Consider the following 57097-nt stretch of genomic DNA (forward strand, 5'->3'; position numbering starts at 1 on the left):
ACAAGGTCGGACCTAATCCTACTGTTGATATGGTCGATGAAGCGGCCAAATTCGGCCGGGAAACTGGGGCGAAGGCTGTTATTGGCATTGGTGGTGGAAGCCCTATAGATACTGCAAAAAGTGTGGCTGTACTGTTAGAATATACTGATAAAAATGCAAGAGAACTTTATGAACTGAAATTCACGCCCGAAAAAGCTGCTCCTATTATAGCTATAAATCTTACTCATGGTACTGGTACGGAAGTAGACCGATTTGCAGTAGCTACAATTCCAGAAAAAAATTATAAGCCTGCAATAGCTTATGAGTGCCTCTATCCTATGTATGCTATAGATGATCCTGCTCTCATGATAAAGCTTGATAAAAAACAGACAATAGCTGTTACTATAGATGCTTTAAATCACGTTACCGAAGCTGCCACTACTCTTGTGACATCACCTTACAGTATTCTATTGGCGAAAGAGGCAGTGAGGTTGATAGTTCGTTACCTCCCTGTTGCTGTAAATGACCCTGAAAACCTTGTGGCTAGATATTATTTGCTTTATGCTTCTGCTATAGCTGGTATTTCTTTTGACAATGGTCTCTTGCACCTTACTCATGCACTGGAGCACCCACTAAGTGCAGTAAAACCTGAGATTGCCCACGGTCTTGGGCTTGGTGCTATACTGCCTGCAGTGGTAAAGACTATTTATCCTGCTGTTGCAGAGGTGTTAGCTGACATATACAGCCCTATCGTGCCTGGACTAAAAGGACTGCCTGCTGAAGCAGAATATGTAGCTAAAAAAGTCGAAGAATGGCTCTTCAATGTAGGATGTACTCAAAAACTTTCAGACTTTGGATTTACAAAAGATGATGTTCCAACCCTAGTAAAGCTTGCTAAAACGACACCTTCTCTCGATGGATTACTTTCTATTGCACCAGTGGAAGCCACTGAAACTGTTATTGCCAAGATTTATGAAGAATCTCTTAACCCAATCTCTTAACCCATAGCCAAAGGCTATTCTGATACAAAGTGCCAAAAGGTTCAACAATTTAAAAAAACCCCACTTTTAGCCAATACAAAAAGTGGGGTTTTCATCTTTATGTATTTAATTATTGCAAAAAACACAAAAGTAAAGATTTTATAATTGGATATGAGGGTGTGTCAAAGGAGTAATGATTAAGGTTGCCGATAAATATTTCACTTCTGTGACGCGCCGGAGGTGGCGAGGATTTAGAAGCTATAAAAAATAGTAAATGGGAGGAGGATTGATTTTGGATGTAATCAGTGTATCTAAGGCAAACTGCAAAAATTGCTACCGGTGCGTTAGGCATTGTCCTGTCAAAGCTATAAAAGTAGTCGGCGGTCAGGCGGAAGTTGTGGATAGCTTATGTATATACTGTGGAAGGTGTGTCATCGAATGCCCCCAGAATGCCAAGAAAATACGGAACGACCTACATGCAGTAAAAGAATTCATAAATGCCGGTGAAAAGGTTGTAGCCTCCATAGCTCCTTCTTACCCTGCTGTCTTTGACGTAACTTCTCCTCAGGAGATGTTTTCCATACTGAAGGCCCTAGGGTTTTATGGAGCTGAGGAAACAGCGGTGGGAGCTGAAATGGTATCTATGGAGTACCAGCATTTGATCAAAAAGGGGCAGAAGGGTCCCATTATAACCACGGCTTGCCCGGTTGTAAAAAATCTGGTAGAGAAATATTATCCAGGACTTATAAGGAATCTAGCTCCGGTGGTTTCCCCGATGGTTGCTCATGCAAGGTCATTGAAGCAAAGATATGGGTTGGACATTAAAGTTGTTTTTATAGGTCCCTGCATTGCCAAAAAAGCTGAAGCCCTAGATAGAAGCGTTTTAGGGAACGTAGATGCAGTACTAACTTTTCAAGAATTGGCCGATTGGATAGATGAGAAAGCTTCCGCGGTAGCTGGAGTAGACTTTGGAGAGCGAGAAAATGTATTAGAACCTTTTATTGCTAGGAGTTATCCCTTGCCAGGGGGGCTTTTAAAGACTTCTTCAATGGAGGATGACCTTTTGTCCCGAGAGGTCGTAGTCGTAGACGGCATGGAGGACTGCATGGAACTTTTAGATGCCCTGGAGCGCGGAAGCGTAAGCGGCCGGCTCTTTGAGATGATGGCGTGCAGGGGCGGCTGTATCAATGGGCCCTCGATGCCGTGTGACAGTTCCCTTTATGAAAGAAGGGAAAGGTTGCTTTCATTTATAGAAAATAATCAACAGCAGCAGGGATATGAGGATATAAAGGCTTCTGCGGCGGGTATTGACCTCAGGAGGTCTTTCGAGCCGAAGGCCTTTAAAGCGCCTAGGCCAACCGAATCAGAGATAAGAGAAATACTGGCTTCAATAGGCAAAACGACTCCAGAAAAGGAACTGAACTGCGGGGCATGCGGATATCCTTCCTGCCGCAAAAAAGCCGAGGCCGTCTACCGGGGAATGGCGGAGCCGGACATGTGTATCCCCTACATGAGGTCCAGGGCCGAATCTCTGGCCAACCTGATCATAGACCACACCCCGAACGGCATCATTTTGGTAGACAGTAATTTGAATATAAAGGAAATAAACAGAGCGGCGGAAAAAATGTTCGGTGTTGAAAAGGAACAGGTCCAGGGGAAGCCCCTTTCCACCGTCATCGACGACAGGGATTTTGCCTGGGTACTGGCCAATAAAACTAACCTGCAGGATAAAAAGGTGAACTATCCCCGGAATTTTTTAACTACCCTCCAGACTATATGCTATATCGAGGAAGAGGACCTGGTACTGGCGATTATTCAGGATATTACCGAACAGGAAAAGCAGAGGATGGAACTGGAAAGGGTTAGGGAGGAGACCCTGGAGAAGGCCCAGGAAGTAATAAACAGGCAGATGCGCGTGGCCCAGGAAATAGCAGGACTGCTGGGAGAGACGACGGCGGAGAGCAAGATGCTGCTCCTTAAGCTTATAGAACTGGTTAAAGGAAGGGAAGAAAATGAAGGTCTTTGCTGAAGTGTTCACCAAAAGCCTTACCAAAAAAGGAGAAGAGCTGTGTGGGGACAGCGTTGAGGTTGTGCAATCCGAAGACGGCATAATTGCCGTAATGGCCGATGGCCTGGGGAGCGGGGTAAAGGCTAGTATACTTTCCACTCTTACCGTAAGGATTGCTTCTACTATGATAAAAAACAGGGCTTCCATAGAAGAAGTGGTCAGGACCCTGATTAATACTCTTCCTGTGTGCCGCGTCCGGCAGCTTGCTTACTCCACCTTTTCCATTCTCGAGATTAACGATGATGGAAAAGGAAGGCTTTTTGAATTTGATAATCCACCTGTGATTTACATCCGGGACGGAAAGGTTCTTAAGCTACCTTACAGGGAACTGAGGGTGGAAGACAGGAAGATTCTGGAGTACCGGTTTGAAGCCTTCCCGGGGGATAAAATATTCCTGGTAAGCGACGGAGTTATTCACGCAGGAGCAGGGGGTATCTTGAACCTGGGATGGCAGTGGCCTAATGTGGCCGAATACCTGCAGAGGCTTGACAGAAGTGGATGCTTCGTGTCGGAAATGGTGGACCAGCTGATCAAAACGTGTAGCCACCTTTATTCCAGTAATCCGGGGGATGATACCACGGTCTTGGGAGTAGGTTTGAGAAAGTCGGAGCTAATCACGGTACTAGTTGGCCCTCCTGAAGATAGGTCAAAGGATGCAGAAGTTGTGAAAAAACTTATCGACAGCGAAGGCAAAAAAGTGGTCTGCGGAGGTACTACTGCAAATATTGTTTCTAGGGAAACTGGAAGGAAAGTAGTCACAAATAGGGACTATGCCGACCCGGCGATACCTCCCGTCGGTAGTATAGAGGGAATAGACCTCGTAACTGAAGGTTTGATAACTTTAAGTAGGTGTGTCGAGATACTGAGAAATTTTGTAAACATATATTCCTTTTCTCCCCACTTTTTGGACGATATGAGGGAAAAGAAGGACGGAGCTTCAATATTGGCAGACCTGCTTGTCAATCGCTCCACTCATATCCGATTTCTGGTGGGGCGAGCGGTTAATCCTGCCCACCGGAATGCATACCTGCCGGAAGGCGTAAGCGATAAACTCAAGGTAGTAGAAGAACTGGCCCAAATTCTGAAAAAATGTGGCAAGAGAGTGTGTATAGAACTTTATTAAATGAGAAAGAAGCGGTCCATGCTCAAGGCCGCTTTTTATATTTTTGCTGCTTTTGAGACATTTAAAAAGAATTTCACACATTTTAATTATACCAAACAAAAGGGAGGCAACCTCTACTCTTTTTTATTTTCTTCTTCAATGTTTTTGTAATTATTTTAAGTGATAAATATGTCTATATTATTCACAAATTTTTTTATGAAAAAGTCTTGAAAAATTTTTTTATGGTGGTATAATGTAAAATAAAAGTTGTATAATTATAAATTAAATATTGTATTTATGCATTAAAAATATTTTTTTAACACCATATGCATAAATATAAATTATAGCGTATATATATTAAGTAACGGCAGAGGATATAAAAGGGGGAGACACTTTAAATGGTGAAGGTAGGAATATTTGGAGCAACGGGTTATACAGGAGTCGAACTTATAAGAATACTTTCAAAACACGAAAAAGTAGAGATAAAATATCTTTCTTCTCAAAGTTATAATACCATAGCAATTTCGAATGTTTATTCATCCCTTCTTGGTTTTTGCGACAAAGTGTTGGAAGAGGTAGACTTTGAAAGGGCAATGTCGGAGTGTGATGTCATATTTACAGCTTTGCCTTCAGGTCATGCTGCAAAAATTGCCAGAGAAGCTGTAAAAAAAGGAATAAAAGTGATTGACTTAGGAGCTGACTTTAGATTTGACGATTATTCTATCTATAAAGAATGGTATAGTGGAGAGTATGATGGCTACGACGGGATTAAAAGAGTATATGGACTCCCTGAAATTTATAGAGACGACATAAAAGAGGCTCAGGTTGTAGGAAATCCTGGATGTTATCCTACAAGCGTTATATTAGGGCTTATGCCTCTTTTGAAAAATGGCATAATAGAAGGGAAGATAATTGTTGATTCAAAGTCAGGCGTATCAGGGGCAGGTCGTAGTCCATCCCAAAACAATATGTATGCAGAATGCAATGAAAACATAAAAGCGTATAATGTTGCAAAACACCGACATATTCCAGAAATGGAGCAAGAACTTTCAAAAATTTTTGGTGAAACAGTGTCTGTTGTGTTTACACCTCACCTTGCTCCCATGACAAGAGGAATTTTAAGTACCATGTATTGCAAATTAAAAAAAGATATAGATGTTGATACTGTTTATGACATTTATGCTGATTTTTATAAAAAAGAGTATTTTATAAAAGTGTTGGAACCTGGCCATTACCCCGCAACAAAAAGTGTTTATGGGTCAAATTTTTGTCACATAGGTTTTGAGGTTGATAAACGTACTAATACTTTAATAGTCATGTCTGCAATTGATAATCTCGTTAAAGGGGCGTCAGGCCAGGCAGTGCAAAATATGAATATTATGTTTGGAATAGATGAAAATACTGGACTTGATATAGTTCCAATATATCCGTAGATAAAAACACAAACAAAAAAAGGGATTTGGAGGATTTGATAATGGAAGAGTTGGAGATTTTAGAAGGAAGCATAGAACTGCCGAAAGGCTTTTTGGCTTCGGGTATCTTTGCAGGAATTAAAAAAAGCAAAAAAGATGTCGCACTCATATATTCAGAAAAAGTGGCAAATGCAGCGGCTGTATTTACAACGAATAAAGTTAAAGCGGCACCAGTCATTCTTGATATGGAAAGAATAAAAAAAGGAGTAGCGCAGGCAATTGTTGTAAACAGTGGCAATGCCAATGCCTGTACAGGAGAAAAGGGGCTGGAAGATGCTATTAACATGGCAAAAAAAGTGTCACAACTTCTTAAAATAGATGAAGAAAATGTGCTGGTATGTTCGACAGGAGTGATTGGTGTACCTCTTCCTATGGAAAAAGTTTTAAAAGGGATTGAGGCTGCGGCAGAAAATCTTTCAACAGAGGGTGGGTACCAAGCGGCTGAAGCTATAATGACAACAGATACTTTTTTAAAGGGCGTAACAGCCAAGTTTGTGATAGAGGGCAAAACTGTTATAATGACAGGGTTTGCAAAAGGGTCAGGCATGATACATCCGAATATGGCGACAATGCTTTCTTTTATACTTACAGATGCGAGTATAACTAAAGTTGCATTAGACAAGGCTTTTAAGGAAACAGTAGAAAAAACTTATAACATGATCTCTGTTGATGGAGATATGAGCACAAATGATACAGCGATAATACTTGCAAATGGGGAAGCGCAAAACAAAACAATAGAAGAGGGGACTCATGAATTTGATATATTTTATAGAGCCTTAGAGCATGTGAATAAAATTCTTGCAAAACTTATTGTGAAGGATGGGGAAGGAGCAACTAAGTTCATGGAAGTAAATGTAATAAATGCAAAAACTGAAAAAGATGCAAGATTAGCTGCAAAGTCTATTGTAAACTCAAATCTTGTGAAGACAGCTATATTTGGTGAAGATGCCAACTGGGGAAGGATTCTCGCGGCAGTGGGATATTCAGGAGCAGATTTTGACGCAAGTAGAGTTGATATATATTTAAAAAGCATGAAAGGAGAAATTAAAGTTTGTGAAAACGGAGGTTACATCTTTTTTGATGAGGCTTTAGCCAAAGAAATTTTAAAAGAAAAAGAGATTACTGTAACCGTAGATATGAAGGCCGGGGAATATAGCGGAACTGCGTGGGGGTGCGACTTAAGCTATGACTATGTAAAAATTAACGGGAGTTATAGAACATGATTAGAAGGCAAAAATATGGCGACGAAATCGCAAAAGCCCAGGTTTTAATAGAAGCACTCCCATACATTAAAAAGTTCTCCGGCACGACAGTTGTAATAAAATACGGTGGAAGTGCAATGTTAGACTGCAATTTAAAAAGAATGGTAATGCAGGACATTGTATTGATGAAATTTGTAGGATTAAATCCTATAGTTGTACATGGCGGTGGACCAGAAATAAATAAGATGCTGGAGAGGCTAGGTATAGAATCAAAGTTTGTAAATGGCTTGAGGGTTACCGACGAGGCCACGATGGAGATTGTTGAAATGGTGCTGACAGGTCGTATCAACAAAGAAATTGTATCCTTGATCAATGAACTAGGGGGCCAGGCGATTGGCGTAAGCGGGAAAGATGGGAGACTTTTAAAGGCGGAAAAAGATACCTCAAACGGCGACATAGGATACGTAGGAAAAATTGTAGATGTAAACATAGATGTAATAACAATGATGCTGGAAAAAGGATATATACCTGTTATTGCACCGACATCTTTCGGAGATGACGGCAAAACATACAATGTGAATGCAGATACTGCCGCGGGGAAAATTGCAGAAGCATTAAAGGCTGAAAAGCTAATTTTACTTACGGATGTCGAAGGAATTCTATCAAATATAAACGATAAAAGCAGCCTAATATCCCGAATGGACTTAGAGCATGCAAAAGAATTTATGAATTCGGGACGCATAAACGGTGGGATGATACCAAAACTTGAATGTTGCATAAAAGCTGTTGAAAATGGTGTAAAAAGAGCTCACATCATTGACGGAAGGCTTACACATTCACTACTTCTTGAAATTTTTACTGATGAAGGCATAGGTACTATGATAGGAAAGGAATGTTTTGACGATGATAACCTTTGAGGATAAGAAATATCTAATGAATACTTATAGCAGATACCCTATTACCTTGGTAGAGGGAAAAGGGACAAAAGTATGGGATGACAAAGGAAATGTCTATCTGGATTTTATTGCAGGTATTGCAGTAAATTCACTGGGGCACTGTCATCCAGCATTAGTTAATGCTCTAAAGAATCAATCTGAAAAACTTATACACTGTTCTAATCTTTATTGGAATGAGAATCAAATAGAACTTGCAAAGATAATTGCGGAAAATTCATTTGGAGGCAAAGTATTTTTTGCAAATAGTGGCGCAGAAGCAAATGAAGGTGCTATAAAACTTGCTAGAAAATATGCATCATTAAAGTACGGTGATAAAAGGCATAAGGTTATATCTGCCAAAAATTCTTTTCATGGAAGAACTTTTGGGGCATTGACAGCGACAGGCCAAGAAAAGTATCACAAGGGTTTTGGACCACTTCTTTCTGGTTTTAAATATGTACCTTTTAATGATATTGACGCTCTTTATGAAGCAATTGATGATGAAGTGTGTGCAATTATGCTGGAAGTAGTGCAAGGCGAAGGTGGTATCCATGAAGCTACACCGGAGTATATAAAGGCAGTAAGAGAAATATGTGATGAAAATGACATCCTCTTTATAATAGACGAAGTTCAGACAGGTATAGGAAGGACGGGAAAACTTTTTGGATATGAGCATTACGGTATAACTCCTGACATTATGACTTTGGCAAAGGGATTGGGAGGGGGGTTCCCAATAGGAGCTATTGTCGCAAAAGAAGATAAATCAGTTTTTTCACCAGGAGACCATGCCTCCACATTTGGCGGAAATCCTTTAGCTTGTGCTGCAGGGATTGCGGTTATGAAAGAAATAACAAAGGAAGGTTTTCTAGATAGTGTGGCTCAAAAAGGTGAGTATTTCAAGGGAAAACTTGAAAGTTTAAAGGAGAAACACAGTGTCATAAAAGAGGTGAGAGGGAAAGGACTTATGATAGGCTGCGAAATGGATATGGAAGAGGCTTCGGATATTGTGACAAAGGCGATGGGAAAAGGCTTACTTATAAATTGTATCAGTCACAATGTCTTAAGGTTTGTTCCTCCTCTTACTGTGACAGAAGAGGAAATAGATACGGCGATAATAATACTGGATGATGTACTTTGTGAAATGGGGTTTTAGCATGAAAGGTTATTTAAAGCTTGAGGATGGAAGCATATTTGAAGGCGAGTTAATAAGCAAAAACAAAAAAGGATATGGAGAAGTTGTTTTTACTACAGGGATGACAGGCTATCAAGAAGCTATAACGGATCCTTCCTATGCAGGCCAAATAGTTGTCATGACATATCCTTTAATAGGAAATTATGGTATTAACAAATACGACTTTCAATCAGAAAAACCTCATATAAGGGGGTTTGTGATACGGGAATATTGTGATAAGCCTAGTAATTTCCAGAGTGAGAAGTCGCTTTTGAGCTATCTTGATGAGCACAACATACCGGTATTATCAGGTGTTGATACAAGGGCCTTGACAAAAAAACTTAGAGAAAATGGAACTATGAGAGGAATTATAACTTGTAACGCTGACGACAACATAGAATTTGACCAAACAAATCTTTTAGAAGAAGTTTCTACAAAAAGGTCATACCGTATAGCGGGCATTGGTCCAAAACTTGCCTTTATTGACCTTGGCACAAAAAAGAGTATTTTAAAAATGCTAAATTCAGTTGGATTTGACATTTATGTGTTTCCTTACAATGCAAGTTATGATGATGTTATGCAAATAAATCCCGATGCAATATTTCTTTCAAATGGACCGGGTGACCCTAAAGATGCAGTTTATGCAATAGAACTTACTAAACACTTTATAGGTATAAAACCTGTGTTGGGGATATGCCTAGGTCATCAGATAATAGCGCTCGCTCTTGGATGCAATACAGTAAAAATGAAATTCGGCCACAGAGGTGCAAATCAACCTGTTAAAGATTTACTGACAAATAAAGACTATATAACTTCTCAAAACCACGGATACGCTGTTGAAGAGGAATCAATAGATAAAGACAAGATAACTGTTACCCATATAAACTTAAACGATGGAACAGTAGAAGGCATTATGCATAAGTTTCTGCCAGTTTTTTCTGTACAATATCATCCTGAGGCATGTCCTGGACCCCGTGATTCAACAGATATTTTTGATAAATTCATGGATATAGTCATGGTTTACAAAAGGAGGTCTTATTTTGCCGAAGTATAAAGATATTAATAAGGTTCTGGTAATAGGCTCAGGCCCTATTATAATAGGGCAAGCCGCAGAATTTGATTATTCAGGAACCCAGGCCTGCAAATCCTTAAAAGAAGAAGGGCTGCAAGTTGTCTTAGTTAACAACAATCCAGCCACTATAATGACTGACACTGATATAGCAGACATTGTTTATATTGAAAATCCTACCGTTTGCGTGGTTGAAAAAATAATAGCGAAAGAAAAACCCGATGGAATTCTTGCTACTTTAGGAGGACAGACAGGGCTCAACCTTGCTGTCAAACTCAAAGAAGAAGGGATTTTGGACAAATACAATGTAAAACTTTTGGGAACTTCTTTTGAATCAATAAAAACTGCAGAAGACAGAAAGCTTTTTAAAAGAAAAATGCAGGAAATAGGGGAACCAGTCGCTGAAAGTGTCACCGTCACAAATATAGAGGATGCACTTAAATTTGCTAAAAATTACGGTTATCCTTTAATAATAAGACCTGCTTATACCCTTGGGGGTACAGGAGGTGGCATAGCCCACAATGACGAAGAACTTATTTCGATTGTAAGTTTAGGTCTTAAAAAGAGTATGGTGGGAGAAGTACTTGTTGAAAAATCACTATACGGATGGAAAGAAATAGAGTTTGAGGTAATGAGGGATGCAGATGATAATTGCATTACGATTTGCAGCATGGAAAATTTTGATCCTGTGGGTGTTCATACTGGAGACAGTATAGTCGTAGCACCAACTCAAACTTTGTCAGACTATGAATATCAAATGTTAAGAAGTGCAAGCATTAAAATAATCAAGGCTTTAAAAATTGAGGGAGGATGTAATATTCAATTTGCACTTGACCCTGAGAGCCACAAATACTATGTTATAGAAGTAAATCCAAGGGTTAGTCGTTCAAGTGCACTGGCATCAAAAGCGACAGGTTATCCTATTGCAAAGGTTGCTGCAAAAATTGCAATAGGGCTTAGACTTGATGAAATAAAAAACCCGGTAACGGGTAAAACAACTGCATTTTTTGAACCCGCGCTGGATTATGTTGTAACAAAAATACCAAGATGGCCTTTTGACAAATTTTATACTACTGATAGAAAAATAGGTACCCAGATGAAGGCGACAGGAGAGGTAATGGCAATAGAAAGGTCTTTTGAAGCATCCCTCTTGAAGGCCGTAAGGTCATTAGAGATAAAAGCTTATGGTCTTCGATTAAACAATGTAAAAGCGATGAAAACAGAAGAAATATTAAAAGGAATATCAGTTCCTAATGATATGAGGCTGTTTTATATAGCAGAGGCTCTTCGCCGCGATATAGATATTGATTATATAAACGAGGTTACAAAAATAGACAAATGGTTTTTAAACAAGCTTTTAAATATTGTAAATATGGAAAGAGAAATAGAGAAAAATGAGTTAAGCGAAGAAATTCTTAAAAAAGCAAAGAGAATGGGATTTTCAGACAGAGAAATTGCGACAATAAAGGGAATTGAAGAAGAAGATGTGAGAGCATTAAGAAAAGAATATAGCATATACCCTTCCTATAAAATGGTAGATACCTGTGCAGCGGAGTTTGAATCCGTCACACAATATATATATTCAACTTATGGCGAAGAAGACGAAGTTGAGATCCATGAGATACCAAAAGTAATTGTAATAGGCTCTGGTCCTATAAGAATTGGTCAGGGAATTGAGTTTGATTACTGTTCTGTTAAAGCCTTGTGGGCTTTAAGAGATGCTGGAATTAAATCTATCATAATAAACAACAATCCTGAAACTGTCAGCACAGACTTTGACACAGGAGACAGGTTGTACTTTGAGCCTATTACATTGGAGGATGTTTTAAACATATATGAAAAAGAAAAACCACTTGGTGTAATGGTAATGTTTGGCGGCCAGACAGCAATAAATCTTACAGAAGGGTTAGTCAAAAACGGAGTAAAAATATTAGGCACTTCCTATGAAAGCATTGATATAAGTGAGGACAGGGAAAAGTTCTCAAAACTTTTAAAAGAGTTAAACATCAATCAACCTAAAGGCGATTATGCCTTGACAGTAGAAGATGCAAAAGATATTGCGCTAAAACTCAGTTTTCCACTTCTTGTAAGGCCCTCGTATGTTATAGGCGGTCAATCTATGGAAAAAGTTAACACACTTCAAGAACTGATTGACTATGTAAAACATGCGACAGAAATATCTCCAGGCAAACCTATTTTAATAGATAAATATATAGATGGAAGAGAAGTAGAAATTGATGCGGTGTCAGATGGTGAGTGTGTGCTAATACCCGGAATAATGGAGCATATAGAAAGAGCTGGAGTGCATTCAGGGGACAGTTTCTCAATATATCCTGCAAGAAATTTGTCTGAACGGGAGATAAACACTATTATCGAATATACAGAGAGGATTTCAAAAGCTTTAAATGTAAAAGGACTTATAAATATTCAATTTGCTGTAAAAGAAGGTACTGTATACGTGTTAGAAGTAAATCCCAGAGCTTCACGTACTGTACCTATTATGAGCAAAGCAACAGGTGTACCTATGGTGAAACTGGCAGTGGAAGTGGCCTTGGGCAAAAAGCTAAAAGAATTAGGATATAAAAGCGGTTTATGGCCGCAGACCCCATATACGGTTGTAAAAGCTCCTGTATTTTCTATGGAAAAATTGACAGATGCTGAGGTTTCATTAGGTCCTGAAATGAAATCAACGGGAGAAATAATGGGTATAGATTTAAGCTATGAAGGGGCTCTTTACAAAGCCTTAGAAGGAGCGGGTCTTAAAATACCTAAAAAAGGGAAAATACTTCTTTCGATAGCGGAAAGAGATTTTCAAGAAGTGCCCTCTTTGGTTGAAAAATTGCAGAGTTTAGGGTATGAGATATATGCCACATATAGGACAGGTAAATATTTGAGTTTGATGGGCATTCATGTAAATGTGATATCTCTTGATAATGCAATAAAATTACTGAAGGATGGATATTTTGATGCGGTAATAAATACACCGACAAAAGGCAAAAAACCTGATAATACAGGATTTAAACTGAGAAGGACAGCGGTAGAATACAGAATTCCTCTATTTACCTCTATGGATACTATAAAGGCGGCATTAAATGCTGTAGCAAAAGTAAATGTGAATGGTTTGTCTATTTTATCTATAAACGAATATGAAGAAATACAAAAAGATAATGTCAAAAATTTGGTTTTGTAAGGAGTGTTTAAAAATGTTAAAAGGTGAAAAAGTAGTACTTGCTTATTCAGGAGGGCTTGACACATCAGTAATCATACCGTGGCTTAAAGAAAACTATGAATGTGAGATAATAGCAGCTTGCATTAATGTAGGACAGGGGGAAGAGCTTAAATATATAAAAGATAAAGCTTTGGCAAGTGGTGCCAGCAAAGTGTATATTGAAGACGTAAAAGAAGAATTTGTTAAAGATTATATATTTCCTACTTTAAAGGCTGGTGCTGTTTACGAAGGGAAATACCTTTTAGGCACTTCTATGGCGAGGCCTTTAATTGCTAAAAAACTTGTGGAAATTGCCCACAAAGAGGGTGCAAAGGCAATAGCTCATGGTGCAACAGGAAAAGGCAATGACCAGGTGAGGTTTGAGGTATCAATACATGCTCTTGACCCGTCAATAAAAATCATAGCCCCGTGGAGGATATGGGATTTAAAATCAAGGGAAGACGAAATAGACTATGCCAAAAAGAAAGGGATTCCAATTCCTGTTACTAAAGAAAAAATATACAGTGTCGATAATAATTTGTGGCATGTAAGCCATGAAGGTGGCGACCTTGAAGACCCGTGGAATGAGCCTAAAAGTGACCTTTACGATATAATCACTCCACCTGACAAAGCCCCAGATAAGCCAGAATATGTGCTTATAGAATTTGAAAAGGGCATACCTGTGAAAGTAAACGGCAAAGCCTTAGAACCTGTCAAATTAATAGAAGAATTAAACGCAATTGCAGGAAGAAACGGCGTAGGAATAGCCGACCTTGTGGAAAATAGACTTGTAGGAATGAAGTCTCGCGGTGTTTATGAAACTCCTGCAGGGACACTGCTTTACGCTGCTCATAAAGAACTTGAATATCTTGTGCTTGATAAGGAAACAATGAGGTTTAAGGATTTGGTTTCGCAGAAATATGCAGACCTTGTTTACAACGGTTTGTGGTTTTCACCACTTAAAGCCGCGCTAGACGCTTTTGTGGAGGAAACGCAAAAAAATGTAACGGGTGTTGTAAGGCTAAAGCTTTATAAAGGAAATGTCATAAACGCAGGAGTAAAATCCCCTTATTCTCTCTATAATCAGGAATTTGTTACTTTTGGCAAAGACGAAGTCTACAACCAAAAAGACGCAGAAGGATTTATAAACCTCTTTGGGCTTTCTTTAAAAATTAAGGCGTTGATGGAAATGGAGAGGAAGGATATGGATGAAGCTGTGGGGAGGTAGGTTTAAAAGCGAGACGGACAAACTAATGGAGGAGTTTAATTCCTCCATTTCTTTTGATATTAGGCTTTTAAAGCATGACATATTAGGCTCAATTGCCCATGCAAAAGGACTTTATAAAGCTGGAGTGCTGACAGAAGATGAACTCAATTTAATAGAAAAAGGGTTAAAGGAAATTCTTGATGAAACCAATGTTGGAGAGATACCAAATGATGAAGATGTTCATTCTTATGTTGAAAGGCTTTTAACTGAGAAAATAGGCGATGTAGGGCGCAAACTTCACACAGGAAGAAGTCGAAACGACCAAGTTGCGACAGATGAAAGGCTTTATTTAAGAGATGAGATAGACAAAATAAAAGAGGATTTAATAAAACTTATAGATACCTTAAAAGAAATGGCTGAAACTTATAAAAAGGCGATTATGCCGGGATATACGCATCTGCAAAGGGCTCAGCCTGTGACTTTTGGACATCATCTTCTTGCCTATGTTGAAATGTTTAAAAGAGATTTATCAAGGCTTGAGGATATGTACAAGAGGGTCAATGTAATGCCTTTAGGTTCAGGTGCTCTTGCAGGTACTACATTTGATATTGATAGAAAATATGTAGCCTCCCTTTTAGGGTTCGATGATATAACTTTAAATAGTATGGACGGTGTAAGCGATAGAGACTTTGTAATAGAATTTTTAAGCTTTGCCTCTATAACAATGATGCATTTAAGTAGGTTTTGTGAAGAATTAATTTTGTGGTCCACCAAAGAATTTGATTTTATTGAAATGGACGATAGATTCTCAACAGGAAGCAGCATGATGCCACAAAAGAAAAACCCCGATGCAGCAGAATTAATAAGGGGTAAAACCGGCAGGGTTTACGGCGATTTGATTACAATACTTACTGTGATGAAAGGACTCTCTCTTGCATATAACAAAGACATGCAGGAGGATAAAGAGGCTTTGTTTGATGGAATAGACACTTTAAAAATGTCTTTGAAAGTATTTACTGAGATGATAAAGACGATTAAAGTAAAGACTGACAACATGGAAAAAGCCGCAAAATATGGTTATATGAATGCCACAGATTTTGCGGACTATCTCGTGTCAAAGGGTATCCCTTTCAGAACTGCCCATGAAATTGCAGGCAAAGTCGTTTTATACGCAATAGAGAGAAACTTAGCTATTGAAGATTTGCCACTTAATGAACTTAAAAAATTCAGCGATGTGATAGATGAAGATGTATATGAGGCAATAGACCTTAAAAACACATTAAAAAAGAAAAAGACAATAGGTGCGCCAACGTCAATCCAATCTTGATTTTACGAATAGATCCATTTTTACAAAAAGTATTTTTTATTATATAATAAGTATTGAAAATAAAAAACTAGATTATTCTTTACGTTAAAGGGGAGTAGCCGAAAGATAAAGCCATCATCACGGTAATCTATTGTGATTACCTGGCTTTATCCTCCAGGTTTATATTTCCGGAGGGCAAGACCTTTGACTTGATTCCTTATGGGAATTGAGGTCAAAGGTTTTTTTATCTTCTTTTGTTGTAGGAGGTGAGGGTGGTTAAATTCATATAAAAAATTTGATTAATAAATAGAGGTTAAAATGAGGAAAAATAAATGTAGATACAATAAGGGAGGGTCGCTGTTGGAGAATAGAAAATGGTATACCTTACATGCAACGGATATTGCCGAATTACTTAGCACTCATTTGTCAAAGGGACTTTCATCCGAAGTCGCCCGACAAAGGCTTGAGGAACAAGGATACAACGAGCTTGTAAGCAAAAGAGGGTTGACTTTTTTTGAAATGTTTTTGAGTCAATTCAAGGATTTCCTAGTAATTATACTTATCATTGCTAGCCTGGTATCTATGCTGGTGGGCGAAGTAATCGATTCGGCTGTAATTATAATGATAGTTATTCTAAATGCGATACTAGGTGTAATACAGGAATATAGGGCGAATAAAGCCCTAGATGCTTTAAAGAAGATGGCAGCTCCTGAGGCGCGGGTTATAAGAGACGGCACGGTCCAGGTTATCCCCGCTCGCGAACTGGTCCCAGGGGACATAGTTTTGCTCGAAGCCGGAAACTACGTGCCAGCAGATTTGAGATTGGTGGAAAGTGTAAATCTAAAAATCGACGAATCAGCGCTTACCGGGGAATCGGTTCCTGTTGAAAAAAACGCCGATATAGTGTTCAACGAAGAGATGCCACTTGGAGACAGGGCTAATTCTGCTTTTATGGGCACTGTCGTTACTTACGGCAGGGGCAAAGGCATAGTGGTATCAACGGGCATGAAGACTGAAATAGGTATGATAGCCGAAATGCTCGAGTCTTACCAGGATGAAGTCACGCCTCTCCAGAAAAAATTGGAACAAACGGGGAAAGCACTTGGAATCGCCAGCCTCGTTATATCCGGCATTGTCTTTTTACTGGGGCTTTTAAGAGGCATCCAATTTTTAGAGATGTTCATGACTGCTGTCAGCCTTGCGGTAGCGGCTATACCTGAAGGCCTTCCTGCAATAGTAACAATAGTCCTGGCCCTCGGCATGCAGCGCATGGTAAAGCGTAATGCACTCGTAAAAAAACTACACGCTGTGGAGACCCTTGGAAGTACTACAGTTATATGTTCCGATAAAACGGGTACCCTCACCCAGAACCAGATGACTGCAACAAAAATTTTTACGAATGGCCAATTTTTTTCTATTAGCGGTGAAGGTTACAGGCCTTACGGAGAATTTTACATTGACAGCTCCAAAATCGATCCGAAATCCGATACATGTCTGGAACTGCTCTTAAAAATTGGAGTTCTTTGTAACGATTCCAGGTTGGAGGGAAGCGGTACCGAACACGAAGATCAAAAATCCTGGAGAATTCTCGGTGATCCCACCGAGGGAGCTCTTGTAGTTGCTGCTGCTAAAGCCGGAATATTCGTTGAAGACCTAGAGAAAACACAGCCCCGCCTTAACGAAATTCCCTTTGATTCTGATAGAAAGCTTATGACGACAATTCATCCTTTTGACGGAAAATATATAGCATATACAAAAGGGGCACCGGATGTCCTCTTAAGTCTTTCAAGTTATATTTACAAAAATGGCCAGGAGGTACCTTTAACACAGGAGGATATAGAAGCTATAATTGCGGCCAATAAAGCCATGGCGTCTCAGGCTCTCAGGGTGCTTGCTCTGGCTTACAAGCCTTTGAATGATTTGCCAGAGGAACCGAAGGCGGAAGATATTGAAAAAGATTTTGTATTCGTCGGTTTGATAGGTATGATTGATCCTCCGCGACCTGAAGCCATAGAGGCAATAAAGACATGTAAGCAGGCAGGTATATGGCCTGTAATGATTACCGGCGATCACAGAGACACCGCGGTAGCCATAGCGAAGGATCTAGGCCTAATTGAGAGCGAGGCAGGTGTACTGACAGGTGCCGAACTGGACTCCATGAGCGACGACGAGATGTTCCAGAAGTCCAGGGAGGTATCGGTTTACGCCAGAGTATCACCAATCCATAAACTTAGAATAGTAGAAGCCATAAAAAATAACGGCCACATCGTGGCAATGACAGGAGACGGTGTTAACGACGCACCGGCCTTAAAGAAAGCTGATATAGGTGTGGCTATGGGTATTACCGGCACTGATGTCGCCAAGGAAACCGCTGATATGATTCTGGTCGACGACAATTTTGCCAGCATAGTTTCTGCAGTGGAGGAAGGCAGGGTTATTTACTCCAACATACGTAAATTCATATTTTTCCTACTCTCGTGCAACATCGCGGAGATACTCATTATATTTGTCTCCATGCTGGCGGGATTGCCTATACCGCTGAAACCCGTTCAGCTTTTGTGGATAAACGTGCTCACAGACGCATTCCCGGCTCTGGCTCTGGGTATGGAAAAGAAGGAGCCGGATATAATGCAACAGCCGCCCAGGAGACCGGAAGAACCTATAATAGACACCCGCATGAGGTGGCAAATTGCGATACAGAGCATTTTTATGACCGTTTCTATAATCGGAGTATTCGTTTTTGCTTTGAAATATACCGACAGTATCGAAAAGGCAAGGACTTTTGCTTTTGCTACGCTAATTTTCAGCGAACTCTTGCGGGCTTTCTCTGCCCGTTCTGAGACCCATTCAGTATTTAAAATTGGATTTTTTACCAACCATTTTATGCTCTGGGGCACATTTATCTCGCTAATCCTGCTGCTGGCTGTAATCTATGTGCCATTCTTGAGAACTATCTTTGACACGACGTACCTATCATTCTACGAAATGGATATCGTCATAATATTCGGTTTGATACCCTTCGCCGCTGCGGAGATAAGCAAAATATTCTTGTCTTCCAGAGGTCATCGGTAAGACAATTTTAAAATAGATACTCAGGAGCACGGAAAATGCCCCGTGCTCCTTTATTAATACTCTTTTAATCTTTCATCAACTTGTGCAATTAAAGAGAAAACGTCATCATCATGTAACAAATATAAATTATTTTCAATGGCTGTTTCTGCTATAAGCAAATCTATAGTGCTGCGAATAGTGATTCCCTTTTTCCTACACTTGAAATACATTTTTGCAGCATCTTCATAGGATTTGATACCATATTTTAGGTCATAGAATTTTTGAGTACTTAAATATTCTTTAATTAAATTAAACTCATTTTCAGTCTTTGCTCCTTGCAATAATTATGCTGAAATTTTTATGCGTGTTAAGCACAAAATACTTATTATTTTGTAAAAGATTATGTAAGTAGATATTATTTTTAAAGAAAGATTAGTGAATACATATAAATATTAAATAATAATGATTATTAATACTGTTGTAATTGCTTGATAATTGAGATATAATTAAGAAAACAGGATAGAGTGGGAAAAGACAGAAAATGTTTGTAAATATGAAAGGTGGGGATATGTATGCATAAAGTTGTTTTGCTAAGACATGGAGAAAGCCTGTGGAATATGGAAAACAGATTTACTGGCTGGACGGATGTTGATTTATCTCCAAAGGGCATTGAAGAAGCTCGGGAAAGCGGCAAGACTTTAAAGGCAGAAGGGTACACTTTTGACTGTGCTTTTACTTCTGTTTTAAAAAGAGCTATAAGAACTTTGTGGATTGTTCTTGACGAATTAGACAGGATGTGGATACCGGTTTATAAATCATGGAGGCTCAATGAAAGGCATTATGGAGCACTGCAAGGGCTTAATAAAGCTGAGACCGCCAAGAAATACGGAGAAGAGCAGGTAAAAATATGGAGAAGATCTGCTGATGTAAGGCCTCCCGCCTTAGAAAAAGATGACCCGAGATATCCCGGTTTTGACCCCAGATATGCTGACCTTTCTGAGGAAGAAATCCCCCTTACTGAAAATTTGATTGATACAATTAACAGAGTTATTCCATATTGGGAGTCCACAATTGCACCGACTATAAAATCAGGTAAAAAAGTGCTAATAGTTGCTCATGGAAATAGTTTGAGAGGGCTTGTAAAATACCTTGACAATCTTTCTAAGCAGGAGATAATGGAGTTAAATATTCCTACAGGAATTCCGTTAGTTTATGAGCTTGACGATGATTTAAAACCTATAAGGCATTATTATCTTGCCGATGAAGAGAAAGTAAAAGAGAAGAAAGAATTAGTAGAAAACCAAGGAAAGATTCAAGGGAATTCTTAAAATATTATCTTGTCTTATTTTTACTTGTTTTTTGGCTTCTAAAAGTGTACAATAGAAATATAAGGAATATAGAATGAGAGGTGTATTTTGTATGTTGAGTAACAGGATGTTAGAAGGATTAAATAAACAGTTGAATTACGAAATTTATTCTGCATATCTATATGTTGCAATGGAAAATTATTTTCAAGAGAAAAACCTAGAGGGTTTTGCTAATTTCTTCAAGGTTCAGACACAAGAAGAACTTGCACATGCGAGAATTTTTTACGAGTACATATATCGCATGGGCGGGAAAGTTACTCTTTATCCTATAGAAAAACCAGAGGAAAATTTTGAAAGTATTTTAGAACTTTTTAAAAAGGCTTTGAGCCATGAAAAGACTGTAACTGAAAGGATTCATAAGCTTGTTGATATAGCAATTGAGGAGAAGGATCATGCCACCAATGCATTTTTGCAGTGGTTTGTCAACGAGCAGGTAGAAGAAGAAGAGAGCTTCCAGAGGCTTGTTGACAAGTTAGAGCTTATAGGAGATAACATACAGCCTATATTCATACTGGATGCTGAATTGGCTCAAAGGATATTTGTATTACCTGCTCCACTTGCACAAGGACAATAAAAAATGGCTTGCTGTTTGTTTAAATTTAGGCATTGTTTAAAGCAAAGACCTTGCTTATTAAATAATTGTAGAAATCGCGTAAATACGGTATGGGGGTATACTTTTTAATAAGGTATATCCCCATAATTTTTTAAAGGGATATTAAGATAATGTTTTCGTTGTCAAACTATAGACAGACTACAATTAATATAGTAAAATATATGTAAAGAATGTTGTTATAATTGTATCAAACGAGAGGTGTTTTGTATGAGTGAGCATAAAAGAATTGTCATTGTTGGGGCCGGGTATGGGGGTGTACATGCCGCTAAATTACTACACAAAAAATTTAAAAATGACAGCAATATAGAAATAATTCTTATTGACAAAAAACCTTATCATACATTGTTAACAGATTTACATGAAGTAGCTGGCTCCAGAATAGAACCCGACAGTGTTCGTGTGTATTTACACAAGATTTTTGCAAATAAAAAAGTAGAAGTCATAATAGATGAAGTAGAAAAGATTGATTATGAAAAGCAAAGCGTAATTGGAAAAGATGGGGAGTATAACTATGATTATTTGATTTTAGGAATTGGAAGTGAGCCATGTGATTTTGGTATACCCGGTGTATTTGAGTATGGGTTTACGGTAGGAACGTTAGAAGCTGCTATTAAGACAAGGGAACATATTGAGGAGATGTTTAGAAAAGCGAGTGTTGAAAGTAATGCAGAAAAGAAAAATGCTTACCTTTGTGGTAGCTGGCGCAGGGTTTACGGGAATTGAAACTGCAGGCGAATTGATGGAATGGACAAAAAGTTTATGCGATAAATATCATTTAGATCACAATGATGTTAAAATTATGGTGATAGAAGCGTTGAATACCATACTTCCTAATTTAAATGCAAAATTAGCTAATAAAGCTGCTAAATTTTTGGCCAAAAAAGGTGTAGAAGTTTTAACAAATGCTCCTATAGTAGAAGTAGCAAAAGATTATATAGTTTTAAAAGATGGCAGAAAAATTGAAACAAAAACTCTTATATGGACGTGTGGAGTTCAGGGTAACAAATGTGTTGAGAATTTTGGTTTAGAGTTAGGTAGAAGATCTAGAGTTCAGACGAATGAGTACATGCAGGCAGTAGGCAAAGAAAACATTTATGTAATAGGAGATTTAGCTTATTATGAGTTAGATGGTAAACCTATTCCACAAATAGTAGAGACTGCCTTGCAGTCTGCCGAAACTGTAGTACACAATATAGTAGCTGATATAAAAGGAGGAGAAAAACAACCTTTTAAACCGAAATATCATGGTTTTATGGTTTCTATAGGAAGTAGGTATGCAGTGGCAGAACTTATGGGTGTATCTTTGACAGGTTTTTTAGCTATGGCTATGAAACACCTTGTAAATATGCATTATCTTTTTGGTGTAGCAGGTTTTAATGCGGTGTTATCATACATTTATCACGAGTTCTTTGAAATTAAAAACAATCGTTCAATATTAGGAGGACATATTGCTGCACATATCCCCATATTTTGGCTGGTTCTTTTAAGGATATATGTAGGTGCATTGTGGCTTATAGAAGGTATAAACAAAATACAGCAAGGATGGCTTGACCCTACAAAAATATTTATTATAACTACCTCTGATGTATCTGGTGCTACTGCTAAAGCTGGTGAAGCTGCTACTGCAGCACAAACTTTGCAACCTTTGTTAAAAGAACCTCCTGCTTTTTACAAATGGTTTATGGATACTTTTGTGGCGCCACATGCCTTTTTGTTCCAAGCGATGGTAGTACTAGCGGAAGTAGCAATAGGCTTGGCTTTAATAGCAGGTTTGTTTACTGTTTTAGCATCAGCTGGTTCTATATTCTTAGCACTTAATTTTATATTATCTGCGATGGCAGATAAGTCTATATTATGGTATATATTTGCAGCTATAGCTTTAATGGGAGGGGCAGGAAGAGCTTTTGGACTGGATTATTACGTGATACCTTGGATAAAGAATTGGTGGAAAAAGACCTCTTTTGCACGAAAAACGTATCTTTATATCAGTTGATGGGATGGAAGAGGGTTATTTAGTGTGAAAAAAGGTGATATCTTAATTATGCTTTTTGTAGTTGTTTTAGCTATTGGGTTGTTGGTATTTTATAAAATATCAACAACCCAACATTATCACCACAAATATGCGGTAATAATGGTAGACGGAAAGATATATAAAGAGATATCATTGGAGGATGTAAATTATCGAGAAGAGATACCTATAGTTACGAAATACGGTACAAATGTATTGCTAGTTAAAGATGGTAGAGTACAGGTGATTGATGCTGAATGTCCAGATAAAATTTGTATGAAAGAAGGATTTATTGATAAGCCGGGGCAAAGTATAGTATGTTTGCCATTTAGAATGGTTGTAGAAATACGGGGTGTTAAAAATGCCGAAGTGGACCAAGTTTCCTATTGAGCCCACCACCATGTCAAGGACTCATAGAATGGTTTTTCTCGCAATACTTGTCGCTAATTCTCTAATCTTATATATTATAGAAGGAATGTTACCTGTTCCTTTTATTGCTCCCGGTGCTAAATTAGGACTTGCTAATATAATTACGGTCATATCTTTGTATTTATTTGGCTTTTTTGATACTTTTATAGTGCTTTTTGTGAGAATATTGTTAGCAACTTTTTTTGCTTCTTCACCCTCTACTTTCTTTTATAGCATAGGAGGGGGAATATTAAGCCTTTTTGCTATGTATTTTGCCAAAAGTATAGGTAAATCAAACATAAGTGAAGTTGGGGTAAGTGTTGTAGGTGCCGTATTTCACAACATTGGGCAAATGTTGGTGGCCTCTCTTATAGTGCAAAATATTAATATAATGGTGTATTTACCTGTTTTGATGATAGCTGGAATAGGGACTGGTGTTTTTGTGGGACTGACTGCGAAATTTGTTTTAAAACATTGGGGAAAATTAAAAAATTTAAATTTACATTGATTAAGGTGGTTAGATGGATAAGTTTTGGAATAATAATTTAGAGATAAAAAATGAGCTTACTGAAGTTATAAAAATAATGGAAAAGCGTATTAAAAACTCTAACAAATCAATCAGGAATATATTGTTAGATATGATCTATAATAGTGGTAAAATGCTCAGACCTGCTTTTGTAATCTTAGCCGGGAAATTTGGAGAATACGATAGAAAGAAAATATTGCCTTTAGCTGCTGCTATAGAAATGCTCCACATGGCAACTTTGGTACATGATGATATAATTGATAATGCTTTGATAAGGCGGAGCAAGCCCACTATCCAAGCAGAATATGGAAAAGATTATGCTGTATTTATAGGAGATTTCCTTTTTTCTGAGAGTTTTTTGTTGTTATCAGATAATATCGCTATTAGTAATCTAAAAAAAGTGTCAAAAGTAGTCTCAAAGATATGCAAAGGTGAAATTGGACAATTTGAGAGTCGTCGCAATATCGACATTACAATAAATGATTATTTGAGGCGAATAGCTGCGAAAACTGCTGCTCTTTTTGCTCTAAGCTTTTATGTTGGAGCCTATGAAAGCAAGTGTGACGAAAACTTAGCTAAAGCATTGGGAAGTATAGGCTACAATATTGGCATGGCTTTTCAAATTATAGACGATATTTTAGATTATACTGGTCAAGAGGCTGTAGTTGGGAAACCTCTGGGCAATGATATAAGAGAAGGGGTTTTTACTCTGCCTTTAATCTATTCGCTGGATAAGAATAAAGATAAAATAATGTTAGAATTACTTAAAAAAGAGAGTTATTCTGAGGAAGACATAAAACAAATAATTGAATTTGTTCAGCAAAATGGTGGAATAGATCGGTCAAAAATGTTGGCACAAAAATATACTAAAAAGGCTTTTGATAAAATATCTATGTTGAAAGACTCTCCATCTAAACAAGTTTTAATTGAAGTTACTGGTAAACTTTTATATAGAAATTATTAATTAAAATAATTAAAAAGAGATGTAAAGTCTTTTTTGGAGGAGATCATTATATGAAAAAATCTATGACTTTTTTTGCAGCTTTTTTTCTAATATTCACTGTTGCCAGTATATTTTCTGGGTGTTCAAATAAAAATTCACAGCCTATATCTGATACACAATTTGCTTTAGATACTTATTGTACAATAAGCATATACGATAATGTGCCGAAAAAGGTTTTAGATGAGGGATTTAAAGCTATAAAAGATGTAGAAGACAAGATGAGTGTTACCATCAAAAACAGTGAAGTGAATCAAATTAATGAGAATGCAGGTATTAGACCTGTTAAGGTTTCACCTGACACCTTTTATGTGATAAAAAAAGCGGTACATTTTTCTGATGTTGAAAAGGGGTATTTTGATATTACAGTAGGACCTATAGTAAAACTTTGGAATATAGGAACTGATAAAGCTAAAGTACCTTCCCCTGAAGAAATAAAAGCTAAACTCCCTCTTGTAAATTATAAGGATATAATATTGGACGAAAAGAATATGACTATTATGCTGAAAAATAAAGGTATGAGTATAGATTTAGGAGGTATTGCAAAAGGATATGCGGCAGATAAAGTAGCACAAGTTTTAAAGAAAGAGGGTGTAAAACATGCCATAATTAATTTAGGAGGTGATGTTCTTACAATAGGAACAAAACCTGATGGTGGTAACTGGCGTATAGGTATTCAAACTCCTTTTAAACCAAGAGGTGAATATTTGGGCATAGTAGAGGTTTCCAATAAAGCTGTTGTTACTTCTGGAGTTTATGAAAGGTATTTTGAAAAAGATGGAAAATTATATCATCACATACTAAATCCTTTTACAGGTTATCCTGTAGATAATCACTTATACAGTGTGACAATAATAACTGATACTTCTATAGATGGTGATGCTCTTTCAAAAATTTTTGTAATTGGCTTAGAAGAAGGTTTGAAGTTGGCAGAAAGTTTACCTGGAGTGCAAGCTATATTTGTTACAGACGATAAAAAAGTATATATAACCTCTGGTCTAAAAGGCAACTTTAAAGTTACTGATCCTGAATATACTTTAATGACTAAATAATTTCTTGCAGGAGGAAACATTATGAACAAATCAGAATTTTCGAGAGTTTGGAAGGGATTTTGGCAATTAGCAGATCCTAAAATATGGATAGCCTCTACAGTTCCTATGTTTGTTGCAGCAGCTTATGCTTATGGAAAAACAGGTAAATTTGATTTTTTATGGTTTTTTATATCTGTAATAGGCATTTACTTTATTGAAATTGGGAAAAATGCTGTTAATGAAGTTATTGATTATAAGTCTGGGGTAGATACATTTGTGACTCCTGATAAAAGGACTCCTTTTAGTGGGGGAAAAAAGACAATTGTTGAAGGTAAACTTACAGTTAAAGAGACAATAATTATCGCAGTTTTAACTATGCTTGCTGCCTGTTTTATAGGTTTAATCATTGTGGTTTTTCGTGAACCTTTAGTGTTAATAATTGGATTATTAGGAATTTTAATATCAATTTTTTATAGTCTACCTCCTTTTAAATTTAGTTATATAGGTTTTGGAGAAATAGCAGTTGGAGTAACTTTTGGACCTTTAATTATGACAGGTATGTACTTGGTTTTGACTCATCACATAAGTGGAGATATTTTATTACTTTCATTACCGATAGGATTTTTAATAACTAATGTTCTCTGGATAAATCAGTATCCTGATTATGAGGCGGACCTTAGAGGTCATAAATATAATTTATTGGTGCGAATTGGCAAAGAAAAAGGTGTAATTGTATATGCAGCTCTTTATGGAGCAGCGTACCTATCTTTTATTGTAATAGCTATTGTTACTAAGAATTTTCTATGGTTGTTATCTTTTGTTACACTTCCTTTAGCAGTACAATCTGTAAAAATTGCTCGCAAATATTATGACAATATACCTAAATTAATAAAAGCAAATGCTAATACTGTGAAGATATATCAAATAACAGGAATTTCAATGATTATAGCTTCGCTCTTATTAAGAGTAAAATTGTAATATACATAAAAAGGAAAATTTAAAAAGCTTCTTAAAAGAAGTATACGTTTTTTATTTATATTACTTGATATTATTTTAACGGAATGGTATAATATTCTTAACCATAAAATTCACATTTGAGGAGAGGTGTAAATTTTATGAAAAGAGTTTTAGCTCTTGTGCTGGTGGGGTTGTTTGCACTGGTTGTTATGAGTGGCTGTTCTTCAAAAACAGCAAGTGGTGGTTACAAAGATGGTACTTATAAGGCGGAACAACCTGATTTTGACGATCATGGTTGGAAAGGACAAATAGAAGTGACTGTAAAGGATGGCAAGATAGCCTCTGTAACTTATAATGAAGTTAACAAAGATGGTCAATTAAAGAGAGATGACCAACAATATGCTGAAAACATGAAGGCAAAAGTTAATATCACGCCTAAAGAAGCATATGAAAAGTTGGAACAGCAACTAGTAGAAAAGCAAGATCCTGCTAAAGTAGATGCAGTTACAGGAGCTACACACACATCAGAAACTTTCAAAGAGTTAGCTACAGAGGCTTTGAAAAACGCAAAATAATTTAATATAAAAAAGGAAGCAAATAGTTATTTAGTTTGCTTCCTTTTTTATATTTTTTGTTTGGCTTTTATTAGAAAAAAGAGTACAATTAAAGTATGACAGTCTTTTGGCGGTTGAGAAATAAAATGTTTTATTATAGGGGATATATGGGGGTTTTTATGATGGGTAAAATTATAACAAGGCCGTCTGAACTTGAAGAAAATGTTATGGTTTTATATGTTGGCAATCACTATATAAGTTTGCCTGAAATAAAAATAGAAGATGCTTCTATAAAAAGTTTAAACATTGTTTCTCTTTCAAACAAAGGGCTTGTTGAGTTATCAGGTGAGGAAGCCTTATTTAAACCTATATTTTATAAAGATGGAGAAAAGCTTGAAATAGTAAATAATGAAGCAAAAGAAGAACTTTATTACATACCATCTATTAAATTGCATTTTGCCAGCGGTGAATGGGCATTAGTGAAAATTTATGCCGATATGAATGAAAAAGGATTTGTGTATGAATTTGAATGTTCTAAAGAGATGGATGTTCATTTAGAGGTGAATGTGGATAAATTAAGCTTTTTGCGTTTTAATTCTCATGAGGTAGACTTTAAAAAAGAGTTTAAGATTGATAAGTGGCTCAAAAATCCTGCTTTAAATATTTTTTCTTACAATATATCCTTTGCTCTTGCATTTGGCGGCGAAAAGGATTTTGAATATGAAGAAAATGGTGGTAGAATTTTGCTTAAATCAAAAACTAATGGAACAAACTGTTTTTATGTAACAATAAATTCTGATATGGACGGTGCATCTACTACTTTAATACACCTTAAAAGGAAAGGTTTTAGGAATATATATGAAGAGCTTTATACTTGGCTTGAAAGTAAGTATATAAAGTATACGCAAGACAATGAGTTGGAAAGAATACTCAATAAAAATTTGTTTTTTAATTACTTTTTTGCCATTGGAAAAGATATGGAAACAGATAATTACATTACATTGACATCCAGAAGCCCGAGGTATTACGTTTCTGGTGCTTTTTGGGAAAGGGATAGTTTCTTATGGTCATTTCCTGCTGTGAAATTAATAGATAAAGGTTTTCACGATTTTATAGCGAGAGAGATGATTATAAGGCACAGCAAAAATACGGGAGACCACGCTCACTACATCGATGGAACTGTGCTGTATCCAGGATTTGAACTGGATGAGGCGGCAAGCTATTTTATTCTCATAGGAAACATGGATATAGATTTGGAGGATATGGAACTTATAAAAGCTCTTGAGAGGGTATACAACCGAATTGAAAGGGAGTTTGACAAAGAAACAGGGCTTTACAAGACGTTTTTGCTCCCTTCTGATGACCCTTCAGATTATCCTTTTGTGACAATAGACAATGTGATATTGTGGAGAGGTTTTATAAACTTAAAGGATTTATACGTGAAGCTCAACTGGTACAACAAGGCGGAAGCTTTGCAAAAAAAGATTGACGGAATTTACAAGGGGATATACAAATACCTTGTGACAGAGGTGGACGGAAAGCCTATTTTTGCTTGGTCTACGGATGGAAAAGGAAATTATAAGTTTTACAATGACCCGCCGGGGAATCTTGGGCTTATGTATTACTACGATTTTGTGGATTATCAGGATGAGATATTTAAAAATACCATTGAATATTATTATTCACCCAAATACAAATACTATTTTGAGGATGCAAAGATAAGAGAGCTTGCCTGTGATCATCATCCTAATACACCCTCAGGTTTGGGGCTTTGTGGGAGCTTGTTAAATCCTCTAAAAAGAGAGGAAGCCCTTTTGTGGCTTAAAAATGCCAACATGGATTATGGACTTTTGGCGGAAAGCTTTGACAGAAACACAGGGGAGGCAAAAACAGGTGTAGGCTTTGCAACTGGAGCGGGATATCTTGCAATGGCTCTTTATAAAGTGCTTTTTGAGGAGTGAAATACAGATGAAAGTGGCGTCTGTCGTTTTAAAAAAAGGAGAGGTAGAAAAGATAACTGGTAAAAAAGAGTTTTTGAATAGAACAGATGAAATTCTCAAGGTTTGTCAAGAAAAAGGAGCATATGTTGTAGTTTTTCCAGCTCTTACAGGCATGCTTTGGGACTTTGAAGATAAATTTTTAGAAGAAATGAAAGAGATTTCTTTAAAATATGAGGATATTGCCATATGTCCGGGAAGCTTTTTTGAAAAAGACGGAGGCAAAACTTATCATTCTTCTTTTCTTTTGTTGAACGGAGAAGTAAAATTATTCCAAAAGCAATTGTATCTCGCAAAGTGGGAAAGAGATATTGGTTTGTCAAGAGGAAGTACACTTAATATAGCTGAGATAAATGGGTTTAAGGTAAGTATAATTTTGTCAACTGATGTTTTTTATCCACAGGTGTCAAGGTATGCTGCGCTAAAAGGAGTAAATTTAGTTATTTCACCAGTAGCTATAAGGGGAGATGAAAGAAATTACGCAAGGCAAATAGCAGGTTTATGGCAAAACGTTCAACAAAATCTATTTTTTGCAGTAGAAAGCGGTTTTAAAGGGGAATATGGAGGATATAGTTTTTACTCGGCGTCAGCTATTCATGCGCCTTTAGAGATGACTAAAAATGATGATGGTTTTCTTGCAAAAGAAGATGATTTCCCTGTTATAATTGTTGAACTTAATGAAAGAGCGAGAAAAGAAGCAGTTTCTAAGTTTGACGTTTTGAAACAGCTAAATACTGAATTTTATAAAAGGATTTTTGGGTGATGGATTATGAAAAATGTTTTAGAGTTTATTTTTGACAGAAATATGAATGTAAAAAGGGTAAATAATTATTTACGCCAAGTTGAAGGAATAAAAGATAAAAAGATTTCTTCAAAAGATAAAGATAATGTGAGAATCTCTTGTGTGGAGAGGCAAATTAAAGTGGTTAAATCTATTGAAGAATATGCAAACTTGTTAAAAGGCTTTGTAGAAGAAGCTGCCCAAAGAGAGAGTGATATAGTCGTATTTCCTGAGTACAATTTTTTTGATTTACTGGGACTTATACCGGGCTTTAGCAGAATAAACGATTATTTAAATAAAAAGGCACAAAAAGGAGAAAAATTGGAAGATGGAGTAGGTGGGGAGGGATTACTACGATTTATCTTTAAATCTATATCAAAACCTTCTCAAATGGCAATCGAAGAGATAATGACAGGTCTTGCTAAAAAATATGGAATTTACATTTACACGGGAAGTTATATTATAAACGAAAATGGCAATCTGTATAACGGCGGTGCTTTGGTGTCAAGAGAAGGGAAAATATTAGGAAGGCAAAAGAAAATACATTTAACAGATTTTGAAGAAAAAATTGGACTTAAGCGTGAAAATGAGCTTGAAATTTTTTCATTGGATATAGGGAAAGTTGCTTGTCCTGTCTGCATGGATGCCACTTATTTTGAGACTTTTAAGATAGCTTCCCAAAAAGGGGCGGAAATTGTAATTCTTCCTATAGCGAATATGGAGGAATACAATTTTTGGAGGGCTTTAAGGGGGATATGGCCAAGGGTCCAAGAGTCTTATGTGTACGGGGTAAAAGCTTCTTTAAATGGTTGGATAGGAGGGATCCATTTTACGGGGAGAGCAGGGATTTTTGCGCCAATTGATATGACAGACAATAAGGACGGAATTATTGCAATTGCACCTTATTACGAAGGAGATTATCTCGTAACTTCTGATATAAATATTGCAAAACTTTATGAAGCGAGAGAAATGGCGGAGTACTATGGGGATGTGAATGAAGAGTTTGAAAGGGATTATTATGACAAGGTGTATACGAGTTTTTTAAGAGAGGAGAAAAACCATGAAAAATAACAGGTTTTTTATGCTTTTAATGTATTCTTTAGGATATTTAGGGATATCAATTTTTACTCAAACGGCAGTAAAGTGGTATCAGTATTATTACACTCCACCTGAATTTAATACACAAGGGCTTAAAATGCTTGTACCAATAAGCCTTATAGGCTTTTCTATGATAGTTGCGAGAATATTTGACAGCATATCTGATCCAATAGTCGCTTATTATTCTGATAAATTAAATACAAAAATGGGCAGGAGAATACCTTTTGTAGTGTTTGGTTTGCCTGTTTTGATGATTTCTTTTATAATGATGTGGTTTCCTCCTGTTTCAGAAGAGTCAATAGTGAATTTTGTTTATCTCACTTTTGTATTAAGCTTATTTTTTGTCGCTTTCACTGTGGTAGTGGCTCCCTATCTTGCTCTCATCCCTGAAATAACTAAAGATGCCAAAGAAAGAATTACCGTCACCATGATGCAGGGAATAACACAAATAATTGGAGTCATGATAGCTGAAGCAGGGTCAGGAATTTTAATTAGCATTTTTAATTTTAAAATTATGGGTATTATATTAGGGATTTTTGCTTTTCTTACTTTGATGCTTACGCCTATTTTTGTAAAAGAAGAAAAAATAGAGCAAGAAAATATACCCACGGTGGGGATGTTTGCCTCTATTAAGATGACTTTGACAAATGCAAATTTTATGTATTACCTTACTGCGGCTATAGCTCTGTGGTTTGGGATAAATACCTTGACTATTGCTATGCCTTATATAACAGAGGTGCTTTTGAAGACCCCTGCTGAAGATTCTGGCTTTATGATTGCCGGTGCATTTGTGGTGGCAGTTTTGTTTAGCTTTTTTGTGCCAAAACTTACGCTCTTATACGGGAAGAAAAAACTTCTCATGGTGTTTTCTATTATGTTTGCTGGTATTTTAGCTCTTACTGGACTTTTTGGGACTGTTTTTAATAAGACAGTTTCTATAATTATCATTTTATTAGCTGGTATACCGCTTTCTGTATTTTTTGTAGTGCCTAATGCCATGATTGCCGACATAGCAGAGTTGGATGGAATTAAGACAGGGCAGAGGAGAGAGGGAATGTTTTTTGGGGCACAAGGATTTATAATAAAAGTAGTTATAGGAATTTCTTCTCTTGTAACACCCCTTTTATTTAAAGTATTTGGATACAGTACAGAAAATCCATTGGGCTTACAGCTTTGTGGGCCTTTAGCAGGAATTATAATTTTGTTGAGTTTAATTGTCTTTAGCAAATACTCTCTTACCGAAAAAGAGTTGGAAAAGTATAAGTTAGAGAGTAAAAAATAAGGGCTTTTCGCCCTTATTTTTACTCAGATTTCCATAGACCGTGCAAATTGCAGTAGGACCATGCTTTTAAGTCTTTAGCGTCTGTTACAAAAACCGCTTCTGGTTTTTCACCTGGTTTTAATACTTTTCTCATATATACACCATCAGCTAAGAGAGAAATCCATTCAATCCAATGCTTTTCCTCCATTGGATGTGGTATGCTTCCTACCTTAACCGTTACAATATTGCCATTTCTTTCAATAACTGGTGTGTGCTTTTCTGTACCTGCATCTCCTGTTTTTTCTTGCATTTTAACCATTGGCTCGCCACAGCATACCAATGTCCCTTGGCCAGCATGAAGCACTTCTACAATATTTCCACACTTTTCGCATTTATAAACTCCATATAAGTCAGCCATTTTGATTCCTCCTTTAAATTATGTAAAACTGTGCAACTAGAATTAATTTGCCTTGGATAATACATCTTAATGGAAATATATTATCCTTTATATTTATAATACATTAAAATTTTTTGGATTTCAAGAGGGAAAAGAAATTTTTTAGTAAATAACAATATCGGAAAAGTGAAAAAATGCATTTGTTAATTTTTATGAAAGTATGATAATATATGTACTTACAAAACCTCTTAACATGGTGAAAAAGGCGACTCAGGAGATGGCAAGAGGCAATTTTAAAGTTCATAAGCAACAAGGATTGGGACTTGCCATAGCAAAAAAAATAATTGAAGAACATGGTGGAAGTATAACCGTTGAAAGCGAAGTAAACAAGGGTGCTGCTTTTACTGTAAGTTTGACTATTAAATATCGATAAATTGTTGACAATCTGACGTTTCTGTATTATTGATTATATTGATGATTTATATATAAAGTGGAGGCAATTTTTATGAGATATAGAATTGAGCATGATTTGCTAGGGCAAAAAGAGGTTCCAGTTGATGCTTATTATGGCATACATACATTAAGAGCTTATGAAAATTTTAATATATCAGGACAAAAAATTCATAGAGAACTTATTATATCGCTTGCGATGGTCAAAAAGGCTGCAGCAATTGCAAATATGAAAGCTGGTTTGCTTGATGAAAAAAGAGCGAAGGCAATAATTTTAGCTTGTGATGAGATAATATCAGGTAAATACCATGATCAATTTATTGTTGATGCCCTCCAGGGAGGTGCAGGTACTTCTTCTAATATGAATGCTAACGAAGTTATTGCAAATAGGGCAATAGAACTACTGGGGGGTAGTAAAGGGGACTATTCTATTGTACACCCACTGGAACATGTAAACTTGAGTCAATCTACAAATGATGTTTTCCCGACAGCGGTGAGAATTGCAGCAATACGTCTTTTAAAGCCTTTGAGTGAAGATTTAGCTGAGCTTCAAAGTGTGCTTCAAGAAAAAGAAGAAGAGTTTTCTGATGTATGTAAAATGGGACGAACCGAGTTACAGGATGCTCTTCCTGTTATGCTTGGTCAGGAATTTGGTGCATATGCACAAGCAGTTGCAAGGGACAGATGGAGGATATATAAAGTTGAAGAAAGGTTGAGACAGGTAAACATTGGCGGTACTGCTGTTGGGACAGGAGTAAATGCCGAGCTAAAGTATATATTCTCAGTTATAGAAATATTAAGAGAAATAACAGGACTAGGACTTGCAAGAGCGGAATATATGATGGATCCTACTCAGAACAATGATGTTTTTGTTGAGGTATCTGGGCTTTTAAAAGCGGCAGCCGTTAACCTTATAAAAATTTCGAATGATATAAGGCTTATGTCGTCAGGACCTAAATGTGGGCTTATGGAAATTAATATACCAGAGGTACAGTCAGGTTCTTCGATTATGCCTGGAAAAGTGAATCCTGTTATACCTGAGGCTGTAAAGCAGGCAGCGTTTCAAGTTATAGCATGTGACCATGCAATAACTTTGTGTGCCCAAGCAGGTGAATTTGAGCTTAATTTCACATTACCTCAAATTGCATATAATCTTTTTATGCAGATAGGTCTATTAAGAAATGCTATACGAATATTTATAGATAAATGCATTAAGGGAATAACTGCGAATAAAGATTACTTAAAAGAAACTATTGAAAAAAGTTATTCGTATGCAACAGCGCTAGTTCCTTACATTGGGTATGAAAAGGCAACGGAAATTGCAAAAATGGCTAAAGAAAAAGGAAAAACGATAAGGGAAGTTGTGTTAGAGGCTGGACTCTTTACAGAGGAAGAACTTGATATAATATTTAACCCTTATGAAATGACAAAACCAGGAATACCAGGGAAAAGAAGATTGAAAGGAGAAAAATAATTATGAACACGACACCTATTTCTTCCAGGCTCCACATAGCTATTTTTGGCAGGAGAAATGCAGGTAAATCAAGCCTTATAAATGCTCTTACAAACCAGGAAGTAGCCCTTGTATCTGATGTTGCAGGTACTACTACTGATCCTGTGTCGAAGGCAATGGAAATACTTCCAATAGGACCAGTTGTAATCATCGATACTGCTGGACTTGATGATACGGGAGAGTTAGGGGAACTTAGGGTAAAAAAAACCTATGAAGTTTTAAACAGAACAGACCTTGCAATTCTTGTCATAGATGGCACTATAGGGCTTTCAGAGTTCGAAGAAAATGTCTTGAAAATCATTAGAGATAAAAATATTCCAGTTGTAGGGGTAATAAATAAAAAAGATTTGTCACAATATTCTGAGGAAGATAAGAGAAAATGGGAAGAAAAATTAAAACTAGAGCTTATTGAAGTTTCTGCTTTAAAAAAACATGGAATTGAAGCCCTAAAAATGATGTTAATAAAGAAAGCACCATATGACGACAGGGAACTTTCGATTGTAGGTGATCTAATAAAACCGGGAGACTTTGTAGTTCTTGTTATTCCTATAGATAAAGCTGCTCCAAAAGGAAGACTTATACTTCCGCAGCAACAGACAATAAGAGATATTCTTGACAATGATGCGATGGCTATTGTTACAAAAGAGCATGAGCTAAAAGAGACACTTCAAAATCTAGGGAAAAAGCCATCATTGGTTATTACAGATTCTCAGGCTTTTTTGAAAGTTAGCGCTGATACGCCCAAAGATATACCGCTTACATCTTTTTCTATTCTTTTTGCACGATATAAAGGTGATTTGGAGGAACTTGTAAGAGGTGTAAAAGCAATAAAAAAACTAAAACCTGGTGATAAAGTCCTCATTGCTGAAGGATGTACACATCACAGGCAGTCTGATGATATAGGAAAAGTAAAAATACCCAGATGGATACGCCAGATTGTTGGAGGAGACATACAATTTGACTGGTCAAGTGGCATAACTTTTCCAGACAATCTCGAAAAATATAGCTTGATTGTACATTGTGGAGCATGTATGTTGAACAGAAGGGAAATGATGTATAGAATTTCATATGCAAAAAGCAAAAACATTCCAATAGTAAACTATGGGGTATTAATAGCTTATGTTCAAGGCTTAATGCCGAGAGCTATAGAAATGTTTCCACTGGCAAAAATGATTTATGAAGAAGAATAGAATGGGACAATTATACCTTTGTCCCATAAACTTTTTTATATTGAAACACTAAAACATAAAGTGTATACGATAGTGCGATTATTCCACTTACTATAAAAGTTATATGGGGGCCAAATTTTTGAGATAGTGTGCCAGCATATAGTGAGCCTATAGGAGTTACTCCACCAAAAACCAAAGAATAAACACTCATCACTCTCCCTCTGAATTCATCTGCTGCATTAATTTGTATTGTGGTGTTGGCAGAAGAGTTGAAGGTTATCATAAACCAGCCTGATAAAGCTAAAAGTAAAGCTGTTAATAAATAACTACTTTGTATACCTATAAGTATTTGAAAAATACCAAGTCCAATGCCACCGCCAAACAAATAGACAGGCTTTACTCCTCTTCTACTTACCGAAGCTAGTGTCAATGCTCCTATCAGGGCTCCCGTTCCCATTGCTGACATTAGTAAGCCATAATCTGTCGCTTCTCTGTGGAGAACATCTTTGGTAAAAACAGGTACTAATACGTTGAAGTTCATAGAGAAAGTGCTTAAAATAGCAATCATGAGTATTGTAGTGAATATAACAGGGGTATTTTTGATGTATCTCAATCCGTCCCTTAAGTCATCAAAGATTTTTGTTTTGCCGTCATTAGCTTTTGGTGTTATACCTTCTACTGTAATTAATATAAGCCCTATTATCACAGCAATAAAGCTTGCAGAATTCAAATAAAAACATATGGAATATCCTAATTTGCCAATTAATATTCCTGCGATTCCTGGACCTATTATCCTTGCTGCGTTAAACACTGCTGAGTTTAAAGCAATGGCATTCATTAAATCTTTTTTTCCTACTAAATCAATGATAAAAGATTGTCTTGCTGGCATGTCTATCGTGTTTAAAAAACCATTAACCAAAGCTAAAGCTAATATTTCCCAATAATTTATTATCTTTAGGGCAGTCAAAGTTGCTAGGATAAAGGCGGAAATTGCAAAACTTATTTGAGTAAATAAAATCAATTTTCTCTTTGGAAATCTATCTATTATGACTCCTGCAAACAAAGAAAAAAGCATTACAGGCAAAAACTGAACAGCACTTACCAGCCCTAATAAGAAAGAAGAATTTGTTAGTTCAAGGACTAACCAACCCTGGCCTATGTTTTGCATCCACGTGCCTATAAGGGAAATCATCTGTCCAAACCAGAAGAGCCTAAAATTTCTGTGTTTAAGAGCAGGAAAAGAATATTCTAATTTTTCCACTGTATTCATTTATTTTTCTCCTTGCTATTAATTTTCATATAACAGCTCTATTGATTGATTAAAATATTTTTTAGCTTCTTCTGGATTATTTAGGGCAATATACAGATTTCCCAATCCTTTATAGGCTTCGGACAAGTCCTTTTTAAGGCCAAGGGTTTTGAGTATTTCTACAGATTTTAAAAGTTCTTTTTCACTTAATTCGAACTGGCCTTGTTTTAAATGTAAATTTCCTAATATCGTATAAATTCTACCCATTTCTTCTTCTTCTCCTAGTTTTGTTACGATTTCTAAAGATTGATTTAAATATTCTAATGCTTTGGGATAATCTTCTTTTAAATAGTAAATTCTTCCGATTTCTGTGAGATTGTATGCCATTCCTCTTTCATTTCCTAAATCTTTATACAGCGAATAGCTCTTTACAAAATATTTTTCTGCAATATCATACTTTTTTAAATCGGTATATACAAAACCTAAATAATTGTATTCATTAGCAATATCTTCTTTTAAATTTAGGGTTTTACTTATCAGAATAGCACGCCTTATATATTTTAAAGCATCCTTATATTGTTTAAGCTCGTGATTTACAAGTCCTAGTCCATTATTTGACAAAGCAATAAAATCTACTGCTTTAATTTGAGTAGAATATTCAAGGCATTTCATATAATAATCTCTTGCTTTAATAAATTCTCCCATTTTACTGTATAAATTTGCTATACTATAAAGTATGCGGGATTTCAATTGTGTGTGTTTTAAAGAGTATTTTTCAAAACCATCTAAAGCTTTTAAATAATTTTCCAATGATGATTGAAATTTTTGCAGATTGCCCAAACACAATCCTTTCATGTAATGCATTTCTACTATAATTTCATTCAATGAGCTTTTTTCAAAATATGGAGATATTTTATCTAAAATTTCAAGAACTTTTGTATAGTCTTTGATAGCAAAATAAGATTTGGCTAGGTAAAAATTTATCAAATTTGTTGAATACTCATCTATTGCATTGTCTAAAATATCGATGTATAATTTAATAGCTTCCTCATAATTTTTGTTATCAAAAGCTTTTTGAGCAGTTAAGAACTTTTCTAAAATATTTTTGTATTTTGCAAGTTCCTTTTTTAATTCTTCTTTTTCTACATAGTCTTCATCTAAAAAGTACACAACCGGCTTATTTAATTTTTGAGCGATAAAATTTAAAGCTTTTAAGGAAGGACTTATTTTACCTTTTTCTATAAGGCTTATATAGCCTTTGGAAAATTCATCTCCTGATAAATCTCCTTGTTTTAAGAATTGCCTTTTTCTTTCTTCTCTAATTCTTTTGCCCAATTCCACCATATCCATGTACTACCACTCCTTAATGTGCGTACTAAAATATATTATAATTTAATTTAGCAGATTTTTCAACGGCTAAGTATAAGATAAATTTAATTATATAAAAATCCAAATAAGTGATATAATATTATTTGTACATTTTAGCTTTTGGGGTGGTTACTGTGAATAAACTATTTATAGTAGGCTTAGGGCCGGGTTCGGCAGATTCCATTACACTGGGTACGATAGAGAAAATGAAAAATGCTGATAAGGTTTTTTTGCGGACAGAAAAGCATCCGGTAGTTCCTTATCTTAAAACGCAGGGAATTATTTTTGACACTTTTGACAAGATGTACGAAAAAAGTACTACTTTTGAAGAAGTTTATGAAAATATTGCGCGGGAAATAATAGATATAGCAAAAAAATATCGAAAGGTTGTGTATGCTGTTCCAGGACATCCTTATGTAGCGGAAAAATCTGTGGAATACATATTAAACTTTTGTAACGATTGTGCCGATATATCAATAGAGGTTATACCAGCTATTTCTTTTATTGATGCCATTATAGGCGAATTGAAAATTGACCCTATATATGGCCTCAAAATAATTGATGGTTTGTCTTTGGATGTTCAAAAGCCTGATAAGAGATGTGGCAATATTGTTGTGCAGGTGTATGATAGATTTATAGCTTCAGAAGTGAAGTTAAAACTGGCAGAAGTGTATGGAGACAGTTATCCTGTGACTGTTATAAAAAATGCGGGGATTCCAGGGAAACAAGTAATAGAGACAATACCCCTTTATATGATTGACAGGCTCGATTGGATTGATTATCTTACTTCTTTATACATACCTCCTGTACAAACACTCTTTCAAGAAAAGTATGACATATATGACCTTTTAGAGATAATGAGAATTTTAAGAAGTGAAAAGGGATGTCCATGGGATAAAGAGCAGACTCATCAAAGCCTTGAAAAATATTTGGTGGAAGAGAGTTATGAGTTAGTTGATGCGATTGAAAAAGAATCTGAGGATAAGATGGTAGAAGAGTTAGGAGATGTGCTTTTACAAGTTGTATTCCATTCACAAATTGCAAAGGAGAGGGGAACATTCAATTTTGGCGATGTAGTAGATGGCATATGCAAAAAGATGATTTGGAGGCATCCTCACGTTTTTGGGACAGAAGAATTAAAAACTTCTAAAGCCGTATTAGAAAAATGGGATGAGTTGAAAAAAGAGGAGAAAGATTTAAATTCTTATACGGAAGTTTTAAAAGATGTGCCAAGGTATATGCCTGCTCTTATGCGAAGCTATAAGATTCAAGAAAAAGCTGCAAAGGTGGGTTTTGATTGGGAGAGGGTTGAGGATGCACTTTCTAAAGTCTATGAGGAATTAGAAGAATTAAAGGAGGTGTATAAAGGGAAAGATAAAGAAAAGATTATTGAGGAAGTTGGAGATTTAATTTTTGCAGTGGTAAATGTAGCTAGATTTTTAGATGTAGAACCAGAAAGCGCAACTCACAACACAGTGGAAAAATTTATAAAGCGATTTGAATACATTGAAAAAACTGCGGCAAAGAATGGACAAAAATTGGATGAAATGACTTTAAGTGACATGGATAAGCTGTGGAATGAAGCAAAGATGAATAATTTTAATAAAAAAAATGAAAAATAAGCGTAAATTAGCAGGATTTTTCGATTTTGTGAAGAATAAATAAGAGTAAAACATATTTAAACTAAGGAGGTATTGTTGTGAATAAGGCAGATCTTGTTGCGAAAATTGCAGAAAAAAGTGAGTTAACAAAAAAGGATGCTGAAAAGGCATTAAATGCTTTCATTGAAGCAGTAGAAGAAGCATTGAAGAATGGTGACAAAGTTCAATTAGTAGGGTTTGGCACATTTGAAGTAAGAGAAAGAGCTGAAAGAAAAGGTAGAAATCCTCAGACAAAAGAAGAAATAACTATTCCTGCTTCAAAAGCTCCTATTTTCAAAGCAGGAAAAGCGTTAAAGGATTTAGTAAATTCTTAAGAAAATCAGGTCTTTATGACCTGATTTTCTTACTTTTGTCTGGAGGTAAGAAGTATGAGAGTCGACAAGTTTTTGAAAGTTTCAAGGCTTATCAAAAGGCGTACGATTGCAAAAGAGGCCTGTGACAAGGGATTAGTTTTTATAAATGGCAAGCAAGCAAAAGCTAGTGACGAAGTAAAAGAACATGATATAATAGAGATAAACTTTGGAAATAAAATTGTCAAAGTAGAGGTTTTAGATGTAAAAGAACATGCTTTAAAAGACGAGGCTTACAAAATGTATAAATTGATAGAAGAATGAATGATTTGTGAAAATCCCTCAAATACTATAAACAAAAGTATAGGAGGGATTTTAATTGTATAGGAACAAACTGAAATTAATTGCGGTGTTAGTAGCTTTGTTATTTGCCATGACTGCTTGCAAGCCGCCTACAAAAAAACCAGAACCTATTAGGAAGCCACGAATGGAACTACCTAAAATATCCGCAAAAATAAATGTGGGTGAAAACAAAGAACCTGTTCTTAAAGTTTATGTTGTGCAAACAGGTAAAATTGAAAATATGCCTTTGGAGAAATATGTTGAAGGTACAGTGGCGGGAGAGATAAAAAATTATTGGCCAATTGAGGCTTTAAAAGCCCAGGCGATTTTAGCTAGGACATATGTTTTAAATTTTGTAAGTACTAAAAAGTCAAAATATCCTGGAGCCGACATATCAACAGATTTTGAGGAGGCTCAGGCTTGGAACCCTTCAAATATAAATTCTAAAATAAAAGAAGCCGTAAAAGATACGCGAGGTGTAGTTGCTGTATATGACGGAAAATTTATAAATGCATGGTTTCACTCTCATGCAGCAGGACAAACTGCTTTGGCTAAGGAAGGCCTTAATTACAAAGAGCCAGAACCTCCTTATATTGTGAGTGTAAAGTCAAATGAAAGTCCTAGTGCACCGGCTAATGTAAAGCATTGGACAGCTATTTTTACCAAAAGTGAAGTGATTGATGCATTAAAAAAAATGGGGCTGGGCATAAACGATTTTAAAACTGTGAAAATAGGTACAAAAGGGGCTTCAGGAAGAACTGTAAACTTTCTTTTTGACAAAACGCCTGTAAATGCTCCCGATTTTAGAATGGCAATTGGAAGTGAAAGGCTAAAGTCCACTATGATAGATGAAGTTTCTTACGATGGAAGTAAATTGGTGATAAAAGGGAGAGGGTTTGGGCATGGTGTAGGAATGTCTCAATGGGGAGCATATCAGATGGCTAAAGAGGGGAAAAAGGCAAAAGATATACTAAACTATTATTTTAAAGGCATAAATATAGTAAAAATTTGGGATTAAAATCCTCCGGAAGGAGGATTTTTTTTGTTCTAAAAAAAGTACAAGATTCATAGATAATAATAGTCTATTAAAAAGAAGGGAGGTTTAAAGAGGGTTAAAATGGAAGATAAAAGGAACTTTTCAAGAACTGGGAAACCTCATAATATTACAATTGAAAATAGAGAAAGAATCAGTATTTCTGGGGTAACGAATGTTGTAAGCTTTGACGAAGAAACAGTAATATTAGAAACGGATTTAGGAGTTTTGACGATAAGAGGTCAGGGGCTTCACATTAATAAATTGAACCTTGATGATGGACAAGTGTCAATTGATGGTGAAGTAATAAATCTAAATTACAGTGACAAAAGTGGTCTTATAGGAAAATCAGGGGGGTTTATAAGTAGAATGTTTCGATAAGTCGCATGTTGCGGCTTATTTTGTTTTATGTACTCGATTTTAAAAAGTTTAATTGCTATAATAAATTTGGATATTTTTGCGCAAAGGAAGTAGAGAGGTGTGAAACAAATGAGTGAGGAGAGAAAAAATTGGTTTAAAAACATGACTACAAAAGAAAAAGTAGAATATATATGGGACTATTATAAAGTTTATATTATCGTAAGTATATTAGTAATCTATTTGTTGGTTTCTTTTACAAGTAGTATTATTAATAGAAAGGATTACGTATTAAATATCGCTTTAATTGGCAAATATATGGATTTTGATAGACAAAGTGAATTTTCTAAAAAAGTCACTAAAGAATTAATTGGCGATCCTTCTGGGAAAAAACAAGCTTCTATTGATTTTTATAGGTTTGTAAAGGGTCCGAATGGTAATTTTACTCTTGACCCTGCCTCAACTCAAAAATTAATGGCTAGAATGGGGGCTCAAGATATAGATGTCATTGTTTTAGATAAAAATAATTTTGATATATTGGCAAGACAAGGAGCTTTTTTGCGATTAGATAAGGTAAAAGAGTTAAATTTATCAGGGTTAAATGTAGCAAAAGTAGAGAAACCCTCTGGTGAGTTAAAACCAGGTGTTTACGGAATATATGTTGGATGGAATAATGAATATTTAAAAAATCTGGGATATGACTATAATGATAAAATTATTGCAATTATGGCGAATGGACAACGCAAAGATTTGGCTATAAAATTTGTAAAATGGCTTTTGGATGTAAAATAAAGGAGGAGAGATCAATTGAAAAAAATGAAAAAAGTCTTTTTAGTAGATTTTGATGGTACTGTTACTAAAGTGGATACTGTTGATTTGATGGTGAAAAAGTTTGCAAAAGATGGATGGCAGTATTATGAGGAACTATGGGAAAAAGGGGAAATGTCTACTGAGGAATGCGCAATTGAAACATTAAAACTTATGGAAGTAGATGAGAAAAAGCTTTTAGATTTGCTTTACACAATTGAAATAGATGATTATTTTATGGAGTTTTTAAATTTTTGCAGAACAAAAGATTATGAAGTTGTAATAGTGAGCGATGGATATGACTTTAATATAAAAGCTATTATGGACAAATATGGTTTTAATATAAAATTTTACAGTAACAAACTTTGGTTTGAGGATGGAATAATAAAAGTGGATTTTCCACATAAAAGCAAGGATTGTGATAAATGCGGCATGTGTAAACTGGAAGTATTGAATAGATACAAAATTAGGGGATATTATGTAGTTTATATAGGTGATGGATATTCAGACTTTTGCGTCTCTCAACATGCAGATAAAGTCTTTGCAAAAGGAGTTTTGGAAAAATACTGTAAAGAAAATGAGATTCCATGCACTCCTTTTAGAAATTTTGGCGATATTATAGAAAAGTTAAAGCGATAAACTTCAGTGGGTGTTTATCGCTTTAACAAGGGGTGGTAATACTTGTTTTTTTCTAGATATGACATAAGGCAAATAAAAGCTGTTGTTTTTTATTTCAACGTTAAAAGCCCTTTGTAACAGCTCTTTGTTGTTTCCTACAAAAAGTATTTCAGATCCCTCATTTATTATGTCTGTCAACATAAGCAATAAAATGTCGTAGTCTTTGTCTTTTTTCACTTTTTCCATAAAGCTTATAAGCTGTTGTTTTAATTCTCCTGCATCTGTAAGAGTGTTTACCTGTCCTATGCCGATTTTATAATTATTTATTGTAAATTCTTTAAAATCTGTATAAAATATTTCTTCAACAGTTTTCCCTTCTAAAGAGGTACCTGCTTTGAACATTTCAGTTCCAAACTCATTTATGTCTATGTTGGCAATTTCTGCAAGTTTCTTAGCTGCTCTTACGTCTTCTGGTGTGCAAGTAGGAGATTTAAATACAAGAGTATCTGATAAAATAGCAGCGCACATTATTCCCGCTATTTTTGGTTCTGGAATTAGCCCTTTTTCTTCAAAAAGTCGATTTATAATTGTAGCAGTAGAGCCTACTGGATGGTTTCTAAATAGTATTGGTTGCTCTGTTTCTATCGTCCCAATCCTGTGATGGTCAATTATTTCTAATATTCTTGCTTGTTCTATTCCTTCAACTGCTTGCGAAAATTCATTGTGATCTACCATTATGACGTTTTTTCTTTCGTAGTCTAAAATATGTCGCCTTGCAAGTAGTCCTACAACTTTTCCTTCTTCATCGACAACTGGAAAGTTGCGGTATCTATATTTTAACATTACTTCTTTTACATCATCAATATAATCGCTGACTCTAAATGTTAATAGGTCTTCTTTTTTTATTACATATGATAATGGTATACTTTGGTTTAATAATTTAACAGTGTCAAAAGTATCTGGTACAACTTTTATAATTGTTACTTTGTATTGTTTAGCTAGTTCAAGAATTTTTTCTGAAATTCCGTTATTGCCAGTAATTATGAGAGCTTTTATTCCTTGTTGAATTGCAGCTTGCTGTATATCATCTCTGTCTCCAATGATTAGGATATCTCCTTTCTTTATTCTTTTTAATACATTTTCTTTAGACATTGCAGCTACTAAAATGTCGCCTTCAAGATAATCTACATATCTTAAAATTTCTTCTCCTTTCAAAGTAGCTAATATATTGTCAATAGGAATTTTATATTTAGATAATTCATGAGAAGAGGAAAGATATGCCTTTGCCAAATCTCCTACTGTTGCAATTCCTATTAATTTGTTTTCATTATCTACTACTGCTATTGTTCTAATGTTTTTTTCCATCATAGCGTTCCATGCTTCAAACATGGAGGTGTTTTCTTTAAAAACAAGAGGTTTATCAAATTTAATGTCTTGTACTTGAGTATATACATTTTCAATAAAAATAGGCTCTTCTACTCCAAAATAGTCTAATACAAATTTTGTCTCTCGGTTTATAGGACCTAATCTAACAGGTATAGCATTTATACCTTCAGATATGCGCTTTAGATAGGCATAAGCAATAGCTGAGCAAATAGAATCGGTATCTGGATTTCTATGTCCGGAAACATATACTGTTGTCATGATGCATCGCCCCTATTTTAGTTTCATTCTTATTGCAATGGATAAATATAATATAACAAGAAAAGGAGGGTATGTAAATGGTAATAACAATACAAAATCAAGTTTATGCATTTTTAGTAACAGTATATGGTGGTTTTGTGCTGGGATTTATATACGATATTTTTAAAGTAACAAGGCGAGTTTTTAGGCTTAAAAAAACTTTTTCTAATATTGCCGATATTATATTTTGGCTTTTTGGGACAATTACTATGCTTTATTTTATGTATATAAGCAATTACGTTGAAATCAGGTTTTATAGTTTTTTAGGATTTGCAATTGGAGTTATTCTTTATTATGTGTTACTAAGTTATTTCATCACCCAAGCTTTAATTGGAATTTATGAATTTACAATAAAGTTTTTAAAAAAGATGGCAGAGATTATTATATACCCTGTTAAAATAGTAGTCAATTTTTTTATTGTTCCTTATAGGTTTACAAGAAAAATTTTAACTTTGCCTGGTGCTTTTCTAAAAAATAATTTAACCCATTTTAAGATTTTTAAGAGGAAAAAATAAAGGATTTTTTAAAGAAATGTCGAATAAAAATAATAGATTAATCCGCATTGTGAAAGTAGGTGTTTTGAGTGAAAAAACTAAAGAAGATATTGTTTTTTGCCTTTATTGCATATGTTGCCTTTACTTTTTTTCAGCAGCAAGTAGCATTAGAGAAACTTAATAATAGGTATAGGGATTTGAAAAATAAAGAAGCTGCAGTAATAAAAGAGAATAAGTATTTAAATGAATTACTTCACCAGATGAATAGTGAAAGTTTTATTGAAAATGAGGCAAGGCAAAAATTGGGGTTGGTTAAAAAAGGAGAAATAATTTATGTAGATGTTTCAAAAACTAAGACACAAGAGACAAAAAAGTGATTTCGAAAAATTTATCTTGAAATATTTTGTATTTTAATATATAATAAACTCATTAATAAAATTTTTAGAGGGAGGATCTTTATTTATATGCCATTTGAGGTTGGAGATGTTGTTGAGGGCACTGTGTTAAACATCACAGATTTTGGAGCATTTATTCAGCTACCAGAGGGAAAAACTGGGTTGGTGCATATTTCGGAAGTTGCTAATACCTATGTAAAAGACATTAGGAAGCATTTGAAGGAGCATGATAAAGTAAAAGTAAAAATATTGTCCATGGATGCTAATGGAAGAATAAGTTTGTCAATCAAAAAGGCTTTGCCTAAAAATAATAAAGAAAGAGATCCAAAGGATTTTGTATGGCAGAGCAATAGGAATTATAATACTAATAGTTCTTTTGAAGAGAGATTGCTTAAGTTTTTAAAGGATTCAGACGAAAGACAGCAACAGCTGCGAAAGAATTTTGATTCCAAGAGAAGAAATACTGGCTATAGAAAAAGCAATGGATATTAACTTCGGGTTATGCCCGAAGATTTTTCATAAGCGAAGGAGAAATTTTACAGGTTTTTACCTGTGATAGTTGGGGGTTATTATGAGAATTTGTGCGATTGATATAGGGACAAATTCAATACGCCAACTTATATGTGACATAGATAATGAAAATATAAACAAGATACAAAAAGACGTTGAAATAACTCGATTAGGGGAAGGAATTTCTAAAACGGGGAAGTTAAATAATAATGCGATACAGAGAAGCATTGAAGTGATTGAACGCTTTGTGAAATTGGCCCAAGAAAAAGGCGCAGAAGTTATATATGCTTTTGCAACATCTGCGATGAGGGATGCTAAAAATAAAGATGCTTTTTTTGAGCAAATTGGAAAACTTGGGCTAGAGGTAGAAATCATAGATGGAGAAACAGAGAGCTTGTTTGGATATATGGGAGCGGTGATGGGGGTTAATAAGGAAAATGCACTGGTGTTAGATATAGGAGGAGGAAGTACTGAATTAGCATATAAAGGTAGAGAATTTGTAAAAGAAAGTTTCGATATTGGGGCTGTGAGGCTTACTGAAAAATTTATTAAAAATGACCCTCCTACAGCTGAGGAATATGATGAAATCAGGTTGCATATAATAGATACAATGGTAAATTCCATTAATAAGTACAAAGAAGTTGAAAATGTCATCGGCATAGGAGGAACAATAACAACTCTTGCTGCTGTTTCTCAGCAATTAGAAATTTATTCTCAAGAAAAAGTTCATGGCTATCAGCTAAAAAAAGAAGAAATTAAGAGGATTTTAGATAAATTTATGTCTGTTACATTGGAAGAGCGGAAAAAATTTTTTGGATTGCAACCACAAAGGGCTGATATAATAATTGCGGGAACTGCTATATTACTGACCATATTAGAAATGCTGAGTTTCAAAGAAATAACCGTTAGTGAGTGGGATAATTTAGAAGGAGCAGTCCTATATAAATTTCGGGAATTTAAGTTATGAAAATGGAATTTTCATTTGAAGTTGCAAAAGTGGATAAAAAAACTATTGACTTAGAGATATAGATATAATATAATAAATACTGTCTCAAGGAGATGAAGCCGGAGTGGCGGAACTGGCAGACGCACAGGACTTAAAATCCTGCGGGCCCTAAAAGCCCGTACCGGTTCGAGTCCGGTCTCCGGCACCAATGTCGCGGGGTGGAGCAGTCCGGTAGCTCGTCGGGCTCATAACCCGGAGGTCGTAGGTTCAAATCCTACCCCCGCAACCAAAAATATGGCGGCGTAGCTCAGTTGGCCAGAGCATGCGGTTCATACCCGCAGTGTCGGTGGTTCAAATCCACTCGCCGCTACCAGCAAAGAACGGAAATCGTCACCTATCCAGAAGTAGAATTCACACTTTATTTCATCTGGGGTGACGATTATTTTTTTTATGTAGTTTTTAAGCACTTCTTTAATTTCATGAGGATCCTTCGATGAATTAATTATTTCCCTATCCTTTTCAAAGATTTTCAAAATCATTTCTGGTGTAATAAAGCTTGTTTCTTTTTTATTTTCCAGCTCTTTAATTCTGTAAGCGAGTTCATTTCTCATTGCTTCTAATTCATTCATTTTTTCCTTCATAATCGGCTGGAACATACCTTGAGCAATAGCTTCTACTATGTTTTTCATCTGCTCTTCAACCTCCTTATAGCGCTTTTTTAAAAGAGTAATTTCTTCTACTCTTTCTTTATTTAATTTCTGATTTTCTTCATTTAAAAGTTTAGCTAATACTGGTGCTACTTTTGGGTCAAGTACTCTCTTGTTCAGCTCATCTATGACAAAAGCTTCCAGTTTTTCTTTGTTTATATCTCTGTTTGTGCACTGCTTTGTTCTGTCCTTTCTGCTGCATCTATAAGTTACATATTTCCCTCTGCTTAAACACCCTACCATTTTAGAATCGCATATTCCGCAGTAAACAAGACCTGACAAAAGATAAACCCTTTTTGCAGAATTAGCTCCTCTTGTTATTTTTCTTTCTTCTATTTTCTTTTGTACCTGTTCGAACAGGTCTTTATCTATTATTGCAGGAATAGCATTATCTATAACGATTACGTCTTCTTTTACCATTCTATGGTTTTTCTTTGTGCCTTTGTTAAATATGTATTTACCAATGTATTTCTCATTTTTCAAAATTTCGTGAATGCTATTTTTGCTGAATGGATTTCCTTTCTTAGTTCTGTAGCCTCTTAAATTTAATTCATCAATTATGTGTCTATATCCATACCCCTGTGCATATAATTCAAAAATCAATCTTACTGCCTCAGCTTCTTTTTCGTTTATCACATATTTTTCATCTACAATATCATATCCTAAAGGTGGTATACCTCCATTAAATTTGGCCTGAAAAGCATTTTCTTTCAATCCCTTCATTACCTCCCTTGCGAGGTTTTTAGAATAATATTCGGCCATTCCTTCTAAAACACTTTCCAATATAATGCTTTCTGGTGAATCGTCTAACTGTTCAAGTACTGAAATGAGTTTTACGCCGTTCTTTTTTAACTGTCTCCTGTAGAAAGCGCTGTCATATCTGTTGCGTGCAAACCTGTCCAGTTTATGAACAATAACAGCGTTAAACAGCCCCAGTGAGCTGTCCTTTATCATCTGCAGGAATGCCGGCCTATCATCAGTTGTTGCACTTTTTGCTTCATCAGTGTATATCTTTACTAGCTGGATATTATTCTTTTCGCAGTACTCTTTTATAGCTCTTAATTGAGCTTCAATACTTTCCTCCCTTTGATTGTCGCTGGAGTATCTTGCATATGCAGCAGCTCTTATTTCTGCACTTGACATATAACTCCTCCTCTAGATTTATTTTGAGTTTGCTGTAAGATTGCTTTCAACACCTCTTATTACCAATCATCAAATTCATTGTCGTTAAATTCTTCTTCTTGATTTTCAAAAGTTAATAAAGTAAGAATCATATGATTTTTTAGATTGGAATGATTGAATGTCAATAGAATCACATATATACATTGTTTGTTTATGCCAGGGTAATATATAATGGCCAATTTCATGAGCAATAGTAAAATTTTTACGTGTTTCATAATTGATATTTTCATTTAGTACTATCTTTTTTGCGCCTTTATGTAATATGAAAACTGCTTCAAAATCTCGGAGTTTATCGTTTTTGATAATTATATTAAAATTATCACAAATAAAAAAAACATCAATTGGAGGTTTGAGGTCCAGCTTATGTAAAAGTTCCCTGGCAAAAGGACCAGGGTCACTAATCGTAGACATTAAATTCACCTCACATATTTGATATATGTTTTTTTATTATTTCATAATCATGGTCAGATATTTCGCCGTTTGAACTGCGCGCAGCTATTTGAGTGGAATTATCAGGGTCTAAGATGCTTTCTATATCTTTCCTCATAAATTTCCATTCTCGCCCTACTTTTGTTGCTTTTAACCGCCCATCTTTTATCATATTGTATACAGTCTGGTTGCTTACTCTTAATAAGTCAGCTACTTCAGAAACATTTAATACATCTGGACGTTCTTTTTCATTTAAATTAGAAAGGCTTTTGCCTAATTCTTGGAGCATATGAACTTCTTCGGCGGAAAATACTATTTCTCCACAGTTAGGGCACACATAGGCCTTTACACCATCTATTGTTAATCTATATTTTCCCCATCCTGCCACAGTAGAAATTGTTCTTTCCTCCATATCAGTACCACACATAAAACATTTTCTCCTTATCACTTTTTCCTCCTCCTTTTTAAAAGGCCATTAATCTCTTCCCAAACCTCGGAATCAGTTTTGCATACAGTTACAACAACAGGATATGGGTATGAGGCCGCTACAACTACATATATTTCTGGATTTTTATCTGTTGCTTCTTGAAAAAGTACATGTATATCTTCAAAATTTGTCTGAATTTCAGTTACTTTTCCATATAATATACATTCTACTACCTTTTTATCTTCTATTTTTCTTTCTGTCATTCTACATAAAGCGTGTTTAGAAAAATCAATGAGGCCTTTTTTAGTAAGTTCTTTAATCCATTGAACACTTATTTCACTCATTAGTATTTACTTCTCCTTTCTTCATTATACTATAAAATATTATAAAATGCTATAAGATATTATAAAATTTTATAAAGTTTTAATAAAAGTTGATAAGTTTTTATTAAAATTCATAAATAGGCGTTCAAAATAAAAAAATTTTTATTAAAAATAAAGCAGCAATCTCTTTAACTCTACAGGTGGGAAATAAGTTGTCCGCCTATACTGCGCAAAAACCTTTCCTGAATATGTATGACTTTACTAAAGTGTAAATACAAAATTATAAACAAAATTAGCTATATCATAAAAATTGTGACGATGCTAAATACTCTAAAACTGTTTCAGCTACTCTATCTGCTGCTTCTTCCAACTCAATATATTCCATGTCTAAGCCGATAAAATAACTTATCTTCGGCATATCGTTTAATATGTGATGTATTTCATGAAGGAAAACCTCAACTTGGGTTCTGTAATTTACATTGCCGTTGAGGAGGAGGTGATAGTTACCTCGTCTGCTCACGTATGTAAAGCCGAGCACTGATGGAGGAAGATTGAATAAAATATGCGTTCTAATATTAAAAGCATTCATTACCTCATGAAAGGATATTGTTTCCTCCATCAGTGCTCTCATAAGCGGTGTGCTAATTAAGTCAATGTTCATTAATCATTCCCCCTTATCTTCTTCCTCTTCTATGGCCTTTATTATTCGAATTATCTGCTTTATCTCTCTAGGAGAAAGCTTCTTGGTCTGCTTGAATAATAGCTTTAAATCCTCCCTTTCTTTTAACTCATTCCAGAACTCCAATAGCTCTGGGTCATCCGAAACGGCCTCAGTGATTTCGTCAACTGGAGAACGAATATCTGTTCTACCAAGAAGATAATCAATGGAAACGTTAAAAAAATCAGATAATTTTTTTAAAACCTCCATGCTGGGTTCTCTTTTCCCCTGTTCATAGTACCCGTAAGCGCTTGGTGTTATGCCTAAAATTTTTGCTACGTCTTTTTGTAATAGTCCTTTTTCCTCTCTTAATTGTCTTAATCTTTGAGAAAATGGGTTTAATTTTTCAGGAAATTCCACGTTTTTCACTCCTCATTGTAACTTTTAACGAGACGTTTTATTTATATAAGATTATACAACTATAAGTTATATTTTAAAATATTTTCAACAAAAAATTGTTTTAGGTATTGACAAGCAACTAATTGTTGTTTATAATAAAATTAAAGCAGACAACAATTTGTTAATTGCTAAAGAAGGGATAAGATGGTAGAAAGAAAAAAATTAAAAGAACTTAGAATTAAGAACAATTTACTTCAGAAAGATGTAGCAGAAGTCATAGGAATAACACCTAGTTATTATGGAATGATTGAACAAGGTGTAAGAACGCCTACTCTTCCTGTAGCAAAAAAAATAGCTGAATTTTTCAATAGCACTATAGAAGAATTATTTTTTGAAGATGTGAACAACATTATGTTAAGTGATAAACGAGTTATAAACAAAAAACTGATAAGGAAGTGATCTCATGAAAGTGGCAATCGTAAAAACCACCATATCAAGAGAAAAGCTCATGGCAGGAGAGTTCACACCAGACAGGGAAGAAATAATCGGCTATGAAGAAGTAGATGAAGAAGAATTCTATAGACCTCTTGTGCAGTTTCTTTATCCGAAAATAAAAAAGTTCATCGAGGAGGAAAAAAGAAATGTGGTTGGAATTCAAACCAATGAAAAATAAAGAGCTTCTCCTCAAAGTAGCAGAAGCTCTAATGAAAGTAGCACAAATTAGAATAGAAAAAGTAGGTGAAGGCTGCTGGAAATTGATGATAAAAACCTAATATATAGCCGTAGTATGCCCAAAATGCGGAACAAAAAATATAACCTGAGGAGTGATATTGTGGATAGAAAAAGTAAAGCCATAGAGTTATACCTTCAAGGGTATAAGATAATAGAAATAGCTAAAAAACTTGGTGTTTCACAACCGGCTGTTACTAAAATGTTAAAGCAGTTCCCAGAATACCATAAAGAAAAAGAACAGAGAAAAAAAGAAAATCAAGAAAAGGCCAGACAATGGAGAAATGAGTATAAAAAGCAGAAAAGGGAGCAGTACGATGAGGAATACGAGCTAGTAATAAGAGACCACGAACAGGCTGCAGCAGCACTTTCAAGAAAAGGCAAGCTCAGCAATGATGTTCTTATAAAATTGTGTATAATTCATTACGATTATAATAAAAAGAAGGAACGTCTTATCTTCAACGAAAGTGCTGGCAAAAGGCCTGCGGATCTTCCCAGGTCAGTGTATGTACATAAAAATGTATTGAAACAGTTTAGAGTATAGTGCACTGTAATATTAAAAATTTGCAGATTTAGGAGGACAATAAAATGTTAAATAGAATTAGTAATTCTATATGGGACTTTATGATAGCTTTAGTTTCAGTTGGACTTTTTACTTTATCTCATGTAATGTTTATTCTTGTTGATTACAAGGTGATAATTTCAAATTTATCTTTTATAAAAGGTACGGGATTTTTATTCATTGCATATATAACTATTTCCCTTATTGGAATTTTTACAATTGAACCTGTATCGGAACTATTTTCTTATCTAGTGCACAAAATTACTTTAAAAGAGATTGAAATAGTTAATGTTACAGATTTTTTAGTATTTTCCGGTTTGTATTTTATAGTACCTTTTGTTATTTTCCTTATTATGAGATTTTTTTAATCTTTATCTCCCCTTTAATTTGACGTTACAAGTAAAGTAAAAAGAGGTGAACATATGAAAAAAGCAAAAAAATTGCATGTTAATATTACAGATCCTATTGCTACGATAGTTGCTCCACTTACTTTCTTATTGTTTGTCATATGGACGTTGTATTTTTTTACTACTCCTACACCAAGCTACTTTTATCTTAACTCTAATGTTGCAGATATAGGAATAAGGCCTATCAGCAATGAAAATTTTATTTTAGGCCAATCTACAAAAAGGGTGTACCTCAAAGAAACGCCTTTTATTTATGATTCAAAAATTTATTTACCACTTGAAGCTGTAATATTGGCAAGCGGAATCAAAAAAGAAAATATTGTAAAAGAAAAAGATAAGATAAGAATAAAAATTGAGAAAAATAATGATATCTGTTTAGATTTAAAGAAGAAAATAGCTGTAACAGCTAAAGAGGAAATACACCTCGGCGGTGCCTTATTAATAAGAGATGACGAAATTTTTTTAGCTACACAATATATAGAAAAAATTTTTAAAGTAAAAATAGAAACAAATAAAAACGAAGTAATATTAAGACACAATTTATTTCCAATACCTTTTAATTAATCGATTAGCATAACTGATTTGGTAGTTATATAGTTCAATTAAATACAATCTTGACGCTTTATTAATATCTAAAATAAAATATGAGTACAAAATCGCAAATATAATAAGCAGGAAGATCAGTGGTGAAATCCTTGCTTCTTCATAACTTTTAATATCAGCTAGGTAGTATCCTACTATACCCCCTAATGAGGTATTTACAAGATTCATTGTAAGAGTGGGTTCTTTGCTGTTTTCCAATGTCTCTTTTACTATTTTATTTTCTTCTCTTAGCATTATGAGAAAATGTATTACATCATTATTTTTTAATTTACCTGTTTTTATCTTCTTAATTTTACGTTTTAGATTTTTCCTTATTTCTCTTTTATCTTGTTCCTTTAAATAGTTAGAAAAATTCTCGAGTCTGTGAATGGCAACAAATAAAAGTATTAAAAGAAAAACTACAATTGTAATCATTATTTTATTACTTAAGACTGAGTGCAAAATACCGCCCAAAATTATAACTCCTAAAATAAAAATGGCAATTTCTATTCCAAAGAGTAAGAATAATGTAAAAACATATAGCTTTCTTCTGCGGGTTGAGAAATAGGTGTATTTTGGCTCGAATGGATGAAACGGATTAAAAAGGGTACACAAATCTTTCATGTGGTAGTTCCTCCTTTACGTAACTTTTTGTCATATATGTGTTTTCGGTATATATCTTAGAGAATTAAAGTAGCAAAAATATCATGCAAAAATTGTTAAATCAAACCTTGAATTGCCTTTAAAAATATCATAAAATAAAAGCAAGAGCATAAAAAACGAGTAAAGTGTGTATAAAAACTGTTAGCAAGAATATAAAACTTTAATGGTTAAAACGTATCTAAAAACCATGTAAAGCAGGTGGAGGAATTATTTATGAATAATGAAGATAAAATTCTAGGACTTTTAGAGAAAATTTATAATGACTTTAATGTCAGATTTGATGTGGTAGAAGAAAGAATAGGTGCTGTAGAAGGACGAATAGGTACCATAGAAGAGAGAATGACTGTAGTAGAAAAGAGAATTGGCATTGTAGAAGAAAAACTAAAAGTGGTAGAAGAAGAAATCCACGGATTAAAAAGCGAAGTAAACGAAGTAAAAGACGATGTAAAGAAGTTAGGCACTAAGATGGATACCGAAATTAGTGATAAAGTAAGGGCATTATTCGATGACAGACAGCTTTTGCATGAAAAACTTGATGAGATAAGTGGAAAAATTGACATGCTTCAGCTGGATGTAAATAATCTAACAGTTAAGACAGTATATCACGATAACCGCATAAAAGAGCTAAGCAAAAAACTGGGCGTTTAATAAGCCCGGTTTTTTCTATTTTATTGAGTGTTTTTATGGAAGGAGATGAAAACTTGAATATGCTTTACACTGCCGGCCTAGCAGCCGGTATTTTCTTTGGCATAGTTTTGGGAGCTTTAATTGGACTTATTTTAAGCATATTAAAGGAGGTGCAAAATTGAGTAAGTTTGTGTATATTTGTCATCCTTACAGCGCTAATCCTTCAGCAAATAAGGTTAAGTTTTACAAAATTTTTAGGTTCATAAAGAACAACTTTAAAGAAGTAGTGCCATTTTCTCCTGTTCATGCATTTGGCGAATTTTATGATGACAGAAAGGAGGAGGATAGAAGGGAAGTTTTAAAGCTGTGTACTGATGTTCTAAAGCGGTGCGACGAGGTGTGGGTGTTTGGTAACTGGCAGAGCAGTGAAGGCTGCAGATTGGAAGTAAAAACAGCAGAGAATGAAGGAATTAAAGTGAGATTTTTTAATGATGAGGAGGTAGGTTTATGAACGGCATTACGCCTGTTGGTGAGGCTCAGATAAGCTCATTTTTGTGGAAAATTGCAAACTTTGTGATGGATGTAGGTATTGTTGTTGCTGTGATTTTTATCGCAGTAAACGGGTACAGATTTTATACTTCAGGCCACAACCCCGGAAGAAGAACAGAAGCTATGATGGGACTTTTCTGGTCTATACTTGGAGGAATAGTGGTAGTTGGTGCAAAATTTTTCGCAGGTGTAATCCTCGGCTTTAAGCCGTAATAGGGATGTGATTTGTGTGAGAATATTTGAAGTGCCTATTCAATTAGAAAGAGAAGAAAAGATATTCGGCGGGAATTTTTCTGTTAGGCAGATGATATTTGTTATTGTTGGTGTAGGAATTGGCGCAGTTTTCTTTACAAAATATTTTTCAAAAGATTTGTTTACTGCTTTAGTGGTTTGGATAGTTTTTTCGGCTGCAGGAGCATTTCTGGCTTTTTTTAAAAAGGACGAGATAGAAATAGATAAGTATATTGTGATGTACTTAAAGTTTCTGCTTTCTCAAAAGGAGTATCCTTTTATTGGAGGTGAAAAATAGTGCTTTTTAAAAAGAACAGCAGCATAAATTTTTTAAGCATTGAAGATATAAAAGATAGGCTTTTGATTTTAAAAGGTAATAGGTACAGGGCGGTTGTAACAGCCGACCCTGTAAATTTTTCTCTTCTTTCAGAAGAAGAGCAGGGGGCGGTTGAGGCAGCTTTTATAAGCCTTCTTTTATCTCTGTCTTTTCCGCTTCAGTTTTTCACAATAGTTAAGCCTGTAGATGTTTCTGAATCAATAGAGGAATTTAGAGAAAGGCTTCAGTTTCTTCCTGAAGGAATGAGAGAGTATGAAAAAGAGCTAGAAGAGTTTCTTGGATATTTTTCAAAGCAAACTATTACGACAGAGTCTTATGTGGTTGTTCCTTATGATGACACTGCAGGAGGATATGACAGGGCGAGAAGTGAAATAATGAGGCGAGTCCACATGATTGTAGAGGGGCTTGCCAAATGCGGACTCATGCCGAGAATTTTGGGTACTGATGAGCTTTTGGAGCTTATGTTTTTTGTGCTGAACAGAGACGGAAACATAAGAGTGAACAATCTTATTAAAGCTGGAGCCTTTGAGCTTTATAAAAAGGGGGTTAAACTAGGTGCTGAAGCTTAAAAAGAATAAAGAAGAAGCTGTTAAAGAAGAGCCGGAGCTTTTTGAAAAGGTTCCTACTGTAGTGGAAGTAATCTCATCTGACG

General features: G+C 35.3%; 62 protein-coding genes, 3 tRNA genes and 2 pseudogenes (2 of these 67 running past the window's edge). 55 read left to right on the forward strand and 12 right to left on the reverse strand.

The features are described 5' to 3' along the window. The 12 genes from TETH514_RS03325 to TETH514_RS03380 all read left to right on the forward strand — a co-directional run. Positions 1 to 980, forward strand: partial view of an iron-containing alcohol dehydrogenase gene (locus TETH514_RS03325; protein ID WP_003868132.1) — the 3' portion only. Its footprint begins 232 nt before the window's first position; 980 of the gene's 1212 nt are visible here — the last part of the coding sequence; its start codon lies beyond the left edge, outside the window; its stop codon occupies positions 978 to 980. A gap of 271 nt (positions 981 to 1251) precedes the next feature. Further along, entirely contained in the window at positions 1252 to 2988 is a 1737-nt protein-coding gene (locus tag TETH514_RS03330; RefSeq protein ID WP_009052158.1) for a [Fe-Fe] hydrogenase large subunit C-terminal domain-containing protein, read from the forward strand. Further along, positions 2972 to 4150: a PP2C family protein-serine/threonine phosphatase gene (locus TETH514_RS03335; RefSeq protein WP_009052159.1), complete on the forward strand. Its 1179-nt coding sequence runs from the start codon at positions 2972 to 2974 to the stop codon at positions 4148 to 4150. Before TETH514_RS03330 ends, TETH514_RS03335 begins: the two co-directional genes overlap by 17 nt. Positions 4151 to 4527: 377 nt before the next feature. Continuing rightward, on the forward strand, positions 4528 to 5562 hold the full coding sequence (gene argC / locus TETH514_RS03340) for an N-acetyl-gamma-glutamyl-phosphate reductase (RefSeq protein WP_009052160.1): 1035 nt from the start codon (positions 4528 to 4530) through the stop codon (positions 5560 to 5562). A gap of 41 nt (positions 5563 to 5603) precedes the next feature. Continuing rightward, positions 5604 to 6824 carry a bifunctional glutamate N-acetyltransferase/amino-acid acetyltransferase ArgJ gene (argJ, locus tag TETH514_RS03345; protein ID WP_009052161.1) on the forward strand — a complete coding sequence of 407 codons (1221 nt, stop codon included), beginning with the start codon at positions 5604 to 5606 and terminating at the stop codon, positions 6822 to 6824. After that, the gene (argB, locus tag TETH514_RS03350; RefSeq protein WP_009052162.1) at positions 6821 to 7720 is read left to right on the forward strand and encodes an acetylglutamate kinase; all 900 of its coding nucleotides are present in this window, start codon (positions 6821 to 6823) and stop codon (positions 7718 to 7720) included. The genes argJ and argB overlap by 4 nt, the downstream gene beginning before the upstream one ends. Next, complete coding sequence (locus tag TETH514_RS03355) at positions 7707 to 8891, forward strand: acetylornithine transaminase (RefSeq protein ID WP_009052163.1); 1185 nt, start codon at positions 7707 to 7709, stop codon at positions 8889 to 8891. Before argB ends, TETH514_RS03355 begins: the two co-directional genes overlap by 14 nt. 1 nt (position 8892) lies before the next feature. Beyond that, positions 8893 to 9963 carry a glutamine-hydrolyzing carbamoyl-phosphate synthase small subunit gene (gene carA, locus TETH514_RS03360; RefSeq protein WP_012268616.1) on the forward strand — a complete coding sequence of 357 codons (1071 nt, stop codon included), beginning with the start codon at positions 8893 to 8895 and terminating at the stop codon, positions 9961 to 9963. Next, complete coding sequence (gene carB / locus TETH514_RS03365) at positions 9950 to 13168, forward strand: carbamoyl-phosphate synthase (glutamine-hydrolyzing) large subunit (RefSeq protein ID WP_009052165.1); 3219 nt, start codon at positions 9950 to 9952, stop codon at positions 13166 to 13168. Before carA ends, carB begins: the two co-directional genes overlap by 14 nt. 13 nt (positions 13169 to 13181) lie before the next feature. Then, complete coding sequence (locus tag TETH514_RS03370; RefSeq protein ID WP_003868142.1) at positions 13182 to 14414, forward strand: argininosuccinate synthase; 1233 nt, start codon at positions 13182 to 13184, stop codon at positions 14412 to 14414. Further along, positions 14395 to 15720: an argininosuccinate lyase gene (gene argH, locus TETH514_RS03375; protein ID WP_003868143.1), complete on the forward strand. Its 1326-nt coding sequence runs from the start codon at positions 14395 to 14397 to the stop codon at positions 15718 to 15720. Before TETH514_RS03370 ends, argH begins: the two co-directional genes overlap by 20 nt. Positions 15721 to 16017: 297 nt before the next feature. Next, positions 16018 to 18771, forward strand: a complete 2754-nt coding sequence (locus TETH514_RS03380; protein ID WP_009052166.1) for a calcium-transporting P-type ATPase, PMR1-type — start codon at positions 16018 to 16020, stop codon at positions 18769 to 18771. A 53-nt stretch (positions 18772 to 18824) separates the two neighbouring features. Here TETH514_RS03380 and TETH514_RS12840 read toward each other — a convergent pair. Next, positions 18825 to 19094: pseudogene (locus tag TETH514_RS12840) on the reverse strand (VapC toxin family PIN domain ribonuclease); the annotation flags it as partial. 228 nt (positions 19095 to 19322) lie between these two features. Between TETH514_RS12840 and gpmA the strand changes: the two are divergent. The 13 genes and pseudogenes from gpmA to TETH514_RS03450 all read left to right on the forward strand — a co-directional run bounded on the left by gpmA (position 19323) and on the right by TETH514_RS03450 (position 32372). Continuing rightward, on the forward strand, positions 19323 to 20078 hold the full coding sequence (gene gpmA, locus TETH514_RS03390; protein WP_009052167.1) for a 2,3-diphosphoglycerate-dependent phosphoglycerate mutase: 756 nt from the start codon (positions 19323 to 19325) through the stop codon (positions 20076 to 20078). Between the two features lie 91 nt (positions 20079 to 20169). Then, positions 20170 to 20691, forward strand: coding sequence for a ferritin (locus tag TETH514_RS03395; RefSeq protein WP_003868147.1), 522 nt, complete (start codon positions 20170 to 20172; stop codon positions 20689 to 20691). Positions 20692 to 20937: 246 nt separating this feature from the next. After that, positions 20938 to 22723: pseudogene (locus TETH514_RS03400) on the forward strand (FAD-dependent oxidoreductase). A gap of 24 nt (positions 22724 to 22747) precedes the next feature. After that, on the forward strand, positions 22748 to 23128 hold the full coding sequence (locus TETH514_RS03405) for a NusG domain II-containing protein (RefSeq protein WP_003868149.1): 381 nt from the start codon (positions 22748 to 22750) through the stop codon (positions 23126 to 23128). Beyond that, complete coding sequence (locus tag TETH514_RS03410) at positions 23100 to 23654, forward strand: Gx transporter family protein (protein ID WP_012268619.1); 555 nt, start codon at positions 23100 to 23102, stop codon at positions 23652 to 23654. The genes TETH514_RS03405 and TETH514_RS03410 overlap by 29 nt, the downstream gene beginning before the upstream one ends. 13 nt (positions 23655 to 23667) lie before the next feature. Beyond that, complete coding sequence (locus TETH514_RS03415) at positions 23668 to 24636, forward strand: polyprenyl synthetase family protein (protein WP_003868151.1); 969 nt, start codon at positions 23668 to 23670, stop codon at positions 24634 to 24636. 50 nt (positions 24637 to 24686) lie between these two features. Continuing rightward, complete coding sequence (locus TETH514_RS03420; protein WP_009052170.1) at positions 24687 to 25724, forward strand: FAD:protein FMN transferase; 1038 nt, start codon at positions 24687 to 24689, stop codon at positions 25722 to 25724. Between the two features lie 21 nt (positions 25725 to 25745). Beyond that, positions 25746 to 26681, forward strand: a complete 936-nt coding sequence (locus TETH514_RS03425) for a prenyltransferase (protein ID WP_003868153.1) — start codon at positions 25746 to 25748, stop codon at positions 26679 to 26681. Between the two features lie 137 nt (positions 26682 to 26818). Continuing rightward, a complete protein-coding gene (locus TETH514_RS03430) occupies positions 26819 to 27235 on the forward strand; it encodes an FMN-binding protein (RefSeq protein ID WP_003868154.1) in 417 nt (138 codons plus the stop codon). 161 nt (positions 27236 to 27396) lie between these two features. After that, entirely contained in the window at positions 27397 to 29175 is a 1779-nt protein-coding gene (locus tag TETH514_RS03435; protein WP_038016340.1) for a glycoside hydrolase family 125 protein, read from the forward strand. Positions 29176 to 29182: 7 nt separating this feature from the next. After that, positions 29183 to 29974, forward strand: coding sequence for a nitrilase-related carbon-nitrogen hydrolase (locus tag TETH514_RS03440; RefSeq protein WP_009052172.1), 792 nt, complete (start codon positions 29183 to 29185; stop codon positions 29972 to 29974). 6 nt (positions 29975 to 29980) lie between these two features. After that, positions 29981 to 31063: a nitrilase-related carbon-nitrogen hydrolase gene (locus TETH514_RS03445; RefSeq protein WP_003868273.1), complete on the forward strand. Its 1083-nt coding sequence runs from the start codon at positions 29981 to 29983 to the stop codon at positions 31061 to 31063. Continuing rightward, positions 31053 to 32372, forward strand: coding sequence for an MFS transporter (locus tag TETH514_RS03450; protein WP_003868274.1), 1320 nt, complete (start codon positions 31053 to 31055; stop codon positions 32370 to 32372). Before TETH514_RS03445 ends, TETH514_RS03450 begins: the two co-directional genes overlap by 11 nt. A gap of 19 nt (positions 32373 to 32391) precedes the next feature. Here the strand turns inward: TETH514_RS03450 and TETH514_RS03455 are convergent, their stop codons facing one another. Next, positions 32392 to 32769 carry a desulfoferrodoxin gene (locus TETH514_RS03455; RefSeq protein WP_009052173.1) on the reverse strand — a complete coding sequence of 126 codons (378 nt, stop codon included), beginning with the start codon at positions 32767 to 32769 and terminating at the stop codon, positions 32392 to 32394. Positions 32770 to 33025: 256 nt separating this feature from the next. Here TETH514_RS03455 and TETH514_RS03460 point away from each other — a divergent pair, with 256 nt between their 5' ends. From TETH514_RS03460 to hydF, 3 genes are all read left to right on the forward strand, one after another. Continuing rightward, positions 33026 to 33181, forward strand: coding sequence for an ATP-binding protein (locus tag TETH514_RS03460; protein ID WP_232195895.1), 156 nt, complete (start codon positions 33026 to 33028; stop codon positions 33179 to 33181). A gap of 72 nt (positions 33182 to 33253) precedes the next feature. Further along, positions 33254 to 34672, forward strand: coding sequence for an aspartate ammonia-lyase (locus TETH514_RS03465; protein ID WP_003868277.1), 1419 nt, complete (start codon positions 33254 to 33256; stop codon positions 34670 to 34672). Between the two features lie 2 nt (positions 34673 to 34674). Beyond that, a complete protein-coding gene (gene hydF, locus TETH514_RS03470) occupies positions 34675 to 35901 on the forward strand; it encodes a [FeFe] hydrogenase H-cluster maturation GTPase HydF (RefSeq protein WP_003868278.1) in 1227 nt (408 codons plus the stop codon). Positions 35902 to 35911: 10 nt separating this feature from the next. Here the strand turns inward: hydF and TETH514_RS03475 are convergent, their stop codons facing one another. Together TETH514_RS03475 and TETH514_RS03480 are read right to left on the reverse strand one after the other, a co-directional pair. After that, the gene (locus tag TETH514_RS03475; RefSeq protein ID WP_003868279.1) at positions 35912 to 37150 is read right to left on the reverse strand and encodes an MFS transporter; all 1239 of its coding nucleotides are present in this window, start codon (positions 37148 to 37150) and stop codon (positions 35912 to 35914) included. An 18-nt stretch (positions 37151 to 37168) separates the two neighbouring features. After that, positions 37169 to 38479 (reverse strand): helix-turn-helix domain-containing protein, encoded by a 1311-nt coding sequence (locus tag TETH514_RS03480; RefSeq protein WP_003868280.1) that lies wholly within the window; start codon positions 38477 to 38479, stop codon positions 37169 to 37171. A 152-nt stretch (positions 38480 to 38631) separates the two neighbouring features. Here TETH514_RS03480 and mazG point away from each other — a divergent pair, with 152 nt between their 5' ends. The 7 genes from mazG to TETH514_RS03515 all read left to right on the forward strand — a co-directional run bounded on the left by mazG (position 38632) and on the right by TETH514_RS03515 (position 43626). Next, entirely contained in the window at positions 38632 to 40119 is a 1488-nt protein-coding gene (gene mazG, locus TETH514_RS03485; RefSeq protein WP_003868281.1) for a nucleoside triphosphate pyrophosphohydrolase, read from the forward strand. Between the two features lie 77 nt (positions 40120 to 40196). Then, the gene (locus TETH514_RS03490; protein WP_003868282.1) at positions 40197 to 40472 is read left to right on the forward strand and encodes an HU family DNA-binding protein; all 276 of its coding nucleotides are present in this window, start codon (positions 40197 to 40199) and stop codon (positions 40470 to 40472) included. Between the two features lie 54 nt (positions 40473 to 40526). Further along, complete coding sequence (locus tag TETH514_RS03495) at positions 40527 to 40772, forward strand: RNA-binding S4 domain-containing protein (RefSeq protein ID WP_003868283.1); 246 nt, start codon at positions 40527 to 40529, stop codon at positions 40770 to 40772. Between the two features lie 55 nt (positions 40773 to 40827). Further along, entirely contained in the window at positions 40828 to 41808 is a 981-nt protein-coding gene (locus TETH514_RS03500; protein WP_009052174.1) for a SpoIID/LytB domain-containing protein, read from the forward strand. Between the two features lie 99 nt (positions 41809 to 41907). Continuing rightward, positions 41908 to 42204: a sporulation protein YabP gene (gene yabP, locus TETH514_RS03505; protein ID WP_009052175.1), complete on the forward strand. Its 297-nt coding sequence runs from the start codon at positions 41908 to 41910 to the stop codon at positions 42202 to 42204. A 108-nt stretch (positions 42205 to 42312) separates the two neighbouring features. Then, positions 42313 to 42972, forward strand: a complete 660-nt coding sequence (locus TETH514_RS03510) for an extracellular solute-binding protein (RefSeq protein ID WP_003868286.1) — start codon at positions 42313 to 42315, stop codon at positions 42970 to 42972. Positions 42973 to 42996: 24 nt separating this feature from the next. Beyond that, positions 42997 to 43626 carry an MtnX-like HAD-IB family phosphatase gene (locus tag TETH514_RS03515; protein ID WP_038016417.1) on the forward strand — a complete coding sequence of 210 codons (630 nt, stop codon included), beginning with the start codon at positions 42997 to 42999 and terminating at the stop codon, positions 43624 to 43626. 3 nt (positions 43627 to 43629) lie between these two features. Here the strand turns inward: TETH514_RS03515 and TETH514_RS03520 are convergent, their stop codons facing one another. Beyond that, positions 43630 to 45249, reverse strand: coding sequence for a putative manganese-dependent inorganic diphosphatase (locus TETH514_RS03520; protein WP_009052176.1), 1620 nt, complete (start codon positions 45247 to 45249; stop codon positions 43630 to 43632). Positions 45250 to 45326: 77 nt separating this feature from the next. Between TETH514_RS03520 and yabQ the strand changes: the two genes are divergently transcribed. The 7 genes from yabQ to TETH514_RS03555 all read left to right on the forward strand — a co-directional run bounded on the left by yabQ (position 45327) and on the right by TETH514_RS03555 (position 48006). Next, positions 45327 to 45803, forward strand: a complete 477-nt coding sequence (gene yabQ / locus TETH514_RS03525) for a spore cortex biosynthesis protein YabQ (RefSeq protein WP_003868289.1) — start codon at positions 45327 to 45329, stop codon at positions 45801 to 45803. 68 nt (positions 45804 to 45871) lie between these two features. Beyond that, positions 45872 to 46159 carry a septum formation initiator family protein gene (locus TETH514_RS03530; protein ID WP_003868290.1) on the forward strand — a complete coding sequence of 96 codons (288 nt, stop codon included), beginning with the start codon at positions 45872 to 45874 and terminating at the stop codon, positions 46157 to 46159. A gap of 87 nt (positions 46160 to 46246) precedes the next feature. Continuing rightward, the gene (locus TETH514_RS03535) at positions 46247 to 46669 is read left to right on the forward strand and encodes a S1 domain-containing RNA-binding protein (protein WP_009052177.1); all 423 of its coding nucleotides are present in this window, start codon (positions 46247 to 46249) and stop codon (positions 46667 to 46669) included. Between the two features lie 79 nt (positions 46670 to 46748). Further along, complete coding sequence (locus tag TETH514_RS03540; RefSeq protein ID WP_003868292.1) at positions 46749 to 47654, forward strand: Ppx/GppA phosphatase family protein; 906 nt, start codon at positions 46749 to 46751, stop codon at positions 47652 to 47654. A gap of 97 nt (positions 47655 to 47751) precedes the next feature. Beyond that, positions 47752 to 47841, forward strand: a tRNA-Leu gene (locus TETH514_RS03545). 4 nt (positions 47842 to 47845) lie between these two features. Next, positions 47846 to 47922, forward strand: a tRNA-Met gene (locus TETH514_RS03550). Between the two features lie 7 nt (positions 47923 to 47929). After that, positions 47930 to 48006 (forward strand) — tRNA-Met (locus TETH514_RS03555). Here TETH514_RS03555 and TETH514_RS12205 read toward each other — a convergent pair. From TETH514_RS12205 to TETH514_RS03580, 6 genes are all read right to left on the reverse strand, one after another. Continuing rightward, positions 47963 to 49483 (reverse strand): recombinase family protein, encoded by a 1521-nt coding sequence (locus tag TETH514_RS12205; RefSeq protein ID WP_012268621.1) that lies wholly within the window; start codon positions 49481 to 49483, stop codon positions 47963 to 47965. The genes TETH514_RS03555 and TETH514_RS12205 overlap by 44 nt on opposite strands. A 105-nt stretch (positions 49484 to 49588) precedes the next feature. Beyond that, the gene (locus TETH514_RS03560; protein WP_013337651.1) at positions 49589 to 49933 is read right to left on the reverse strand and encodes an ImmA/IrrE family metallo-endopeptidase; all 345 of its coding nucleotides are present in this window, start codon (positions 49931 to 49933) and stop codon (positions 49589 to 49591) included. A gap of 10 nt (positions 49934 to 49943) precedes the next feature. Then, entirely contained in the window at positions 49944 to 50399 is a 456-nt protein-coding gene (locus tag TETH514_RS03565; protein WP_232195896.1) for a helix-turn-helix domain-containing protein, read from the reverse strand. Further along, positions 50396 to 50722 (reverse strand): DUF4258 domain-containing protein, encoded by a 327-nt coding sequence (locus TETH514_RS03570; protein WP_009052179.1) that lies wholly within the window; start codon positions 50720 to 50722, stop codon positions 50396 to 50398. Before TETH514_RS03570 ends, TETH514_RS03565 begins: the two co-directional genes overlap by 4 nt. Before the next feature lie 280 nt (positions 50723 to 51002). After that, positions 51003 to 51362 carry a hypothetical protein gene (locus tag TETH514_RS03575; protein ID WP_009052180.1) on the reverse strand — a complete coding sequence of 120 codons (360 nt, stop codon included), beginning with the start codon at positions 51360 to 51362 and terminating at the stop codon, positions 51003 to 51005. 3 nt (positions 51363 to 51365) lie between these two features. Further along, positions 51366 to 51779 carry a helix-turn-helix domain-containing protein gene (locus tag TETH514_RS03580; protein WP_009052181.1) on the reverse strand — a complete coding sequence of 138 codons (414 nt, stop codon included), beginning with the start codon at positions 51777 to 51779 and terminating at the stop codon, positions 51366 to 51368. Between the two features lie 183 nt (positions 51780 to 51962). Between TETH514_RS03580 and TETH514_RS03585 the strand changes: the two genes are divergently transcribed. Genes TETH514_RS03585 through TETH514_RS03605 form a run of 6 tightly spaced genes read left to right on the forward strand, consistent with a single transcriptional unit; the run spans position 51963 to position 54020 of the window. Further along, positions 51963 to 52217, forward strand: coding sequence for a helix-turn-helix transcriptional regulator (locus TETH514_RS03585; RefSeq protein ID WP_009052182.1), 255 nt, complete (start codon positions 51963 to 51965; stop codon positions 52215 to 52217). 4 nt (positions 52218 to 52221) lie between these two features. Beyond that, positions 52222 to 52431 (forward strand): hypothetical protein, encoded by a 210-nt coding sequence (locus TETH514_RS03590; protein ID WP_009052183.1) that lies wholly within the window; start codon positions 52222 to 52224, stop codon positions 52429 to 52431. Further along, positions 52400 to 52531: a hypothetical protein gene (locus TETH514_RS13015; protein WP_009052184.1), complete on the forward strand. Its 132-nt coding sequence runs from the start codon at positions 52400 to 52402 to the stop codon at positions 52529 to 52531. Before TETH514_RS03590 ends, TETH514_RS13015 begins: the two co-directional genes overlap by 32 nt. Positions 52532 to 52590: 59 nt before the next feature. Further along, on the forward strand, positions 52591 to 53031 hold the full coding sequence (locus tag TETH514_RS03595) for a helix-turn-helix domain-containing protein (RefSeq protein WP_009052185.1): 441 nt from the start codon (positions 52591 to 52593) through the stop codon (positions 53029 to 53031). Positions 53032 to 53075: 44 nt separating this feature from the next. Continuing rightward, positions 53076 to 53417 (forward strand): hypothetical protein, encoded by a 342-nt coding sequence (locus TETH514_RS03600; protein WP_009052186.1) that lies wholly within the window; start codon positions 53076 to 53078, stop codon positions 53415 to 53417. Between the two features lie 54 nt (positions 53418 to 53471). After that, positions 53472 to 54020 (forward strand): stalk domain-containing protein, encoded by a 549-nt coding sequence (locus TETH514_RS03605; protein ID WP_009052187.1) that lies wholly within the window; start codon positions 53472 to 53474, stop codon positions 54018 to 54020. On the opposite strand, the gene TETH514_RS03610 is transcribed toward TETH514_RS03605, so the two are convergent. Then, positions 53997 to 54662, reverse strand: a complete 666-nt coding sequence (locus TETH514_RS03610) for an ABC transporter ATP-binding protein (RefSeq protein ID WP_009052188.1) — start codon at positions 54660 to 54662, stop codon at positions 53997 to 53999. The genes TETH514_RS03605 and TETH514_RS03610 overlap by 24 nt on opposite strands. Before the next feature lie 252 nt (positions 54663 to 54914). On the opposite strand from TETH514_RS03610, the gene TETH514_RS03615 reads away from it, so the two are divergent. The 7 genes in view from TETH514_RS03615 to TETH514_RS03640 are tightly spaced (at most 35 nt apart) and all read left to right on the forward strand, a layout consistent with a single transcriptional unit that may run on beyond the window. Then, positions 54915 to 55349 (forward strand): hypothetical protein, encoded by a 435-nt coding sequence (locus tag TETH514_RS03615; RefSeq protein WP_009052189.1) that lies wholly within the window; start codon positions 54915 to 54917, stop codon positions 55347 to 55349. A gap of 35 nt (positions 55350 to 55384) precedes the next feature. Next, entirely contained in the window at positions 55385 to 55510 is a 126-nt protein-coding gene (locus tag TETH514_RS13020; RefSeq protein WP_009052190.1) for a hypothetical protein, read from the forward strand. Further along, a complete protein-coding gene (locus TETH514_RS03620; protein WP_009052191.1) occupies positions 55507 to 55839 on the forward strand; it encodes a DUF4406 domain-containing protein in 333 nt (110 codons plus the stop codon). Before TETH514_RS13020 ends, TETH514_RS03620 begins: the two co-directional genes overlap by 4 nt. Next, positions 55836 to 56090: a pilin gene (locus tag TETH514_RS03625; protein WP_009052192.1), complete on the forward strand. Its 255-nt coding sequence runs from the start codon at positions 55836 to 55838 to the stop codon at positions 56088 to 56090. The genes TETH514_RS03620 and TETH514_RS03625 overlap by 4 nt, the downstream gene beginning before the upstream one ends. Positions 56091 to 56106: 16 nt before the next feature. Beyond that, positions 56107 to 56406 carry a PrgI family protein gene (locus TETH514_RS03630; RefSeq protein ID WP_009052193.1) on the forward strand — a complete coding sequence of 100 codons (300 nt, stop codon included), beginning with the start codon at positions 56107 to 56109 and terminating at the stop codon, positions 56404 to 56406. After that, entirely contained in the window at positions 56406 to 57014 is a 609-nt protein-coding gene (locus tag TETH514_RS03635; RefSeq protein WP_009052194.1) for a hypothetical protein, read from the forward strand. Before TETH514_RS03630 ends, TETH514_RS03635 begins: the two co-directional genes overlap by 1 nt. After that, positions 57001 to 57097: the 5' end (the start) of a VirB4 family type IV secretion system protein gene (locus TETH514_RS03640; protein ID WP_009052195.1), read on the forward strand. It continues 1739 nt past the right edge of the window; 97 of the gene's 1836 nt are visible here — the first part of the coding sequence; it begins with the start codon at positions 57001 to 57003; the stop codon falls past the right edge of the window. Before TETH514_RS03635 ends, TETH514_RS03640 begins: the two co-directional genes overlap by 14 nt.

Origin of the sequence: Thermoanaerobacter sp. X514 (genome assembly GCF_000019065.1) — a bacterium.
Lineage (GTDB): Bacteria > Bacillota > Thermoanaerobacteria > Thermoanaerobacterales > Thermoanaerobacteraceae > Thermoanaerobacter > Thermoanaerobacter pseudethanolicus.

Bases quoted from the DNA above. Each gene is read 5' to 3' on its own strand.
- TETH514_RS03335 (WP_009052159.1), top strand. From the start codon at position 2,972: ATGAAGGTCTTTGCTGAAGTGTTCACCAAAAGCCTTACCAAAAAAGGA.
- argC (WP_009052160.1), top strand. From the start codon at position 4,528: ATGGTGAAGGTAGGAATATTTGGAGCAACGGGTTATACAGGAGTCGAA.
- argJ (WP_009052161.1), top strand. From the start codon at position 5,604: ATGGAAGAGTTGGAGATTTTAGAAGGAAGCATAGAACTGCCGAAAGGC.
- argB (WP_009052162.1), top strand. From the start codon at position 6,821: ATGATTAGAAGGCAAAAATATGGCGACGAAATCGCAAAAGCCCAGGTT.
- TETH514_RS03355 (WP_009052163.1), top strand. From the start codon at position 7,707: ATGATAACCTTTGAGGATAAGAAATATCTAATGAATACTTATAGCAGA.
- carA (WP_012268616.1), top strand. From the start codon at position 8,893: ATGAAAGGTTATTTAAAGCTTGAGGATGGAAGCATATTTGAAGGCGAG.
- TETH514_RS03370 (WP_003868142.1), top strand. From the start codon at position 13,182: ATGTTAAAAGGTGAAAAAGTAGTACTTGCTTATTCAGGAGGGCTTGAC.
- argH (WP_003868143.1), top strand. From the start codon at position 14,395: ATGAAGCTGTGGGGAGGTAGGTTTAAAAGCGAGACGGACAAACTAATG.
- TETH514_RS03380 (WP_009052166.1), top strand. From the start codon at position 16,018: ATGAGGAAAAATAAATGTAGATACAATAAGGGAGGGTCGCTGTTGGAG.
- gpmA (WP_009052167.1), top strand. From the start codon at position 19,323: ATGCATAAAGTTGTTTTGCTAAGACATGGAGAAAGCCTGTGGAATATG.
- TETH514_RS03395 (WP_003868147.1), top strand. From the start codon at position 20,170: ATGTTGAGTAACAGGATGTTAGAAGGATTAAATAAACAGTTGAATTAC.
- TETH514_RS03410 (WP_012268619.1), top strand. From the start codon at position 23,100: ATGCCGAAGTGGACCAAGTTTCCTATTGAGCCCACCACCATGTCAAGG.
- TETH514_RS03415 (WP_003868151.1), top strand. From the start codon at position 23,668: ATGGATAAGTTTTGGAATAATAATTTAGAGATAAAAAATGAGCTTACT.
- TETH514_RS03420 (WP_009052170.1), top strand. From the start codon at position 24,687: ATGAAAAAATCTATGACTTTTTTTGCAGCTTTTTTTCTAATATTCACT.
- TETH514_RS03425 (WP_003868153.1), top strand. From the start codon at position 25,746: ATGAACAAATCAGAATTTTCGAGAGTTTGGAAGGGATTTTGGCAATTA.
- TETH514_RS03430 (WP_003868154.1), top strand. From the start codon at position 26,819: ATGAAAAGAGTTTTAGCTCTTGTGCTGGTGGGGTTGTTTGCACTGGTT.
- TETH514_RS03435 (WP_038016340.1), top strand. From the start codon at position 27,397: ATGGGTAAAATTATAACAAGGCCGTCTGAACTTGAAGAAAATGTTATG.
- TETH514_RS03440 (WP_009052172.1), top strand. From the start codon at position 29,183: ATGAAAGTGGCGTCTGTCGTTTTAAAAAAAGGAGAGGTAGAAAAGATA.
- TETH514_RS03445 (WP_003868273.1), top strand. From the start codon at position 29,981: ATGAAAAATGTTTTAGAGTTTATTTTTGACAGAAATATGAATGTAAAA.
- TETH514_RS03450 (WP_003868274.1), top strand. From the start codon at position 31,053: ATGAAAAATAACAGGTTTTTTATGCTTTTAATGTATTCTTTAGGATAT.
- TETH514_RS03455 (WP_009052173.1), bottom strand. From the start codon at position 32,769: ATGGCTGACTTATATGGAGTTTATAAATGCGAAAAGTGTGGAAATATT.
- TETH514_RS03460 (WP_232195895.1), top strand. From the start codon at position 33,026: ATGGCAAGAGGCAATTTTAAAGTTCATAAGCAACAAGGATTGGGACTT.
- TETH514_RS03465 (WP_003868277.1), top strand. From the start codon at position 33,254: ATGAGATATAGAATTGAGCATGATTTGCTAGGGCAAAAAGAGGTTCCA.
- hydF (WP_003868278.1), top strand. From the start codon at position 34,675: ATGAACACGACACCTATTTCTTCCAGGCTCCACATAGCTATTTTTGGC.
- TETH514_RS03475 (WP_003868279.1), bottom strand. From the start codon at position 37,150: ATGAATACAGTGGAAAAATTAGAATATTCTTTTCCTGCTCTTAAACAC.
- TETH514_RS03480 (WP_003868280.1), bottom strand. From the start codon at position 38,479: ATGGATATGGTGGAATTGGGCAAAAGAATTAGAGAAGAAAGAAAAAGG.
- TETH514_RS03495 (WP_003868283.1), top strand. From the start codon at position 40,527: ATGAGAGTCGACAAGTTTTTGAAAGTTTCAAGGCTTATCAAAAGGCGT.
- yabP (WP_009052175.1), top strand. From the start codon at position 41,908: ATGGAAGATAAAAGGAACTTTTCAAGAACTGGGAAACCTCATAATATT.
- TETH514_RS03510 (WP_003868286.1), top strand. From the start codon at position 42,313: ATGAGTGAGGAGAGAAAAAATTGGTTTAAAAACATGACTACAAAAGAA.
- TETH514_RS03515 (WP_038016417.1), top strand. From the start codon at position 42,997: ATGAAAAAAGTCTTTTTAGTAGATTTTGATGGTACTGTTACTAAAGTG.
- TETH514_RS03520 (WP_009052176.1), bottom strand. From the start codon at position 45,249: ATGACAACAGTATATGTTTCCGGACATAGAAATCCAGATACCGATTCT.
- yabQ (WP_003868289.1), top strand. From the start codon at position 45,327: ATGGTAATAACAATACAAAATCAAGTTTATGCATTTTTAGTAACAGTA.
- TETH514_RS03535 (WP_009052177.1), top strand. From the start codon at position 46,247: ATGCCATTTGAGGTTGGAGATGTTGTTGAGGGCACTGTGTTAAACATC.
- TETH514_RS03540 (WP_003868292.1), top strand. From the start codon at position 46,749: ATGAGAATTTGTGCGATTGATATAGGGACAAATTCAATACGCCAACTT.
- TETH514_RS12205 (WP_012268621.1), bottom strand. From the start codon at position 49,483: ATGTCAAGTGCAGAAATAAGAGCTGCTGCATATGCAAGATACTCCAGC.
- TETH514_RS03560 (WP_013337651.1), bottom strand. From the start codon at position 49,933: ATGTCTACGATTAGTGACCCTGGTCCTTTTGCCAGGGAACTTTTACAT.
- TETH514_RS03570 (WP_009052179.1), bottom strand. From the start codon at position 50,722: ATGAGTGAAATAAGTGTTCAATGGATTAAAGAACTTACTAAAAAAGGC.
- TETH514_RS03575 (WP_009052180.1), bottom strand. From the start codon at position 51,362: ATGAACATTGACTTAATTAGCACACCGCTTATGAGAGCACTGATGGAG.
- TETH514_RS03585 (WP_009052182.1), top strand. From the start codon at position 51,963: ATGGTAGAAAGAAAAAAATTAAAAGAACTTAGAATTAAGAACAATTTA.
- TETH514_RS03590 (WP_009052183.1), top strand. From the start codon at position 52,222: ATGAAAGTGGCAATCGTAAAAACCACCATATCAAGAGAAAAGCTCATG.
- TETH514_RS13015 (WP_009052184.1), top strand. From the start codon at position 52,400: ATGTGGTTGGAATTCAAACCAATGAAAAATAAAGAGCTTCTCCTCAAA.
- TETH514_RS03600 (WP_009052186.1), top strand. From the start codon at position 53,076: ATGTTAAATAGAATTAGTAATTCTATATGGGACTTTATGATAGCTTTA.
- TETH514_RS03605 (WP_009052187.1), top strand. From the start codon at position 53,472: ATGAAAAAAGCAAAAAAATTGCATGTTAATATTACAGATCCTATTGCT.
- TETH514_RS03610 (WP_009052188.1), bottom strand. From the start codon at position 54,662: ATGAAAGATTTGTGTACCCTTTTTAATCCGTTTCATCCATTCGAGCCA.
- TETH514_RS03615 (WP_009052189.1), top strand. From the start codon at position 54,915: ATGAATAATGAAGATAAAATTCTAGGACTTTTAGAGAAAATTTATAAT.
- TETH514_RS13020 (WP_009052190.1), top strand. From the start codon at position 55,385: ATGGAAGGAGATGAAAACTTGAATATGCTTTACACTGCCGGCCTAGCA.
- TETH514_RS03625 (WP_009052192.1), top strand. From the start codon at position 55,836: ATGAACGGCATTACGCCTGTTGGTGAGGCTCAGATAAGCTCATTTTTG.